The sequence below is a fragment of the Nonomuraea sp. NPDC023979 genome (assembly GCF_040639085.1).
GTDB lineage: Bacteria > Actinomycetota > Actinomycetes > Streptosporangiales > Streptosporangiaceae > Nonomuraea > Nonomuraea ceibae.
The window spans coordinates 1-56,225 of sequence record NZ_JBEZZG010000010.1 but is presented as its reverse complement, the minus strand read 5'-3'; the positions used below and the strand labels follow the sequence as shown (position 1 = coordinate 56,225).

Annotated in this window: 50 protein-coding genes and 1 other RNA gene; 16 read left to right on the top strand and 35 right to left on the bottom strand. The window is 72.2% G+C overall.

What is annotated here, in order from left to right:
- Positions 1-21: 21 nt before the first annotated feature.
- On the bottom strand, positions 22-1,755 hold the full coding sequence (locus AB0G11_RS19630) for an ABC transporter ATP-binding protein (protein WP_357587256.1): 1,734 nt from the start codon (positions 1,753-1,755) through the stop codon (positions 22-24).
- A gap of 58 nt (positions 1,756-1,813) precedes the next feature.
- On the opposite strand from AB0G11_RS19630, the gene AB0G11_RS19625 reads away from it, so the two are divergent.
- Positions 1,814-2,233, top strand: coding sequence for a MarR family transcriptional regulator (locus AB0G11_RS19625; RefSeq protein WP_357587254.1), 420 nt, complete (start codon positions 1,814-1,816; stop codon positions 2,231-2,233).
- A gap of 5 nt (positions 2,234-2,238) precedes the next feature.
- On the opposite strand, the gene AB0G11_RS19620 is transcribed toward AB0G11_RS19625, so the two are convergent.
- Positions 2,239-3,246 (bottom strand): hypothetical protein, encoded by a 1,008-nt coding sequence (locus AB0G11_RS19620; RefSeq protein WP_357587252.1) that lies wholly within the window; start codon positions 3,244-3,246, stop codon positions 2,239-2,241.
- A 42-nt stretch (positions 3,247-3,288) separates the two neighbouring features.
- Entirely contained in the window at positions 3,289-4,470 is a 1,182-nt protein-coding gene (locus AB0G11_RS19615; RefSeq protein WP_357587250.1) for a helix-turn-helix domain-containing protein, read from the bottom strand.
- A 106-nt stretch (positions 4,471-4,576) separates the two neighbouring features.
- On the opposite strand from AB0G11_RS19615, the gene AB0G11_RS19610 reads away from it, so the two are divergent.
- Both AB0G11_RS19610 and AB0G11_RS19605 read left to right on the top strand, forming a co-directional pair.
- On the top strand, positions 4,577-6,694 hold the full coding sequence (locus AB0G11_RS19610; RefSeq protein ID WP_308126075.1) for a M6 family metalloprotease domain-containing protein: 2,118 nt from the start codon (positions 4,577-4,579) through the stop codon (positions 6,692-6,694).
- Between the two features lie 75 nt (positions 6,695-6,769).
- Positions 6,770-9,286 (top strand): tetratricopeptide repeat protein, encoded by a 2,517-nt coding sequence (locus AB0G11_RS19605; RefSeq protein ID WP_357587248.1) that lies wholly within the window; start codon positions 6,770-6,772, stop codon positions 9,284-9,286.
- Here the strand turns inward: AB0G11_RS19605 and AB0G11_RS19600 are convergent.
- The gene (locus tag AB0G11_RS19600) at positions 9,267-10,142 is read right to left on the bottom strand and encodes a hypothetical protein (RefSeq protein WP_219511602.1); all 876 of its coding nucleotides are present in this window, start codon (positions 10,140-10,142) and stop codon (positions 9,267-9,269) included. The two genes, AB0G11_RS19605 and AB0G11_RS19600, sit on opposite strands and share 20 nt — an antisense overlap.
- A 73-nt stretch (positions 10,143-10,215) precedes the next feature.
- Here AB0G11_RS19600 and AB0G11_RS19595 point away from each other — a divergent pair, with 73 nt between their 5' ends.
- Complete coding sequence (locus tag AB0G11_RS19595; RefSeq protein ID WP_308126076.1) at positions 10,216-10,998, top strand: tyrosine-protein phosphatase; 783 nt, start codon at positions 10,216-10,218, stop codon at positions 10,996-10,998.
- 25 nt (positions 10,999-11,023) lie between these two features.
- Here the strand turns inward: AB0G11_RS19595 and AB0G11_RS19590 are convergent, their stop codons facing one another.
- Positions 11,024-12,070, bottom strand: a complete 1,047-nt coding sequence (locus AB0G11_RS19590) for a Gfo/Idh/MocA family oxidoreductase (RefSeq protein ID WP_357587246.1) — start codon at positions 12,068-12,070, stop codon at positions 11,024-11,026.
- Complete coding sequence (locus AB0G11_RS19585; protein ID WP_219511609.1) at positions 12,063-12,962, bottom strand: PAC2 family protein; 900 nt, start codon at positions 12,960-12,962, stop codon at positions 12,063-12,065. The genes AB0G11_RS19590 and AB0G11_RS19585 overlap by 8 nt, the downstream gene beginning before the upstream one ends.
- Before the next feature lie 94 nt (positions 12,963-13,056).
- Between AB0G11_RS19585 and AB0G11_RS19580 the strand changes: the two genes are divergently transcribed.
- Positions 13,057-13,443 carry an ankyrin repeat domain-containing protein gene (locus tag AB0G11_RS19580; protein ID WP_219511611.1) on the top strand — a complete coding sequence of 129 codons (387 nt, stop codon included), beginning with the start codon at positions 13,057-13,059 and terminating at the stop codon, positions 13,441-13,443.
- A gap of 70 nt (positions 13,444-13,513) precedes the next feature.
- Positions 13,514-14,515 (top strand): hypothetical protein, encoded by a 1,002-nt coding sequence (locus AB0G11_RS19575; protein ID WP_357587244.1) that lies wholly within the window; start codon positions 13,514-13,516, stop codon positions 14,513-14,515.
- A gap of 47 nt (positions 14,516-14,562) precedes the next feature.
- Here the strand turns inward: AB0G11_RS19575 and AB0G11_RS19570 are convergent, their stop codons facing one another.
- The 7 genes from AB0G11_RS19570 to AB0G11_RS19540 form a co-directional block, all read right to left on the bottom strand.
- Complete coding sequence (locus AB0G11_RS19570) at positions 14,563-16,677, bottom strand: AAA family ATPase (RefSeq protein ID WP_219511615.1); 2,115 nt, start codon at positions 16,675-16,677, stop codon at positions 14,563-14,565.
- 206 nt (positions 16,678-16,883) lie between these two features.
- On the bottom strand, positions 16,884-18,059 hold the full coding sequence (locus tag AB0G11_RS19565; protein WP_357587242.1) for an FAD-dependent monooxygenase: 1,176 nt from the start codon (positions 18,057-18,059) through the stop codon (positions 16,884-16,886).
- A 175-nt stretch (positions 18,060-18,234) separates the two neighbouring features.
- Complete coding sequence (locus AB0G11_RS19560; protein ID WP_357587240.1) at positions 18,235-21,600, bottom strand: BTAD domain-containing putative transcriptional regulator; 3,366 nt, start codon at positions 21,598-21,600, stop codon at positions 18,235-18,237.
- A gap of 75 nt (positions 21,601-21,675) precedes the next feature.
- Positions 21,676-22,860, bottom strand: a complete 1,185-nt coding sequence (locus AB0G11_RS19555) for a hypothetical protein (RefSeq protein ID WP_357587238.1) — start codon at positions 22,858-22,860, stop codon at positions 21,676-21,678.
- Between the two features lie 95 nt (positions 22,861-22,955).
- Entirely contained in the window at positions 22,956-23,801 is an 846-nt protein-coding gene (locus tag AB0G11_RS19550; protein ID WP_219518229.1) for an ABC transporter permease subunit, read from the bottom strand.
- Positions 23,798-26,461, bottom strand: coding sequence for an alpha/beta fold hydrolase (locus tag AB0G11_RS19545; RefSeq protein ID WP_357587236.1), 2,664 nt, complete (start codon positions 26,459-26,461; stop codon positions 23,798-23,800). The genes AB0G11_RS19550 and AB0G11_RS19545 overlap by 4 nt, the downstream gene beginning before the upstream one ends.
- Before the next feature lie 46 nt (positions 26,462-26,507).
- On the bottom strand, positions 26,508-26,915 hold the full coding sequence (locus tag AB0G11_RS19540) for a PaaI family thioesterase (RefSeq protein WP_219518224.1): 408 nt from the start codon (positions 26,913-26,915) through the stop codon (positions 26,508-26,510).
- Between the two features lie 25 nt (positions 26,916-26,940).
- Here AB0G11_RS19540 and AB0G11_RS19535 point away from each other — a divergent pair, with 25 nt between their 5' ends.
- Together AB0G11_RS19535 and AB0G11_RS19530 are read left to right on the top strand one after the other, a co-directional pair.
- On the top strand, positions 26,941-28,302 hold the full coding sequence (locus AB0G11_RS19535; RefSeq protein WP_357587234.1) for a cytochrome P450: 1,362 nt from the start codon (positions 26,941-26,943) through the stop codon (positions 28,300-28,302).
- Positions 28,303-28,429: 127 nt separating this feature from the next.
- On the top strand, positions 28,430-29,482 hold the full coding sequence (locus tag AB0G11_RS19530; RefSeq protein WP_357587232.1) for a hypothetical protein: 1,053 nt from the start codon (positions 28,430-28,432) through the stop codon (positions 29,480-29,482).
- Here AB0G11_RS19530 and AB0G11_RS19525 read toward each other — a convergent pair.
- On the bottom strand, positions 29,440-30,468 hold the full coding sequence (locus tag AB0G11_RS19525; protein WP_357587230.1) for a CopD family protein: 1,029 nt from the start codon (positions 30,466-30,468) through the stop codon (positions 29,440-29,442). The two genes, AB0G11_RS19530 and AB0G11_RS19525, sit on opposite strands and share 43 nt — an antisense overlap.
- Complete coding sequence (locus AB0G11_RS19520; RefSeq protein WP_357587229.1) at positions 30,465-31,100, bottom strand: copper resistance CopC family protein; 636 nt, start codon at positions 31,098-31,100, stop codon at positions 30,465-30,467. The genes AB0G11_RS19525 and AB0G11_RS19520 overlap by 4 nt, the downstream gene beginning before the upstream one ends.
- Before the next feature lie 49 nt (positions 31,101-31,149).
- On the opposite strand from AB0G11_RS19520, the gene AB0G11_RS19515 reads away from it, so the two are divergent.
- Positions 31,150-31,908 (top strand): class I SAM-dependent methyltransferase, encoded by a 759-nt coding sequence (locus tag AB0G11_RS19515; protein ID WP_357587227.1) that lies wholly within the window; start codon positions 31,150-31,152, stop codon positions 31,906-31,908.
- A gap of 4 nt (positions 31,909-31,912) precedes the next feature.
- On the opposite strand, the gene AB0G11_RS19510 is transcribed toward AB0G11_RS19515, so the two are convergent.
- Both AB0G11_RS19510 and AB0G11_RS19505 read right to left on the bottom strand, forming a co-directional pair.
- On the bottom strand, positions 31,913-32,476 hold the full coding sequence (locus tag AB0G11_RS19510) for a TetR/AcrR family transcriptional regulator (RefSeq protein ID WP_246646864.1): 564 nt from the start codon (positions 32,474-32,476) through the stop codon (positions 31,913-31,915).
- Positions 32,477-32,568: 92 nt separating this feature from the next.
- The gene (locus tag AB0G11_RS19505; RefSeq protein WP_308126217.1) at positions 32,569-33,906 is read right to left on the bottom strand and encodes a HAMP domain-containing sensor histidine kinase; all 1,338 of its coding nucleotides are present in this window, start codon (positions 33,904-33,906) and stop codon (positions 32,569-32,571) included.
- Positions 33,907-34,066: 160 nt separating this feature from the next.
- Here AB0G11_RS19505 and AB0G11_RS19500 point away from each other — a divergent pair, with 160 nt between their 5' ends.
- Genes AB0G11_RS19500 through AB0G11_RS19490 form a run of 3 tightly spaced genes read left to right on the top strand, consistent with a single transcriptional unit; the run spans position 34,067 to position 37,736 of the window.
- Positions 34,067-35,245 (top strand): acyl-CoA dehydrogenase family protein, encoded by a 1,179-nt coding sequence (locus tag AB0G11_RS19500; RefSeq protein WP_357587225.1) that lies wholly within the window; start codon positions 34,067-34,069, stop codon positions 35,243-35,245.
- Positions 35,242-36,273: an acyl-CoA dehydrogenase gene (locus AB0G11_RS19495; RefSeq protein WP_357587223.1), complete on the top strand. Its 1,032-nt coding sequence runs from the start codon at positions 35,242-35,244 to the stop codon at positions 36,271-36,273. The genes AB0G11_RS19500 and AB0G11_RS19495 overlap by 4 nt, the downstream gene beginning before the upstream one ends.
- Positions 36,273-37,736 carry an AMP-binding protein gene (locus tag AB0G11_RS19490; protein ID WP_357587221.1) on the top strand — a complete coding sequence of 488 codons (1,464 nt, stop codon included), beginning with the start codon at positions 36,273-36,275 and terminating at the stop codon, positions 37,734-37,736. The genes AB0G11_RS19495 and AB0G11_RS19490 overlap by 1 nt, the downstream gene beginning before the upstream one ends.
- Here AB0G11_RS19490 and AB0G11_RS19485 read toward each other — a convergent pair.
- The 6 genes from AB0G11_RS19485 to AB0G11_RS19460 form a co-directional block, all read right to left on the bottom strand.
- Positions 37,708-38,835 (bottom strand): C45 family peptidase, encoded by a 1,128-nt coding sequence (locus AB0G11_RS19485; protein ID WP_219517161.1) that lies wholly within the window; start codon positions 38,833-38,835, stop codon positions 37,708-37,710. The two genes, AB0G11_RS19490 and AB0G11_RS19485, sit on opposite strands and share 29 nt — an antisense overlap.
- A 34-nt stretch (positions 38,836-38,869) precedes the next feature.
- The gene (locus AB0G11_RS19480) at positions 38,870-39,832 is read right to left on the bottom strand and encodes a YafY family protein (RefSeq protein ID WP_357587219.1); all 963 of its coding nucleotides are present in this window, start codon (positions 39,830-39,832) and stop codon (positions 38,870-38,872) included.
- A 42-nt stretch (positions 39,833-39,874) separates the two neighbouring features.
- Complete coding sequence (locus tag AB0G11_RS19475) at positions 39,875-41,308, bottom strand: Nramp family divalent metal transporter (protein WP_219517165.1); 1,434 nt, start codon at positions 41,306-41,308, stop codon at positions 39,875-39,877.
- Between the two features lie 57 nt (positions 41,309-41,365).
- Positions 41,366-42,169, bottom strand: coding sequence for a GNAT family N-acetyltransferase (locus tag AB0G11_RS19470; RefSeq protein ID WP_308126155.1), 804 nt, complete (start codon positions 42,167-42,169; stop codon positions 41,366-41,368).
- A 32-nt stretch (positions 42,170-42,201) separates the two neighbouring features.
- On the bottom strand, positions 42,202-43,230 hold the full coding sequence (locus AB0G11_RS19465; RefSeq protein ID WP_219517167.1) for a membrane dipeptidase: 1,029 nt from the start codon (positions 43,228-43,230) through the stop codon (positions 42,202-42,204).
- Positions 43,231-43,304: 74 nt separating this feature from the next.
- Complete coding sequence (locus AB0G11_RS19460; RefSeq protein WP_357587217.1) at positions 43,305-44,735, bottom strand: NAD(P)/FAD-dependent oxidoreductase; 1,431 nt, start codon at positions 44,733-44,735, stop codon at positions 43,305-43,307.
- Between the two features lie 112 nt (positions 44,736-44,847).
- On the opposite strand from AB0G11_RS19460, the gene AB0G11_RS19455 reads away from it, so the two are divergent.
- From AB0G11_RS19455 to rnpB, 4 genes are all read left to right on the top strand, one after another.
- Entirely contained in the window at positions 44,848-45,648 is an 801-nt protein-coding gene (locus AB0G11_RS19455; protein ID WP_357587215.1) for a Nif3-like dinuclear metal center hexameric protein, read from the top strand.
- 2 nt (positions 45,649-45,650) lie between these two features.
- Positions 45,651-46,391 carry a C4-type zinc ribbon domain-containing protein gene (locus tag AB0G11_RS19450; RefSeq protein WP_219517174.1) on the top strand — a complete coding sequence of 247 codons (741 nt, stop codon included), beginning with the start codon at positions 45,651-45,653 and terminating at the stop codon, positions 46,389-46,391.
- Complete coding sequence (locus tag AB0G11_RS19445; RefSeq protein ID WP_357587213.1) at positions 46,388-47,590, top strand: bifunctional RNase H/acid phosphatase; 1,203 nt, start codon at positions 46,388-46,390, stop codon at positions 47,588-47,590. Before AB0G11_RS19450 ends, AB0G11_RS19445 begins: the two co-directional genes overlap by 4 nt.
- Before the next feature lie 148 nt (positions 47,591-47,738).
- An RNA gene (rnpB, locus tag AB0G11_RS19440) (RNase P RNA component class A) lies at positions 47,739-48,143 on the top strand.
- A 33-nt stretch (positions 48,144-48,176) separates the two neighbouring features.
- Here rnpB and AB0G11_RS19435 read toward each other — a convergent pair.
- The 12 genes from AB0G11_RS19435 to AB0G11_RS19380 all read right to left on the bottom strand — a co-directional run bounded on the left by AB0G11_RS19435 (position 48,177) and on the right by AB0G11_RS19380 (position 56,021).
- On the bottom strand, positions 48,177-49,349 hold the full coding sequence (locus AB0G11_RS19435; RefSeq protein WP_357587211.1) for a tyrosine-type recombinase/integrase: 1,173 nt from the start codon (positions 49,347-49,349) through the stop codon (positions 48,177-48,179).
- On the bottom strand, positions 49,349-49,537 hold the full coding sequence (locus tag AB0G11_RS19430; protein ID WP_357587430.1) for a helix-turn-helix domain-containing protein: 189 nt from the start codon (positions 49,535-49,537) through the stop codon (positions 49,349-49,351). The genes AB0G11_RS19435 and AB0G11_RS19430 overlap by 1 nt, the downstream gene beginning before the upstream one ends.
- Before the next feature lie 35 nt (positions 49,538-49,572).
- Entirely contained in the window at positions 49,573-51,189 is a 1,617-nt protein-coding gene (locus AB0G11_RS19425; protein ID WP_357587209.1) for a replication initiator, read from the bottom strand.
- A 3-nt stretch (positions 51,190-51,192) separates the two neighbouring features.
- Positions 51,193-51,780, bottom strand: a complete 588-nt coding sequence (locus tag AB0G11_RS19420) for a hypothetical protein (RefSeq protein ID WP_357587207.1) — start codon at positions 51,778-51,780, stop codon at positions 51,193-51,195.
- Entirely contained in the window at positions 51,764-52,252 is a 489-nt protein-coding gene (locus tag AB0G11_RS19415) for a hypothetical protein (protein ID WP_357587205.1), read from the bottom strand. Before AB0G11_RS19415 ends, AB0G11_RS19420 begins: the two co-directional genes overlap by 17 nt.
- Before the next feature lie 229 nt (positions 52,253-52,481).
- The gene (locus AB0G11_RS19410; RefSeq protein ID WP_357587203.1) at positions 52,482-52,733 is read right to left on the bottom strand and encodes a hypothetical protein; all 252 of its coding nucleotides are present in this window, start codon (positions 52,731-52,733) and stop codon (positions 52,482-52,484) included.
- The gene (locus AB0G11_RS19405) at positions 52,730-53,080 is read right to left on the bottom strand and encodes an RRQRL motif-containing zinc-binding protein (RefSeq protein ID WP_357587201.1); all 351 of its coding nucleotides are present in this window, start codon (positions 53,078-53,080) and stop codon (positions 52,730-52,732) included. Before AB0G11_RS19405 ends, AB0G11_RS19410 begins: the two co-directional genes overlap by 4 nt.
- Before the next feature lie 82 nt (positions 53,081-53,162).
- On the bottom strand, positions 53,163-53,531 hold the full coding sequence (locus tag AB0G11_RS19400; protein ID WP_357587199.1) for a hypothetical protein: 369 nt from the start codon (positions 53,529-53,531) through the stop codon (positions 53,163-53,165).
- The gene (locus AB0G11_RS19395; protein WP_357587197.1) at positions 53,528-53,740 is read right to left on the bottom strand and encodes a hypothetical protein; all 213 of its coding nucleotides are present in this window, start codon (positions 53,738-53,740) and stop codon (positions 53,528-53,530) included. Before AB0G11_RS19395 ends, AB0G11_RS19400 begins: the two co-directional genes overlap by 4 nt.
- A gap of 70 nt (positions 53,741-53,810) precedes the next feature.
- Positions 53,811-54,671, bottom strand: a complete 861-nt coding sequence (locus AB0G11_RS19390) for an FtsK/SpoIIIE domain-containing protein (RefSeq protein WP_357587195.1) — start codon at positions 54,669-54,671, stop codon at positions 53,811-53,813.
- Positions 54,672-54,757: 86 nt separating this feature from the next.
- Complete coding sequence (locus AB0G11_RS19385; protein ID WP_357587193.1) at positions 54,758-55,630, bottom strand: hypothetical protein; 873 nt, start codon at positions 55,628-55,630, stop codon at positions 54,758-54,760.
- 187 nt (positions 55,631-55,817) lie between these two features.
- Positions 55,818-56,021, bottom strand: a complete 204-nt coding sequence (locus AB0G11_RS19380; protein ID WP_357587191.1) for a hypothetical protein — start codon at positions 56,019-56,021, stop codon at positions 55,818-55,820.
- Positions 56,022-56,225: the final 204 nt, after the last annotated feature.

The following is a 56,225-nucleotide window of genomic DNA, read 5'->3' as shown; positions in this document are numbered from 1 at the left end:
AATATGGCACCGGATCGGGAATCAGACCAGTTCGAGTGGGCTATCCCGGTTGGCCAGAGCCGCGTAGTGCCCGCCGGCGGCCATGAGCGCATCGTGGGTGCCGCGCTCGACCACCCGGCCGCCGTCCAGCACGACGATCTCATCGGCGTCGCGGATCGTCGACAGGCGGTGCGCGATCGTGATCGTGGTGCGGCCCCTGGCCAGCGCGTCGAGGGCCTCCTGGACGGCCCGCTCGGTCTGGGTGTCGAGCGCGCTGGTGGCCTCGTCCAGGATCAGCACCGGCGGGTCGCGCAGCAGCGTGCGGGCGATGGCCAGTCGCTGCTTCTCGCCGCCGGAGAAGCGGTGGCCGCGCTCGCCCACGAGCGTGTCGTAGCCGTCGGGCAGCGCGGCGATGTGGTCGTGGATGCGGGCCGCCCGCGCCGCCGCCTCGACCTCCTCGTCGGTGGCCGACGGGGCGCCGAAGCGCAGGTTGTCCGCGATCGAGGCGTGGAAGAGGTACGTCTCCTGCGACACCACGCCGATCGTCTCGGCCAGCGACTCGAAGGTCAGCTCGCGCACGTCCACGCCGTCGATCGTGACCCGCCCCTCGGCCACGTCGTACAGCCGGGGCGGCAGGTAGCCGAGCGTCGTCTTGCCGGAGCCCGTCTCGCCCACCACGGCCAGGCTGCCGCCCGCCGGGACGGTGATGTCGATCCCGCTGAGCGTGGGCGCGTCGCCGTAGGAGAAGCCGACGCCCTCGAAGCGGACCTCGCCGCGCACCTCGCGCAGCGTGCGGGTGCCGGGGCGGATGTCGACGGGCAGGTCCAGGTACTCGAAGATGCGCCCGAACAGCGCCAGCGAGCTCTGCACCTCCACGCCCAGCCGCAGCAGCGACACCGTGGGCCTGAACAGCGCGGCCTGCAACGTGGTGAAGGCCACCAGGGTGCCGACCGAGATCGCGCCGGTGTGGCCGACCGCCCAGTAGACGGCCGCGGGCATCGCCGCCATGATCACCTGGATGGTCGACTGCCGCCACCGCCCGGCCATGCTCGCCTTGACGCCCAGCGCGGCAAGCTCGTCGGAGGAGCGGGCGAAGCGCCCGGCCAGGTCCTCGGCGCGGCCCATCGTCCGGCCGAGCAGGATGCCGCTGATCGACAGCGACTCCTGCACCATGGCGGAGATCGCCGCCAGCTTGCGCTGCCGCTCGGCGGTGATGCGCTTGCGCTCGCGGCCCACCTTGCGGCTGATCCACACGAACAGCGGCAGCAGCAGGAGCGAGACCGCCGTCAGCCGCCAGTCGAGCGCGAGCATCGCGACGATCGTGGCGATCACCGTGGTCAGGTTGGACACCAGGGAGGTGGCGGTCGAGGTGACGACCGCCTGCATGCCGCCGATGTCGTTGGCGATGCGCGACTGGATCTCGCCCGTCCTCGTGCGCGTGAAGAAGGCCAGGGACATGCGCTGGAGGTGGCCGTAGACGGCGGTGCGCAGGTCGTGCATGACGTGCTGGCCGACGGTGGTGGACACCAGCGTCTGCACCACGTCGAACACGCTGGTGGTGACGGCGACGGCGATCATGCCGAGCGCGAGCAGCGTGAGCAGGCCGGTGTCGCGGTTCGGGATCGCCACGTCCAGCACCTCGCGCAGCAGGAACGGCGAGGCGAGCGAGACCAGGGAGGCCAGCAGGATCAGCGCGCCGACCAGGGCCAGGCGGCCGCGGTAGGGGCGGAAGAGGGTGATGATGCGCCGCAGGGGCGCCCGTGGCTCATCGGCCAAATCGGTACCTCGTTTCTGATGTTGTCTCAAACTGAGGTTACCTCAGTAAGCTGGCGTCATGGAGGACACGGAGCTCGCCGAGCTGTTCCATCAGGTCGGGCGGCGGCTGCGGCACCGCTACGCGCACCTGCTGGAGCCGCACGGCCTCAACCCGGGCCAGGCGCGGGCGCTGCGCGCGCTCGCCGACGCGGGGCGCCCGCTCAGGATGGTCCAGCTCGCCGAGGCGCTGCGCATCGTGCCGCGGTCGGTCACGCCCGTCGCCGACGCGCTGGAGGAGGCGGGGCTGGTGCGCCGGGAGGTCGACCCGGCCAACCGCCGCTCGACGCTGGTCGTCCTCACCGGCGCGGGCCGCGCCGCCGTCGAGCGCGCCCGCGAGGCGCGCCGCCGGGCCGGGCAGGAGCTGTTCGCGGTCCTGTCCGAGGACGAGCGCGACCGGCTCAAGGAGCTGCTGCGGGCGGTGGACGGCCAGTTCTCCTGAAGGGCTCAGGTGACCGTCCGGCCGCCGACGACGGTGCCCAGGCAGCCGGGCCCGCCCAGCAGGGCCGCGTACGGGTAGCGTCCCCGGGCGTCGAAGACCGCGAAGTCGGCCCGGCCCCCGGCGTGCAGCGAGCCCGCGCCGCCCGGCCCGCCCGCCATCCCCAGCGCCCGCGCCCCGCCCAGCGTCGCCGCCCGCACCAGCCGCTCGTCCAGGTCCCGCACCCGGCCGCCGAGCCCGCGCACGCCCTCGCGTACGGCCGCCGCCCGGGCGAGCGGGCCGGCCGCGGGCGCGTCCCCGGGGCCGGTGCCGAACGCCAGGACGTTGCCCTCGTCCAGCAGCGCCAGCCACTCCTCCGGGTACGGCGGCGACGGGCACAGGGCGACGGCGGCGCCGCGCAGGCGCAGGAGCTTGCGCTCGCCGGGGTCCAGGGCCCGGGCGCAGGCGACGTGGCAGTGCGGGCCGAGCAGGCCCGCCTCGTCGAGGGCGGCGGGCGCGTGCCGGTCGAGACGCACCAGCAGCCGCAGGCCGAACGTCCTGGCCAGCACCGCCACGTCCTCCAGCACGTGCGGGTCGCGGGTGACCGGCGCGACGCCGACGCCGCACGGCCGGTCCACCTCGCGGATCGCGGTGATGAGGGCGTCGCGCCCGCGTTCCTCCCACTCCCGCTCCGAGGCGCAGCGCACCTCGGCGTAGCAGACGCCGGGGAGCGCGCCGGGGTCGGCGGCCACGACGGCCCGCGCGGTGACCCCGGGGGCGGGCGGGCCCGGCGCGGCGCAGGCGTCGACCAGCCCCGCGACGATCGTCCCCGGCCAGCGCCGCTCGCTCGCGACGGGGCAGGAGGCCAGCAGCTCCGCCCGGGGGCCCACCGCCAGCACCCGCTCGCCCCGCACGGCGACGGCGCCGTCGCGGACCGGTCCGGCGGTGATGGGCAGGACGAGCGGGGCGGAGTGCAGGACGACGGGCGCGGGCGCGCGGGCGTTCAGCGTGGTTCCGGAACGCCGCGCGGACCTCATCGGAGCTCCCGTCTCGACTGGCGGATTGTCCCCTTTATGGCATTAAACGGGGTCTTGTCCTACCTGCGCAATCACCTGGTGAACGCCACGCGGGCGGTAACGGCCCGACAGCCGGGCCAGCTTGAGGCTCAGGTGGAGCGCCAGCCGCTCGCCGCCGTCCTTGAGGTCCGTGCGGGCCAGCTCCTCCACCCGTTGCAGCCGGTAGTAGAGCGAGGTCCGGTGCAGCCGCAGCGCCCGCGAGGTCGCCACCGCGCTGCCCGCCAGGTCCAGGTACGTCTCCAGCGTCTCCAGCAGCGGCAGGTGCTGATCCTCGGCGAGCAGCAGCTCCAGCCCGGGGTGCAGCTCGTGGTCGGGGAGCCCGGTGAGCATCCGGTAGACGCCGAGCCGGTCCCAGCGGGCCGTGTGCCCGAGCCCGGGCACCCGCGCCGCCACCTCGGCCGCGTGCCGGGCCTCGGCGTACGAGCCCGCCGCCTCGGCCAGCGACGGCCTGGGCCGCCCGACGCCGACGACGACCCGGACCGACAGGGCGGCGTGCAGCTCGTCCGGCGCGAACGGGGCGCCGGACACGAGCAGCACGGCGTGGTCGTAGCGGACCAGGTGCAGCGGATGGTGGCCGCTCAGCCGCCGCCGCACCGCCAGCAGGCCCTGCTCCAGCGCCAGCCGCACCGCCTCGTCCGGCTCGCCCGACGGCTGCCTGGCGACCAGCGCGGTCACCGGCTGGCCCTGCGGGAACGCGCCGGCCTCGATGAGCTGCCTGGCCGCGTCGCGCTCGCCGCGCAGCAGCCCGGTCACCGCCTCCAGCTCCCGGTGCGAGGCCAGGCCGGTGGCCAGGCTCTCGTGGTAGAGCGCCAGGGCCAGCCCGGGTGCCGCCGCCGCGGCCTCCTCGACCTGGTCGGCGGTCATGGGCGGCGGGGCGTCGATGAACCACAGGAAGCCCAGCAGCCCGGCCTCGTGCCGTACCGGGACGCACACGCGCGGCAGCAGGCCGAGGTGGGGCGCGCCCGGGGTGCGCAGCGGGCCGGGGGAGTCGTGCGCCCCGGCGTCGCGCAGCCACTGGCGGACCTCCGGCGTGGTGTGGCGGCGCAGGATGGAGTCGCGGCGGATGTCGTCCATGACGCCGTTCTGCTCGCTGTAGGCGACGACCCGTTGCAGGCGGTCCTCCAGCAGCAGCGGACGCTCGAGCCGAGCGGCGAGCTCGTCGACGATCCGCTGAAGATCCGCCACAGACGCCCCTTGATGTGGGTATTTCAACAAATGTCGGAACGGCCACTACAGCTCTTCCCTACAACTGAACGGTGATCTCGGTCAATAGGGTCTATACCGTCAACTCGTGAACGCCCCGAAGAAGCTGCTCAAAGGCTTGCTAGCGGTCATCGTGACGATCCCGCTGAGCCTGATGGCGACCCCCGCTTCCGCAGCACCCCCCGCAGACGACCCCGAGCACCCCTGGCGGCTGGAGCACTGGCCGCAGACCCAGCCGTGGCAGCGCGACGCGCCTGAGGAGGCCCCGTCGCTGCGCCGCGACCGCCCGTCCACCGGCGTCAAGCCGATCGACCCGCAGAACTGGGTCAACCCCGATCACATGACGTGGGCGGACTACAAGCAGATCCCCGGCACCAAGTGGAACGACCCCGCGGTCAAGGGCTCCAAGCGCACCTTCAAGGGCGCCCTCGTCCTGCTGGACTACCCCAACCAGCCGTTCGTGGTGACCCAGCCCCGGGGCTCGACCATCTTCGCCAACCCCAGCGCCCAGGCCCACGACGTGCCGCGCGACCAGGTGGCCAAGTTCTACCAGGACTTCCTCAACACCCCGAACGACCTCAACCGGGGTCACACCATCCACGAATACTGGATGGAGGACTCCGGCGGACGCTACGGCGTCGAGCTGACCGGGTTCGGCCCGTACACGATGCCCGGCAAGGACCACGAGTACGCCATGGAGATGCAGGGCGGCGAGGGCTGCCCCTCCGGCGACTCCTGCAACAAGAACCTGCGCGCCGACGGCAACGCCGCCTGGCTGGCCGACGTCGGCAAGGAGACCGCAGACCAGTTCGACTTCGTCTTCTACCTGAGCGCCGGCCAGGACGAGTCGTCGACCTGGCAGGAGTTCGGCATGATGAAGTTCCCCACCAAGGAGGACGTGCCCGACGAGTGGGGCCCCGAGGGCGACCCCGCGCTGCCCAACTGGTCCAGGACCCGCTACGTCGAGTGGACCTCCTGGCAGTCCGGCTCCACCTTCTGGCCCAACGCCCGCTTCGGCGTCGACTCCGTGCAGGCCGAGAGCTCCGGCATGGGCGTCTACGCCCACGAGCTGAGCCACATCATGGGCATCGCCGACAACTACAACAACCCGTACGGGAAGCCACCCCGGCGCGCCTACACCGGCATCTGGGAGATGCTCAGCCGCGGCAGCTTCAACGGGCCGGGCGGCCCGCACTCCCGCTGGCTGATCCCGCCCACCTCCGGCGGCTCGATGGGCGCCCAGCACATGCTCCGCAACAAGATCAAGCTGGAGATGGTCGACGAGGCCAACGTGCTGCGCCTGTCACGCGAGGCGCTCGACGAGTCCGGCCTGGTCACCGCCCGGATCACCGCCCGCGCCGCGCAGCCCGGCCCGAAGGGGCTGGCCGGCGTGAACATCCAGTTCGACACCCGCGACGAGAGCACCGGCTCCTGTGACGAGAAGGTCGACCCGCTCTGCGACGGCGGCGGCTACGACAACTACACCGTCGAGGTCGTGGACCGGATGGGCACCGACTCCTTCACCCCCGACTCCGGCGTCCTGCTGGCCAAGACCAAGAACATCGACGACGCCCCGTTCGAGTGGGTGATCGACGCCAACCCGCAGGACATCGGCATGACCGACTACGTGATGCCCGACGGGACCAAGGTGCCGATCACGATCGGCGACTACCGGCAGCTGTCCGACGCCCTCTTCCACGCCGGCACCGACTCCGGCAGCGAGTACGAGTACGTCGACGAGGCCAACCGGCTGCACTTCTACATCACCGACGTGCACCGCGACCGCCAGGGCGTGCTGTCCTACACCGTCGCCGTCCGCTCCCTCGACGGCTCGGGCCCGCAGCGGCGCGGCGTCCGGCTGCTGCCCGCCGCCGGCGTCCCGACCGGCAAGAACCTGTCCACCTGCACGTTCCCGCTGTTCAACACCGGCCGCTCCGGCCCGGTGCGCGGGCAGCACCCCGAGGACGTCAGCGCCTACCTCGGCTCCGACGTCTACCGTCTCAAGGCCGAGGTGTCGGGCAAGGGCTGGACCGCCCAGCTGCCCAACGCGCTGGCCTCCGTCGCCGCCGGCGAGCACGCCAAGGTGACGGTCAACGCGCTCCGCGGCGACGGCGGCTCCCGCCTCGCCCGGGTCAAGCTGACCGCCACCTCGGAGAGCGACCCGGCCAAGTCGATGACGGCCACCTGTCACGTGATCGGCCTGTAGCTGAACGACGGGGCACGGGCTGGCGTGGCCCGTGCCCCGTCGGTTTGAATCACCCCCGGAAGGGGGGTCACGTACGTGACAGCTGAGTTGGACAAGCCGCAGCGCCGGCGCAGGCTCGGGGTGGCCGCGCCCGTCGCCGCCGGCGTCGCGGCCGCCGCGGCCAGCATCCTCGCGGCGGCCCTCGAATGGGAGATCCCGCCCCTGGCCAAGGTCGGGGTCACCGCCGCCGCCGCGCTCCTGGTCGGCCTGGCCACCTGGGCCACCACCGAGAGCCGGCCCCGGCGCGGCGTCCCCGCCGAGCCGTCCTCACGCCCGCCCGACCAGTGGCCGCCCGTCCCCGAGCACTTCACCGGCCGCGCCGAGAGCCTCGCCGAGCTGCGCGAGGTCTTCGCCGCCCGCCGCCGGTCCGCCGCCGGCTCCCCGCCGCTCGTGGTCTCCCTGTACGGGCGCGGCGGCGTCGGCAAGTCGGCCCTCATGACCCGCTTCGGGGACGAGGTCGCCGCCTGGTTCCCCGACGGCCGCCTCTACGCCGACCTGCGCGGCGGCGTCGACGCCCCGGTACGGCCCGAGGAGGTGCTGACCGGGTTCCTGCGCGCGCTCGGCGTCCGGCTCACCATCGACCCCGGCGGCCTGGAGGAGCTGCGCAAGCTCTGGCTGACCTGGACCAAGGGCCGCCGCATCCTCATCGGCCTGGACAACGCGCACGACGCCGAGCAGGTCAAGGCGCTGATCCCGGCCGAGCGCGGCTGCGCGGTGCTGGTCACCTCCCGCCAGCCGCTGTTCCTGAACGGCACCCACGACACGCGGCTCGGCGTGTTCAGCGAGGCGCAGGGCGTGGAGCTGCTGGCCCGGCTGGCCGGCGGCGCCCGGGTGAGCGACGACCTGGAGTCGGCCCGGCGCATCGTCCGCCAGTGCGACCACCTCCCGCTGGCCGTCACCATCTGCGGCGGCCGGCTCGCCACCCGCGAGCAGTGGACGCTGCGCCAGATGGCCGACCGGCTGCACGACGAGCGCCGCCGCCTCGACCAGCTCGAACTCGCGCCCACCGTGGACAAGAGCGTGCGCGCCTCCGTCCAGCTCAGCTACGACGACTGCACCGGCGTGCAGCGCCGGCTGCTGCGCCTGCTCAGCGCGCTGCCCGCGCCCGACGTGCCCGCCTGGGTCGCCGGGGAGCTGCTCGACGTCTCCGGGCTCGACGGCGCCGACCAGCTCGAGGCGCTCATCGACGCCCAGCTCGCCGAGTGCTCCGGCACCGACGCCACCGGCGCGCTGCGCTACCGGCTGCACGACCTCGTCGCCCTGTTCGCCGCCGAGCTGGCCGGCGAGGACGACCCCGAGCGGCGCGGCGACGCCATCGAGCGGGTGCTGCACGGCTACCGCCGCCGCGCCGAGGAGGCCGCGCAGGACCGGTGGCCGCAGGACTGGAGCAAGGGCGGCCGCCGCTCCAGCGCGGAGGGGCAGATCCACGCCGGCGACTGGCTCAACGCCGAGCGGCTCACGGTCATGTCGATGATCACGCTGGCCAGGCAGCTGGAGATGTGGGAGCTCACCTGGGGGCTGGCCAGGGCGTTCTGCTCGCTGTGCCACTCGCTGCGCGCCTACTGGGCCGACTGGCACGCGGTGGCCGACCTCGGCTGCGAGGCCGCCGAGCGGGCCGGCGACCGGCGCGCCCAGGCGATCTCCATGCTCGACCGCGCCGCCGTACAGGGTGGTCAGGGCGGGCAGGAGCGGGGCCGCGCGGACGCCGAGTGGGCGCTGGAGGTCTTCACCGAGCTCGGCGAGCCGTGGTGGGCGGCCAGGGCGATGCGGGCCATCGGCATGACGCTGTTCAGCGACGGCCACCTCGACCGGGCGCAGGAGCATCTCATCGGCGCGATCACCGCGTTCAGGGCCGAGGAGGACTTCTGGTGGATGGCCCGCACCCAGCGCAACCTGGCCGAGCTGCGGCTGGCCGAACGGCGGCCGGAGGAGGCCAGGCGGCTGCTGGAGGACTCGCTGGAGGTCTTCGAGCGGGCGGGCAACCGCTACTCGGAGGCGCAGACGCTGCGCGTCTACGGCGAGGTGCTGGCCGCCCAGGCGCGCGGCCTGCGCCGGGCCGGTGAGCACCGGGCCGCGCAGGACAGCTTCGCCCGGGCCGGCCACAGCCTGGACCGGGCGGCCGAGATGTTCCGGCAGCGCGGCGAGCTGTGGGAGGAGGCCCGCTGCCTGCGCGCCGCGGGCGAGGTCGGCGACCCGGCCAACGGCCCGCGCGAGCTGGAGCTGGCCCGGCGGGCCGAGGAGATGCTGGCGGTGCTCGGCGACTCCTGGGGGGTGGCCCGCACCGCCGCCTCCATCGGCCGGGCGCTCGGCCGGCTGGGCCGGATGGCGGAGGCCGAGCACGAGCTGCGCCGGGCCGTGGGCGCGTTCGAGGAGCTGGGCGACCGCTGGTGGATGGCGCTCAGCCTGCGCTACCTGGGCGAGGCGCACCTGGACAACGGCCGGCGCGCCCCGGCGGTGCCGCCGTTGCGCCAGGCCAGGGACCTCTACCGCAGCCTGGGCAACGAGGCGGGCATGAGCAGGACGCTGGAGCTGCTCAGACGAGCGGAGACCTGAGCAGCTCGCCGGCCGCCTGCCTGGCCTCGTGGATGCTCTGCTCGAACAGCCTGCGCACCTGCGTGGCCTGGTCGGACAGCTCCTTGATGTGCGCGCGGGCCAGGTCGTCGCGCACGGTCTCGGCCACGAGCTGCTGGTAGTCCGGGGTGCGCGCGGCCAGCGCCTCCAGCCGCTGGTGCGCGTGGAAGACCCGGTCGGCCTTGACCACCTGCTTGGCGTACTTCTCCAGGTTGCGCACCCGCCTGCACAGGGACGTCCAGGCGGCGTCGAGCGCCGAGCTGTAGGGCTTGAACGCGTCCTCCAGACCGGAGGGCAGGTCGCGGGGGACCAGCCGGCCGTGCTCGGCGTGCATGGCCGACAGCTTGGCCAGCCGCCGGCTGATCTGCCACAGCTCCTCCGGGAGCGTGACGCGGTTGTCGGTCGTGTCGATCAGTCCGGCCCGGTGCACCTGTGAGCCGAGGATCGCGTCGGCCGCCGCCTGCGCCCGGCGCAGCAGCACCTGGCAGGGGTGGTCGAGGTCCTCGGGCAGCACGTAGTGGCCGGCGTACTCGTAGGCGAGCCGGAGACGCCGCCTGGCGGCGCGGTTGGTGGCGTCGACCGCCATCCACCGCAGCATCGCGATCAGGCTCAGGCCCACCGCCGTCATCGCCACGCCGGCCACGCTGCCGGTCGCCAGCCAGATGAACAGCAGTGCGCCCGGCACGACGAACAGCCAGGTCGAAGAGTGGGAGGGCTCCATCCGCCGGCCGGTCCTGGCCATGCGGAGCACCTGAGGGCTGGAGCGCAGTTCGGCCGAGATGTCCGGGGGCAGCGATGGATCGATCACCATCCGTGGGGGCAGGGAGCGCGGATCCATACGTTCATGCTGCGTTATGGAGACCGAATCCGCTCAGTTTTGCCGGACATATAGGGTCAACGTGATGAACGCGATGACGAGATGGATCGATCTGGAAGGCGCGGTCAACGTCCGGGACCTGGGCGGGCTGCCCACCCGGGACGGCGGCGTCACCCGCTACGGCCGGATCCTGCGCTCCGACAACCTTCAGGCGCTCACCCCCGCCGACGTCTCCCGCCTGGTCGGCGACCTGAAGCTCCGGCACGTCGTGGACCTGCGCTCCACGGCCGAGGTCGCCCTTGAGGGCCCCGGCCCGCTCACCGCGGTGCCCGAGGTGACCCACCACCACCTGACGCTGTTCGCCGAGGGCGGGCGGCACACCGACGTCGAGGCCGACACCATCGACGCCGAGCGCGTGCTGCCCTGGCACGAGCGGCAGATCGACGAGGAGCTGCGCGTCACCGGCTTCTACTACGGATACCTGCGCGACCGGCCCGACGCCGTCGTGGCGGCGCTGCGCGCGATGGCGCTGGCCGACGGCGCGGCCGTGGTGCACTGCGCGGCCGGCAAGGACCGCACCGGCGTGCTGTCGGCGCTGGCGCTGGAGATCGCGGGCGTGACCCGCGAGGCCATCGTGGCGGACTACGCGGCCACCGGCGAGCGGCTGGAGGCCGTCCTGCGGCGGCTGCGCGGCAGCTCCACCTACCGCGACGACCTCGACTCGCGCCCGGCCGACGACCACATGCCGCGCCCGCGCTACATCCAGCAGTTCCTCGCCGTGCTCGACGACCGATTCGGCGGGCCGCAGGGCTGGCTGGCCCGGCACGGCTGGACGCCGGACGACACCGCCACGATGCGGGCCCGCCTGCGCGAGTGATCGGCCGAGGCCGACGGGCGAGCGGTCAGCCGAGGCTGATGACGGCCGACTCCTCGGCCGACCGGCGGGCGGCCTCGATCACGGTCAGCGCCTCGACCGCGCTCTCGGGGCGCACCGGCACGGGCGCGCCCGTGCGCAGCGCCCGCTCGACGCCGCGGTAGAAGCCGAGGTAGTCGCCGGCCTCGGTCGGCACCGCGCGCAGCTCGTCGCCGGCCCCGAGGACTCCCCACCGGTCCTCGGGCTCGTCGCCGAACCCCGCCTCGCCGGGCGAGCGCCCCGCCCGCAGCCGCTCCTCCTGGACGTCCAGGCCGTGCTTGACGTAGGCGGCCTTCGAGCCCAGCACCCGGAAGCGCGGCCCGAGCTGGGCGGCCAGCGAGCTTGCCCACAGATGGGAGCGGGCGCCGCCCGCGTGCGTCAGCGCCACGAACGTGTCGTCGTCCGCGCCGACGCCCTCGCGCCGCACGTCGCTCTCGCAGTAAACCGACCGGACCGGGCCGAGCAGCTGGATCGCCTGGTCGACCAGGTGGCTGCCCAGGTCGTACAGCAGGCCGCCGGCCTCGCCGGGGCCGCCCGACTCGCGCCAGCCGCCCTTGGGCGCCGGCCGCCAGCGCTCGAAGCGCGACTCCAGCCGCAGCACCTCGCCCAGCTCCCCGTCACCGGCCAGCCGGCGCACGGTCAGGAAGTCGCCGTCCCACCGACGGTTCTGGAACACGGTCAGCGGCAGCCCGCGCTCGGCGGCCAGCCGCATGACCGGCTCCGCCTCCTCGGCGGTGCGGGCGAACGGCTTGTCGACGACCACCGCCCTGCCGTGGCGCAGCGCCTCGGTGGCCAGGCTCGCGTGGGTGCGGTTGGGGGAGGCCACCACGACCAGGTCGCAGCGATCCCACAGCAGGTCCACGTCGCCGACGCCCTCGGCGCCGTAGCGCGCGGCCACCTCGGCCTGCCGCTCCGGGTCGCGCGTCACCACGGCGGCCAGCCGCAGCCCGCCGGTCGCGTGGATCAGCGGCGCGTGGAAGAACGCCCCCGCGGTCCCGTAGCCGACCAGGCCCACCCGGACCGGCTGCTCACTCATCGTCGCGCTCCGCCAGGAACCGCTCGAACTGGGCGGCGAGCTCGTCGCCCGTGGGCATCGGGGTGGCGTCGGCGATCAGGTTCTCCCGCTCGGAGCCGGCCGCGAACGCGTCGTACTGCTGCTCCAGCCCGGTGATCGCGCTGGACAGCTCGGCCGACGCGCCGATCTGCTCCTCGATCTCCGACGTCGTGCGCTGGGCCGCCTCGCGCAGGCCGTCCATCGGGAAGACCAGCCCGGTGTTGCGGGTGACCGCCTCCAGCCCGGTGACGGCGGCGGTCGGGTATTCGGCCTGCGACAGGTAGTGCGGCACGTGCACGGCGTAGCCGACCGCGTCGCGGCCCTCGGCGCCGAGCCGGAACTCCAGCAGCGCCGCCACGCTGCCCGGCACCTGCACCCGGCCGAACGCGCTGGTCTGCGGGCCGATCAGCTCGGGGCGGCTGGCGTGCATGGTGATGCCGAGCGGCCGGGTGTGCGGCACCGCCATCGGAATGCCGTGCAGCGTGACCATCCGGCTCACGCCCAGGCGCTCGACCAGGGTGGCGACCGCGCGGGTGAACAGCTCCCACTCCCGGTCCGGCTCCGGGCCGCTCATCAGCAGGAACGGGGTGCCGGTGGTGTCCTCGGCCGCGTACAGGGCCAGCTCCGGGGTCTCCACCTCCACCCATCTGTCGGTGTCGAACGTCATGATCGGCCGGCGCGAGCGGTAGTCGAGCAACCGGTCCACGTCGAACGTCGCCACGACCCGGTGCTCCAGCTCGGCCAGCAGGTGGCCCAACGCCAGGCGCCCGGCGGCGCCGGCGTCGACGAAACCGTCGAAGTGGTACAGCAACACCGGATCGGTCAGCTCGGGGACATCGTCTGCGAGCTTGTAGAGATCCGTCGGGTCGAACACGTCTGGTCAGCCTTTCCTTAGGTACTCATCTCCAGAACCCACGGCGAGCCGGAACGATTCCGTGATCGGCACCCTATCGAGGCACAATGGGCTCATGGACGGGGACCCGGAGCTCGAAGAGTTCGCCACCAGGATGTTCGGCCTGGCCAGGAGCGGTGACACCGACGCGCTGCGCGCGTACGTGGAGGCCGGAGTCCCGGCCGATCTCACCAATGGCAAAGGTGACAGTTTGCTGATGCTCGCGGCCTATCACGGGCACGCGGCCACCGTGAGCATGCTCATCGAGCAGGGAGCCGATCCGGGGCGGGCCAACGACCGCGGCCAGACGCCGCTCGCGGGCGCGGTGTTCAAGAAGGAGCCGGCCGTGGTCAGGGCGCTGCTCGACGGCGGGGCCGACCCGGCCGCCGGGAACCCGTCGGCCGTCGACACGGCCAGGATGTTCGCACACGACGAGTTTTTGGAATGGTTTGGGGCAAAGTAGTTCATAATATGAAATATGTACGAATCAGGAGAGTATGGCCTTTCGAACGGTCCATCGTCATGCTGGATGAGTGGCTAATTCTGCGCATTCCTTCAGTAGGCGACCACTCCAGATCCCTCCGCTGCCCTGCCCGTTCCCCAATGAGATAAACGAGCACGCCGCCGAGGTCGACGCCGAGAGCCATAGCTGGCTGGCCGCCTCACACCTGCTGCCCGGAGCCGAGACCCTCGAGCACTTCCGGCGCTCCAAGATCGGCATGCTCGCCGCGCGGACCAACCCCTTAGTGCCCCGCGACGCGCTCCGACTGATCAACGACTGGTACAACTGGCTGTTCGCCTTCGACGACGCGTTCTGCGAAGGCGAACTGATGGGGCACCGCGCCTCCGCGCTCGCCCGCGCCCTCCCGCCCCTCCTGGAGATCCTCGACCGGCGCCGCGAACCCGACGGCGGCGACCCGTTCGGCGTCACCCTGCGCGAACTCCTCGACCGCATCGCCGAGTCCGGCACCCCCGCCCAGGTCGACCGGTGGCGCACCACGGTGAAGGAATACCTGTTCGCCCAGATCTGGGAGGCCGCCAACCGGGAGGTCGACCTCATCCCCACCCCCGAGGACTACGTGCTCATGCGCCGCATCACCGGGGCGACCTTCACCTGCTTCGCGCTCATCGACGTCGGCGGCGGCTACAGGCTCGAAGCCGAAGAATGGCACCACCCCGACGTGCGCATGCTCTCCGACCTGGCCTGCGACCTCATCGGCTGGGACAACGACCTGCTCTCGTACGCCAAGGAACGGGGCAACGACAAGGCCCGGCACAACCTCGTCACGGTGCTGGCCACGCACCGGACGTTCAACCTCCAGGAGGCGCTCGAAGAGGTGTCGAAGATGCACAACACGGCCATCGCCGCCTTCGTCGAGCGGCGCACGGCGCTCGACAAGTGGGCCTCGCTGCCCGTCCGCCGATACGTGCGCGGACTCGAACACTGGGTGCGCGGGCACATCGAGTTCTCCCTCGGCAGCGCCCGCTACGTGCACGCCTGGCCCACCGACACCCGCTGGCCGCAAGCCGTCTAGGTGAGCGCGGGCTCCATCGTCACACCCCGCCCAGGTCCCGGACCCCCTCAGACAACGCCGTCCTCCGAGGCGTCCAGGTCGCCGAGCGCGAGCGCGGACGCCTCGTCGAGGTCCAGCCGCCCGCCCTCCTCGAACGCCGCCTGATAGTCCCGCTCGCCCATCGCCTTCTGGCACTCCTTGACGCACTGATCGTGGTCACCGGTCAGGAACGGCGCGCCCAGCATCGGCAGGCCCGCCGTCTTCCAGTTCTGCTGCAACGCGCCCAGCAGCCGGGCCGCCAGCGGCTCCTGCCCCATCGCGGCGAAGATCCGCGCCGTCGTCTCCAGCACCAGCAGCGTGCCCAGCGTGTCGTGGAAGTGACGCTTGATCCGCAGCCCCTCGCGGGCCGCGTCCAGCGCCTCACCCGGCCGGTTGCTGCCCAGCTTGGTCAGCGACATCGCCCACTGCGCGTAGGAGCTCACCCACAGCTCGCCGCGCTCCTTGCACACCTGGAGGCAGTCGTTCAGCAGCGACTCGGCCTCGTACAGCTCGCCCTGCGCCGACAGCACCAGCGACAGCTCCACGATCGCCGGCAGCAGGCCCGGGTTGAGCTCCTTGTTGTCGGTGTTGAACTCGATCGCCACGCCCAGCAGCGCGCTTGCCTTCTGCAGGTCGTCCTGCAGCAGCGCGGCGGTGCCCTGCATCTTCGAGGCCAGGATCACCGCCCTGGAGTCGCCGACCCGCACCGCCTCGGTGCTGCACCGCTCGGCCGCCTCCAGCGCGCCCACGCTGTCACCCTGGGCGCTGCGCACGTACGACAGCACCCACAGCGCCTTGCAGCGCTCCTTGCTGAAGCCCTTGTTGGCCTCCAGCGCCCGCTCCAGATAAAGGCGGCCCTCGCGGACGAAACCGCAGCACACCCACATGAACCACAGCGACGACAGCAGCGTCAGCGCCAGAATCGTCTCCCCCGGCGTGCGCAGCGCGTGCTCCAGCGCGAGGCGGACGTTGTCGTGCTCCTGCCGCATGCGCACGAACCAGTAGATCTGCCTCGGCCCCGACCAGGCGTCCTCGCTGCGCTGCGCCAGGCTCAGGTAGTAGGCCAGGTGCTTGTGGCGCAGGTTCTGCTTCTGGCCGAGCTTCTCCAGCCACTCCTCGCCGTACTCCGCCAGCGTGTCGATCAGCTTGTAGCGGACGCCGGCGTGGTTGCTGCTGATCATCAGGATCGACTTCTCCACCAGCCCCGTGACCAGGTCGGTGATGTCGCCTTCCGGCAGCCGCTCGTCGGAGCAGACGGCACGCGCCGCCTCCAGCTCGAAGTCACCGGCGAACACCGACAGCCGCGCCCACAGCAGCCGCTCGGCCGGCTCGCACAGCTCGTGACTCCACCCGATCGCCGCGCGCAGCGTCTGATGCCGCGGCAGCGCCGTCCGGCTCGCGCCCGCCAGCAGGCTGAACCGGTCGGCCAGCAGCGCCAGGATCTGCTCCACCGACAGCGCCCGCAGCCGCACCGCCGCCAGCTCGATCGCCAGCGGGATGCCGTCGAGACGACGGCACAGCTCCGCCACCGCGTTGATGTTGTACTCGTCGAGCGCGAAATCGGGCACCACCGCCCCGGCCCGCGCCGCGAACAGCTGCACCGACTCGTTGGTGAACAGGTTCTCCACCGGGTCGTCGCCCGGCACCTGCAGCGGCGGCACCGGCACCACGTGCTCGTACGGCAGGTGCAGCGACTGGCGGCTGGTGGCCAGCACCTTCAGGTTGGGCGCCGCCTCCAGCAGCTCGTGCACCAGCTCCGCGCAGCCCTGCACCAGATGCTCGCACGTGTCGATGATGAGCAGCATGTCGCGCGTGCCCACCCACTCCGACAGCGTCTCCGACTCCGCCCGCGACGACTGGTCGGCGATGCCGAGCGCGGACGCGATCGTGTGCCGGACCATGCCCGCGTCCTGCAACCGGGCCAGATCGGCGAACCAGACACCGTCGGGATAATGGTTGCGCACCTGGTGCGCCAGCCGCAGCACCGTGCGCGACTTGCCCACGCCGCCGATGCCCGTGACCGTCACCAGGCGGGACTCGCCCAGGTGCCGCTTGAGGTTGGCGAGCAGGCGCGTCCGGCCGACGAAGCTGGTGAGCTCCGCCGGCAGATTGCCTTCTCGCCGCCATCCTGTCGGGGTGGCCATGGGCAGCCTCTCGGGGGGATAGGCGACAACCTGCTTAGGCATCGTACCGCCGAGATCGCCGGGTGTCCCGGCGCCTGGAACGCCCGCGGGGTCGGCTTTGTATCACTCGGTAGCATGTATTCCGTGCAGAATTCTCTCCCGGAGCAGACCTCCGACGACACCGACCTCGGCTGGGGCGACTGGCCCGAGACCGACCCCGACGCCTTCTACCTCGACAACAAGCCGCCGCACTGGGCATAGTCCTTCAGCTCGATGCCGGTCGCGAACCAGTCCGTGGCCTTGAGCATCGCCCGCATCATCACCCTGCGGCGGAGCATCCAGTTGCGCATCCTGATCCGCGCCGGCGTCGCCGGCGCCAGGAACGACCCGGCGTTCCCCTGCCGCGCCACCTTGGCGTAGCCGCGGAACGCCTCCTGATAGGCCGCGAACCCGGCCCGGTGATCACCGCCCGCCGCCGCCAGCTCACCCGCCAGCACGTACGCGCCCACGAGCGCCAGACCGCTGCCGAAACCGCCCAGCGTGTTCCCGTACGCCGCGTCGCCCAGCAGCACCACGCGGCCCCTGGCGTACTCGTCCGTCTCGACCCGGCTGATCGAGTCCAGGTAGATGTCCTCGACCCCCGCCAGCCTGTCCAGCACCTCCGGGATCCGCCACCCGGCGCCCCGGTAGGCGTCCATCAGGACGCGGCGCTGCCGCTCCACGTCATGACGGTCGTAGTCCAGCGGCTCGGAGGCGAAGACGAAGAAGCTCGGCGCCTTCACCCCGCCCAGCGCCGCCATCCTGCCCGGCTCGTTGTACATCTGGCTGCCCGACTCCAGGTCGAGCTGCACCAGCGCGTAGTAGTGGCCCAGGAAGCGGACGAACTCCTCCTCCGGGCCGAACGCCAGCCGCCGCACGTTCGAGTGGATCCCGTCCGCCCCCACCACCAGGTCGAACGTCCGCGGCGCCGCCCGCTCGAACGTCACGTCCACGCCCCCGGCCGACTGCGTCAGCGACGTGATCGAGTCGCCGAAGACGTACTCGCAGCCCTCCCGCGTCCGCTCGTACAGCAGCTCCGCCAGGTCGCCCCGCAGGATCTCCACGTCGCCGCCGGTGAACTCGCCCGGCATCAGGGCCAGCCGCCTGCCCCGCGCGTCGACGATCTCCTGGTCCGACCCGCCGGTCCGGCGGCGGTACACCTCCTCCAGGATGCCCATGCGCTCCAGCACGGTGCGGTGCACGGCGCCCTTGAAGTCGACCGCCTGCCCGCCCAGCCGCAGCGCGGGCGCCTTCTCCACCACGGTGACGCGGCACCCGTACCGGTGCAGCCAGTAGGCGATCGAGGGGCCGGCGACGCTCGCGCCGGAGACGAGGACCGAGGTGTTCTTCATAGCGGTGTCCATGAGACCGAGCATGGGCGCCCCCGCTGACAACCCACCGCGCCCCCGCTGACAGTCCCCGCCGGCCGCACTCCCGCACTGTCAGCGGACCGCACCGGGCGCCGGCGGCCCGGGCGCCAGTGGCCCGGGCGCCAAGCGGACCGGGCGCCGACGGGCCTGGGGCCACGCGGCCCAGGCGCTAGCCGGTCCGGTGCGCCGGGGGGTCGCCCTCGCCGGTCAGGCGCACCACTTCGGCGGTCAGGGCCGTCAGCAGGTCCGCCCGCGTCAGGGCCCTGCCACGGGCGTACGCGCGGTCGAACGCCTCGACCCCCAGCACCTCGCGTGCCGCCTCGGCGGTCGCGGCAACCTGCCGATCACCGGCCACCGCCGCCCCCCGCACCGCCACCCCCGCCCCCAGCAACACCGCCGCCCTCTCCGCCACCCCCGCAGAAACCGCGCCCTGCCCCGCCACCCCCGCGGCCCACCCGGCCACGCTCTCCAGGACCAGCGCCCCGGCCAGCCCCTCGGCGACGTCCGCCAGGTCGGCGGCCAGGCCGACGTCGAGCACCGCCGTCACCGCCTGCCCGTACAGCCGCCGCGCCTCCCCGCCGCCCCCGGACCCCCGTACACCGGACCCCCGTACACCGGACCCCCGTACACCGGACCCCCGTACACCGGCCCGCCGCTCGGCCCGCCGCTCGGCCGCCGTGAGGCGGGCCAGCGCGACGAGCACGCGCCCCCGCGCCTGCCGCGCCCCGAACCCGCCGCTCTCCGACGCGGCCAGCGCCCGCTCGAACCGCCGCCGCGCCTCACCCGTGTCACCCGCCGCCTGGGCCAGCTCGCCCAGCCCCACCTCCACCATCACCGGCGCCCCGCCCCGCCCGGCACGCAGCGCGGCCTCCTCGGCCTGCCGGTAGGCGGCGGCCCCGCCCGCCAGGTCGCCTTCGCGCACCAGCGCCTCGGCCTGCCGCCCGAGCACGTCCGCCATCTCCTCCAGCGCCCCCAGCTCGCCGAGCAGGTCCAGCGCCTCCCGCCACATCTCCCCGGCCCGCCGCCAGTCGCCACGCCACCCGGCGAGCATGGCCAGCCAGTCGAGCCCCTGCGCGATGCCCCACCGCTCGCCCACCGCGCGGAACCGCCCGAGCACGTCCTCCAGATCCCGCTCACCCCCGGCAGGATCGCCGTCGATCACCCGCAGCAGCGCCCGCCCGAGCCGCCCCAGCGCCTCGCTCCACGGGTCGGAGCCGAGCACCCAGTCGGTCTCCGGCCCGACCGGCCGCGCCGGCGGCCCCACCGTCATCCCCCACAGCGCGGCGGTGATCGGATGCCGCAACGGCCGGTCCAGCCCGGCGACGAACGCCGCCGCCCGCTCCCAGTGCTCCGCCGCGGCCGGGGGAGAGGCGTGCACCACGCACATCACGTACCCCTCCTCCAGCCCCTCGACGGGCCGCCCGACGGCCTCCAGCAGCTCGGCGGCGGGCTCCCCGGCCTGGCTCTGCCGCCCGCTCAGCCACCAGTAGGACGCCAGCACCGCCACCATGCGCAGCGCCCTGTCGCGGTCGTGGCGCACGGCCCAGCGCAGCGCCCCCATGAGGTTGCCGTGGTCGGCGGACAGCCGCCGCAGCCACTCCAGCTGTTCGCCGCGCCGCAGGTGCGGGTCGGCCCGCTGCGCCAGCGCCTCGAAGCAGCGCCCGTGCCGCTCCCGCGTCGGTTCGAGCTCGCCGGACTCGGCCAGCCGTTCCGCGCAGAACAGCCGGATCGTCTCCAGCATCCGGTACCGGCCGCCGGCGTGCTCGACGAGCGACTTGTCCACCAGGTCGCCCAGCAGCCCCGCCGCGTCGTCCAGCCCGCACACCTCCTCCACCGCCGCCACCGTCGCGCCGCCCGCGAACACCGAGAACCGCCGCGCCAGCGCCTGCTCGCCGGCCGTCAGCAGGTCCCAGCTCCACTCGACGGCCGCGCGCAACGTCCGGTGCCGCGCCGCCGCCGTACGATCCCCGCGCGACAGCAGCCGGAACCGGCCGTCCGCCGCCAGCCGCGCCGCGATCTCCTCGACCTCGAACGACCGCAGCCGCGCCGCCGCCAGCTCGATCGCCAGCGGCACCCCCTCCAGCGCCGCGCAGATCCGCACGACCGCCTCCACGTTGCCGGGCTCCACCTCGAACCCCTGCCGCACGGCCCCCGCCCGGTCCGCGAACAGCCGCACGGCCGGGTACGCCATCGCCTCACCCACTGCCGTCCGTCCGGCGGGCGGCGTCGCCAGCGGCGTCAGCGTCACCAGCGCCTCGCCGGTGATCCCGAGCGGTTCGCGGCTCGTGGCCAGCACCCGCAGCCCCGGGCACTCCCCGAGCAGCTCCCGCACCAGCCCGGCCGCCGCCCCCACCACGTGCTCGCAGTTGTCGAGGACGAGCAGCGTCTCCCGCCCGCCGCCCAGCGCCGCCGCCAGCCGCCGCACCGGGTCCACCGGGTACGGCGCCCGCAGCCCGCCCTCTCGCACGCCGAGCGCCCCCAGCACCACGCGAGCGACCTCCTCACCCCCCACCCCCTCGCCGGTCAGCTCGGCCAGCGGAGTGAGATCCACGAAACACACCCCACCCGCCCCGGCCCCGCCCCCCGCAACAGGCCCGGCCGTCTCCCGCGCGGCCACCTTCTGGACGGCTGACTCGCGGGCGGCCGTCTCCCGCGCGGCCGCTTCGACCGCCAGCCGGGTCTTGCCGGTGCCGCCAGGCCCCACGACGGTGACCAACCGGGCATCCCGCAGCCGCCCGATCAGCGCCAGCTCCTCCTCCCGGCCCACGAAGCTGGTCAGCTGCGCGGGCAGACCCCGTCGCGCCACGGGCACCGGCTCGGCCCCCCGCAGCACGTCCAGGTGAGCGCCCGCCAGCTCGGCGCCGGGATCGACCCCCAGCTCGTCCGCCAGCAGCCGCCGCCCCTCCTCGAACACCTCCAGCGCCTCGGCCTGCCGCCCCGCCGCGTGCAGCGCCCGCATCAGCTGCGCCCGCAGCCGCTCCCGCAACGGATGCGCGTCCACCAGCCCCCGCAGCTCCGCCACCGAAGCCCCCTCGGGCAACCCCAGCTCGGCCTCCGCCAGATCCTCCAGCGCCCCGAGCCGCAGCTCCTCCAGCCGAGCCGCCTGCGCCCCGCCCGACGGCAGGTCGCTCAGCGCCGGCCCGCGCCACAACGCCAAGCCCTCCCGCAGCAGCGCCGCCCCCCGCGCGTGGTGCCCGGCCGCCACCAGCCGCCGCCCCTCCCGGGCCAGCCGCTCGAACCTGTGCGCGTCCACGTCGTCCGGATCGACCGCCAGCCGGTACCCGTTCCCGTGGAACTCGACCAGCCCGGCCCCGAGCCCCCGCCGCAACCGCGACACCTGCGCCTGCACCGCGTTGGCCGCCCCGGCCGGCGGCTCCTCCCCGTACTGGCCGTCGATCAGCTCCTCGACGGTCACCACCCGGCCGGCGTTCAGCAGCAGCATCACCAGCAGCGCCCGCGGCCGGGGCCCGCCGACGGACACCACCTCACCGGAGGCCCCGCGCACCTCCAAGCCCCCCAGGACACCGAACCGCATGCGCCGATTCTGCCCGATCCCGGCAACACGCCCGCCGCGTCCCGATCACCGCACCCCCGTGGACCAGGGCGCGGCTCACTCCGCGAGGCCGTAGTCGGGAAGGGCGAGGCTGAGGCTGGCGGCGGACACCTGCTTCCCGGGCAGCAGCTCCGGGTCGCGCAGCGCCGCGTTGCGCGCGTCGAGCTCCTCCCGCGTACGGGGCAGGAGGGCGGAGCCGCCTCCCATGACCAGGGCCTGGTTCGTCTCGACGAACTCCCGCGCCGTCTTCTCGTAGGCGTCGAACGCGGCCGCGTGCCCGTCCCGCACGGCCAGCTCGCCCGCCAGGATGTACGCGCCGACGAGGGCGATGCTCGACCCCTGCCCCGACATGAACGAGGGCGCGTACGCGGCGTCGCCGACCAGCGCGACACGGCCCCGCGACCAGGCGGGCAGATGGATCTGGCTGACGAGGTCGAAGAACAGGTCGTCGGCCTCGCGCATGGCGGCCACCAGCCGGGGCACCTCCCAACCGGCGCCCGCGAACTCGGCGGCGACCAGGTCACGCAGGGCGGCGGGGTCGCGCAGGATGTCGAAGGGCGGTTCGTCCCGGGCGAACACCAGGAAACCGTGCACCGGGGTGCCGGGCTCGTGCGCGTTGAGGACGGCGGCCTTGCCCGGGACGTTCCAGATGAACGCTTCGTGCGCCCGGCCGAGGTCACCGGGCAGCGTGAACCCGGCGAAGCAGCAGCCCAGATAGCGGTGGAACGGCCCCTCGGGGCCGAAGACGTGGGCGCGGGTGCCGGAGTGCAGGCCGTCGGCGCCGATCACCAGGTCGTACGTCCGCGTCCGGCCGCCGTCGAACGCGACCTCCACCCGGTCGCCGTCGTCGTGCAGGACGGCGATGGAGTCGCCGAACAGGAACTCGACCCGGTCACGGATCACGTCGACGAGCGCGTCGGCCAGGTCGCCGCGCCGCACCTCCAGGTCGACGCCCTCCGTGCCGCCCACCACGTCCTGGGCCGGGATGGCGGCGATCACCTCGCCCCCCGGATCGACGAACGAGACCTTCTGCGAGTCGACGTGGGCGTCCCGGAGCCGGGGAAGCAGCCCCATCCGCTCGACCACGCCGAGCGCGGTGCCACGGATGTCGATGGCGTAACCACCGCCCCGGACCGCGGGAGCCCGCTCCACGACCGTGACGTCGAAGCCGTGGCGGTCGAGCCAGTAGGCCACGGCAGGACCGGCGATGCTGGCACCGGACACGAGTACGCGACGAGTCATGAGACCTCCTTACCCGCCCCAGCCCCCACCGCCGCCCACCCGTCCCGCACCGCCACGTCCAACGGACCAGCACGGTCACCCCCGCCGGGGCGCGGTCAGCTCACCACGTCCTTGCTGCGGAAGCGGCGGAAGGCGATGGCGATGAGGATGGCCGCGTACGTGATCGACACCGAGGCGCCCTTGGCCATGCCGCTCCAGTCCAGCTCCGGGGCGAGCGCGTCGATCCAGGCGTTGTTCCAGAACGTGGGCAGGAACTCGCGCAGCGCCCCCAGCGCCTCCACCGCCTGCAGGATGGTGCAGACGATCCACAGGCCGACCGCCCCGCCCACGGCGCCCAGCGGCGAATCGGTCATCGTGGAGATCAGGAACGCCAGAGCCGCCACGACGAGCTGGCTGACCATGGCGTAACCGATCACGATGCCGAAGCGCGGGAGCACGTCGAGCGCCGGGATGGTCTCGCCGGTGCCGGGGACCTGGATGTCGGCCCAGCCGAACGCCAGGGTCCCCGCCAGGAGCGCCATCAGCGGCAGGCTGATCACGGCGGCGGCCGAGTAGCCGAGCGCCACGACGAGCTTCTGCCGCAGCAGCCGGTCACGCGGCACCGGCGCCGCCAGCAGGTAGCGCAGCGACGACCAGTTGGCCTCGCTGGCCACCGTGTCGCCGCAGAACAGCGCCACCGCGACCACCAGCAGGAAGCTCGCCGACACCGACAGCGCGAACGCCGCGAAGTTGAGCCCGCTGGCCGTGGCCAGGTCGGAGATGCGCAGCGACGACTGGTCGCCGAACCCGTCGGGGCCGAGCTGGAACGCGATCACCAAGATCCACGGCAGCGCCAGCAGCAGCCCGAACATGCCCAGCGTGCGCCGCCGCTTGAACTGCCTGACGATCTCGACCCTCAGCGGGAGGGTCCGGCGGGGCGAATAGCCCGTGGCGGCGGTCATGCCTTCTCCCCGATGAGGTCCAGGAACACGTCTTCCAGGCGCGGCCCGTGCCCGTTGCCGGTCGCGGCCGAGCTGAGCAGCGCCGACACCGGCCCGGCCGACACGAGCCTGCCGCGCTGCATGACGACCACGTGGGTGCAGGTCTGCTCCACCTCGGCCAGCAGGTGACTGGAGACGATCACCGTACGGCCGTCGCGCGCGTAGCGCTTGAGCACCTCGCGCATCTCCCGGATCTGGGGCGGGTCGAGGCCGTTGGTGGGCTCGTCGAGCACGAGCAGGTCCGGCAGGCCGAGCATGGCCTGGGCGATGGCCAGGCGCTGGCGCATGCCCTGCGAGTAGGTGCGCACGGCCCGCTCCAGCGCGGTGCCGAGACCGGCGATCTCCAGCGCCTCGTCGAACCGGGCGTCGGCCGCGGGGCGGCCGGTGGCGGCCCAGTAGAGCTCCAGGTTGTCGCGCCCGGACAGGTGCGGCAGGAACCCGGGGCCCTCGACGAACGACCCCAATCGGGACAGGACCGGCGCCCCGGGGGTGACGGGCTCGCCGAAGATCCGGATCTCGCCGCCGTCGGGGTGGATGAGGCCCATCATCATGCGCATCGTGGTCGTCTTGCCGGCGCCGTTGGGGCCGAGCAGGCCCAGCACCTGGCCCTGCTCCACCCGGAACGACAGGCCGTCCACGGCGGGCTCCCCGTTGCGGTAGGCCTTGCTCAGCCCCCGGATGTCCAGCGGCACCTCGGCCGCCCCGGCGGGCACCGGCGCCCCCGCTTCGGCGGCGGAGGAAGCCACGGCGTCCGGCGACGTGCCGGCTCCGACGCCGACGGAGGCCGGGGCCGGGCGGCGGCGGCCGGTGGCGAGGATGGCGGCGGCGACGAGGATCGCCGCCAGCGGCATCGCCCACACCCACCAGGCGATCCCGGCGGGCGGGGCGGCGAGGGTGGCGACCGTCGGGACGGACACCGTGGGGGAGGCGAGGGCGACGCGGTAGGAGGCCGGCTCGGCCGGGGTCGCGTAGCCCATGTCGGTCGTGGCGACGACCAGCCGCAGCCGGTGGCCGATGTCGAAGCGGTGGTCGACGGCCGGGAGCGTGACGGTGACCTCGGCGCTGCCCGCGTCCTCGGGGATCGTCACGCGCAGGGGCGCGACCAGACCGGCGGGCAGGGTCGGCGGCTGCATCGAGTCGGGGACGTCGAACAGCTTGGCGAACAGGGTCACCTCGCCCGAGCCCGACACCTTGATCCTGGCCGTGGGCGAGCCCGTGAGCTGGAGCGGCTCGGTGAGCGGCGCGGACTCGAACGCGGCGCTCTGGCCGGGCATGTCGAGCGAGACGCTCATGCCGCTCTGGCCGCTGCCGCCGCCGAGCAGGCTGCCGACGCCCGGGACCGTGGAGATCGAGGCGGGTGAGCCGCCGGGCGGGTTGACGACGTGCTGCTCGGGTCCGGCGAGCGGGACGTCGGTGACGTCGGTGCCGCCCAGGCCGGGATAGGCGGTGGCCTCGGGGTGCAGGCGGATGCGCTGCCGGGTGCCCGGGTCGCGGCCGCCGTCGCGGGTCACGGTGAAGGCGCTGACAGGCGTCCCGGCGGCGGTTTCGGCGGTGGTGCCGGTGCCGGCGGGGGTGGTGGTGGCGGCCTGCGGGGCGGTGGCGCCGGCGTTCTTCAGGTAGTGGTCGAACCAGGCCGCCGTCTGCTCGTACAGCCATTCGGCCTCGCCGTCGCCGCCGTCGTGGCCGCCGTCGAACCAGGCCAGGCTGACCGGGGTGCCCGCGGCGGCGATCACCTTGGCGTTGGCGTCGGCGTGGTCGAGCGGGAACAGCGAGTCGCGCTGCCCCTGGATGAGCAGCGTCGGCGCCTTGATCCGGCCCGCGACGGAGACGGGGCTCGACTTGCGCAGCAGCTCGATCGCCTCCGGCGTGGCCTTGCCGGTCTTGGCGACCTCCTGGTAGATCTCGCAGATCGCGGGCAGGAACCGGCCGCAGCGCGCCTGCTCGGCGGTGAGCGGCTCGGGCCGCTCGGTGAGCGCCTCCAGGCCCTGCGGCACGCCCGCGCCGCCCCGGCCGAAGAAGATGCCCGCCCACATGCGCTTGAACACGCCGTTCGCGGGCCCCTGGCCGGTGGCGTCGGGGAAGAGCGCGTCGGCCAGGTCGGACCAGGTGATCTGGGGCACGATCGCGTCGACGCGGGCGTCATGGGCGGCCGTCATGAGCGCGATCGCGCCGCCGTAGGAGCCGCCCGCGATGCCGACGCGTGGGTCGCCCGACCCGTCGAGCGCGACCTCCGGCCGCTTGGCCAGCCAGTCGATGAGCTGCTTGACGTCCTTGACCTCGTAGTCGGCGGAGTTGAGCGCGATCTCGCCGCCGGAGCGGCCGAAGCCGCGCGCCGACCAGGTCAGCACCGCGTAGCCCGACCCGGCCAGGCGCTCGGCCTGCTCGCTCACGCTGCGCTTGCTGCCGCCGAACCCGTGCGCGAGCAGCACCGCGGGCGCCTTGTCAGCACCGGCCGGCGGGTAGAACGTGGTGTCGATCTGGACCCGCTGGTCGTCGGCGGGGCCGTCGACGACGGTGATCATCTGGTCCTGGCCGCGCGCGTCGGGCGCTGACGGCCACACCAGCCACGTCGTCACCCCCAGCAGGGCGAGCACCGCGACCAGCGCGGCCGTACGTTTCATGAGGTGGAATCCTACTTTCCCCACCTGAGAGATTTCTGAGACGCGATCATGCGAGGAGGGCGTAGACCGTCGAGGCACGGGCGGCCGGGTCGCTCTCGCCCGCGGCGGTGAGCGTGACCTCGCTGAAGGCCAGCGTGCGCCCCAGCTTGGAGATGCGGACCTCGACCAGCACGTCCTTGTCCACGACCGGCCGCTGGAACGTCGTGGACTGCTGCACGGTCGTCATCGGCACGAACCCGCCCCGGGCGGCGGAGATCGCGACGACGGTGGCGGTGTCGGCGGCGGCCATCATCGCCTGGCCGCTCAGCCCGCCGCCCTCCCGGGCCAGCTCGGCCGACCACGGCAGGCGCAGCACGGCGTGCCGGTCGCCCACCTCCTCGACCAGCAGGCCGAGCCGCCGCACCCAGGGCGCGAAGTATTCGGCGAGGATCGCCTGTCCCTCTTCTGGAGTCACGCGCCCATCCTGCACCCTGGACGTCATGAGCGAGGAGACGCCGCGACCTCCTGTGGACGACACGCCCGGAACGGCCTCCCCTGTGGACGACACCGGCCACACCCAAGGTGACCTGCGGGAAGACGTCTTCCTGCCGTCCACGTACGAGCGGGCCGTCCCGTACGAGCTGTTCGCCCGGCTGCGCAGGGAAGCGCCCGTCTGCCGGATCCCCGAACCGGCGGTCGGCCCGTGGAAGGAGGGGCCCGGCTACTGGGCGGTGTTCCGGCACGCCGACGTCAAGCACGTCCTGCGCACCCCTGAGGACTTCTCCTCCCATCTCGGCGCCACCCAGATCCGCGACCCCGACACCCCGGCCGACCTGGAGTTCGTCCGGGCGATGATGCTCAACACCGACCCGCCCGCGCACTCCAGGCTGCGCCGGATCGTCGCCGCCGCGTTCACCCCGCGCGCCGTGCGGGCCCTGGAGCGGGAGATCGCCGAGCGTGCGCGCGGCCTGTTCGCCGAGGGCGAGTGCGACTTCGTCGAGGTGGCCGCCGACCTGCCCGTGTGGACGCTCGCGCACGTCATGGGCGTGCCGGACCGCGACCGGAGGCTGCTGTACGACTGGGCGTCGCGGGTGATCGGCTACCAGGACGCCGACTACGCGGGCCTGTCCACGGCCGAGACGGACGCGCTCACCCCGATGGGCCGCCAGGCGGTCGCCCGGCGCCCGGAGCCGCGTCCCGGCGTGAACCCGCGCTCCCGGGCGGCGCTCGCCGACATGTTCGCCTACGCGCACGCGCTGGCCGTGAGCCCGCCGGGCGACTCGGTGATGTCCGCCATGCTGCGCGGCGGCCTGACGGAGGCCGAGTTCGAGAACATGTTCTTCCTGTTCGCCGTCGCCGGGAACGAGACCCTGCGCAACGGCATTCCCGGCGGCCTGCTCACGCTCCTCGGCCACCCGGGGGAGCTGGCCCGGCTGCGCGAGGACCCGTCGCTGCTCGGCCCGGCCGTGGAGGAGATGCTGCGCTTCTGGCCGCCGGTGATGGACTTCCGGCGCACCGCCACCCGCGACCTCACGCTCGGCGGGCAGCGGATCCGCCGGGGCGACAAGGTCGTCGTCTACCACGCCTCCGCCAACCGCGACCCGTCGGTCTTCCCCGACCCCGACCGCTTCGACGTCGGCCGCGCCCCGAACGACCACGTCAGCTTCGGCGCCGGCCCGCACCTCTGCCTGGGCGCGCACCTCGCCCGCGCCCAGATGCGCGCCGTCTTCGGCGAACTGCTCTCCTGGGACGTCACGCTGACGGGCGCCCCGCGCCGCCTCACCTCCAACTTCCAGAACGGTCTCAAACACCTACCGGTACGGCTGCGCCGCCGCCGGGCCGTGAGCCGCCCACCGGCATGACCGTAAGATTTGCGCCGTGATGTCACCAGCGACGCTTAAGAACTGGGCCCTGCCCTACTGGACGAGGGGCCCCGCGGGACGCGAGACGCCGCATGATCTGTTCCGTGTGCTGTATTTCGGGTGGCTGGTGGCGTTTGCCCTGAAGGTCCTCGGCTCGGCGTGGGACGTCTCGTGGCACTTCATGTGGCTGCGCGACGACCTGGCCCCGCCGCACCTGCTCAACTCGGCCGGCACCGCCATCGTGGTCGCCCTGACGATCATCCACGGCTACACCGGCTACGGCGTCGACCGGGCCGCGCTCCGGCTGATCCAGTGGGGCACCGGCGTGTTCCTCGTCGCGGTGCCGCTCGACCTGATCAACCACCGCATCAACGGCCTCGACATCACGTCGTGGAGCCCGTCCCACATCATGCTGTACGTCGGCACGTTCTTCATGATCGCCGGCGTGGTCCGGGGCTGGTTCATGGGCGCGCCGCCCGGCCGCGAGCGCACGGTGGTGCTGGGCGCGTTCCTGGCGTTCTTCCTGGAGAACGTGCACTTCCCCGAGCAGCACCAGGAGTACGGCATCCTGTCGCTCGGCGCCTGGGACAACAAGGTGGTCTACGCCGAGAAGATCCTGCTCGACTTCGCCGCCGAGCAGATGGGCCGCCCGGTCGACCGCATCATGATCACCAACTTCACGCTGCCCGTCCCCGACACGCTCTACCCCGTGTACGCGGTCGTCGCCGGGCTGGGCGTGCTGGTCGCGGCCCGGATGATGATCGGCAGGTTCGGCGCGGCGACGCTGGTGGCCGCCGCGTACGTGGTGTTCCGGGTGGCGATCTGGCCCCTGCTCACCGTGGCCGGCTTCCCGCCGTCGGCGGTGCCGTTCTTCCTGGTGGTCGGCGGCCTGCTGGTCGACCTGGCGTTCGCGCTGCGCCATCCGGCCGTGCGCGCCGTCGTCGGCGCCGCCGGCGCGACCGCCGGCGTCTACGGCGCGCTCATCGCGCAGGACGCGGTCATGGGCCCGGTGTACGGGTTCCTCAAGGGGCAGGAGGGGCTGCACGGTTCGCCGCCCCTGGCCACGGCGTCGGCCGTGTGGGCGGGGCTCGGCCTGCTGGTCGTCTGGCTGGCCTGCGAATGGTGGGCCGGCCGCCGTCAGCCGATCGAGGCCCGGGTGATCGCCACCGCCACCCCGTAGGCCAAGCCCATCACCGCGACCTCGGCCGTCGCCCAGCCGGCGACGGCCGTGGCCCGGCCCGCGCGGATGGCCGGCAGCAGCCGGAACCTGATGTGCGCGGCCAGCGGCACCAGCAGCGCCGTCAGGGTCACCTTGACCACGACGAGCAGCCCGTACTGGCTGGTCACGATCGCCCCGGGCAGCTCCACGCCGGGCGTCAGCGCCATCGTGCCGAGGCCGCTGACCAGGCCCGACAGGCCCACCATGAGCAGGCACACGGTCGCCAGCCTGGAGAAGCGCGGCAGCGCCACGGCCAGCAGCTCCGCGCGCGGCGCCACGAACACCGCCAGCGCGATCAGCCCGCCCGTCCACGCGGCGGCGCCGATCACGTGCACCTCCATCATGATCATGATGGGGTCGTGCCACACCGAGTCCACCGCGTGGCCGGTCACGGGGATCGGCAGCAGCCCGAACAGCGCGACCACGATGCGCAGCTCGGCCGGAACCTTCTCGCCGAACCGCACCGCCATCAGGCCGATCCCCGCCGCCGCCAGCGCGCACGCCGCGCTGAACAGCAGGCCCTGGCCGGTGCCGACGGTGTCGACGTACGAGGCGATCATGCCGAGCGTGGGGACGCGGCCGGGGTTCAGCTCGGCGGTCCGGAACACGATCGTCAGCAGCGCGCACACCGCCCACGCCCAGGCGGCGGTGACGGCGAGCGGCCGGACCCGGCGCAGCACCGGCTCGCTGCGCTCGGGGGCGTCGAACCCGAGCAGCTTCGGCACCAGGCTCAGCCCGACGACGGCCACGGCGGCCACGTCGAGCAGCACCCGCACCACCGGCAGGCCCACGGTGACCAGCGGCCCCGGCATCGGGATGCCGGGCACGGCCTCCTGCGCGGTCAGCGTGCTCGCGACGACGGCGGCGACCACCGCGCTCACGGCGAACACGCCGCCCGCGAGCTGCCCCCGGACCGCCCTCCCGGCGGCGACCTGCGTGGCCGTCACGCCCGCGCCCCCTTCCCGTCACGCCCGCCGGAACCACCGGACCCTACGCCCTCCGACGCTCCGCCCTCGGCGGTGCTGGAAGGGCCGGTGGGAGGCGGGGCGGCGCGGCGGAGGGCCAGGGCGGTGCCGGCGGCCAGGATGAAGAGGGCGGCGACGATCCACACCACGGCCATCCCCGCGCCCCCGTTGGCCGCGGCCTCGGCGGCGGCGGCGCCCGCGTCGGGGGCGGCGGCGGGGGCGGTGGCGGCGTCACCGGACGGGGCGGCGGCGCCGGTCCCGGCGACGGTGAAGGTGAGCTTGCCGGTCACCGGGTGCCCGTCGGACGACAGGATGCGGTAGCCGACCACGTAGCTCCCGGCCGGCATCGGCCTGACCGCGACGGACACCTTCTCGGCCGACACCACGGCGGCCCCGTCGGCCCACGCGGAGCCGTCGCCGCCGGTGACGCCGATCTGGGCGTAGCCCTGGCGCGCGGGCTGGTCGAAGGTCAGCGTGATCCGCGACGGCGGCGCGGCCAGCGTCGCCCCGTCGGCCGGGTCGCTGCCGACCAGCACGTTGTGCGCCCACGCGGGGGACGCCAGGCCCGCCGCCGCGCAGGCCGCCAGCAGCAGGACCGTGAGTAGCCGCCTCAACGAACAACCTTCCATCGAGCGTGTTCAAATCCCGTCTATGGTGCCATCCATGAGTGACCTGTTCGGCGGTGCGGCTTCCTACTACGCCCGTTATCGAGCCCCGCACGGCGACGAGGCGATCGCCTACCTGGCGCGGGTGGCCGGCTCGGGCGCGTGCGTGCTGGACCTGGGCTGCGGGCCGGGCACGGTGGCGATCCCGCTGGCGGCGCGGGTGCGCGAGGTGATCGCGGTGGACCCGGACCCGGCGATGCTGGCGGCGGGCGAGCAGCTGGCGGAGGGGGCGGGCAACGTCCGCTGGCTGCGCGGCGACTCCACGACGCTGGCGGCGCTGCCCTCGTTCGACCACGTGGTGATGGGCCGCTCGTTCCACTGGATGGACCGGCGGGCGGTGCTGGCGGAGCTGGACGTGCTGCTGCCGCCGGGCGGCACGGTGATGCTGGTGGGCCCGTCGAGGGATCATCCGGACGAGCCGTGGGAGCCGGTGGTGCGGGCGGTGCGGGAGAGGTTCGGGCTGGGGGAGATGACGGCCCGCGACTCGTTCCAGGCGACCGGCGAGCACCACGATGACGTGCTGAAGCGCTCGCCGTTCTGCCGGCTGGAGGAGGCGCAGTTCGCCTGGACGCTGCCCCGGGACGTGGACGCCGTGGTCGGCCTGCAGCTGTCCTACTCCTACAGCTCGCCGGCGCGCCTCGGCGACCGGGTGACGCGGTTCGCCGCCGCCGTGCGTGAGGCGCTGCTGGAGGCGCGCCCGTCGGGGGTGTGGGAGCAGCGGGTCGTCACGTCGGTGCTGGTCGCCAGGCGGTACTGACAGGTCACAGGTCCTCGGCGGTCAGCCCCAGCTCGCGGGCGGCGGCGGTGCGGACGAGCCGGCTGGCGCGGCGGCGCGACAGGACCCTGCCGTGCACGTTCAGCTGGATGGCCAGCCCGTCGCTCAGCGCGAAGATGCGCCAGGTGGCGTCGTCGGGGTCGTCGCAGGTGAAGTCGCCGGAGGCGACGCCGGCCTCGATGATGCCGCGCATCACGAGCCTGCCCTGCACGTCGAGGCGCCGGGAGGTCTCCTCCAGGTCCTTGCTCCGCATGGACTCGGCCCAGGCGTCGATCCACAGCCGCCAGCCTTCGGGGGAGCCGCCGGGGGAGCAGAGCCGCAGCAGGGCGCGCAGCCGGTCGAGCGGCGGCCGGGGGGAGCGTTCCACTCCGGCCAGGGCGTCCAGGTGCCGCCGGGCGGCGTAGGCGAAGGCCTGGGCGAACAGCCCGTCCTTCGTCTCGAAGTGGTAGAAGAGCAGCGCCTGGCTGACCCCCGCGGCCCGGGCGATGTCGACTGTCCTCGTATGCCCGAATCCTTGTGCGGCGATCACTTCGCAGGCGGTCTTCAGCAAATCTTCGCGCCGTAACCGGCTAAAACCTGGAGTCACAGCCGGCTACTTTAATCAACGCTCAGAGGTATTCGTAGGGACAAAAAGGACGAGCATTACGTTTCCCGGAGCGGAAGGCGCAGAACGAACCGAGCGCCGGTCTCGGAATCCTCGATCGTGAGCGTTCCGTGATGGGCGGCGGCGATCTCCCGCGCGATCGGCAGGCCCAGCCCGGTGCCGCCCGCGTCGCGGCTGCGCGAGGCGTCCAGCCGGGTGAACCGGTTGAAGACCATCTCCCGCTTGTCCGGCGCGATGCCGGCGCCGTCGTCCAGCACCTCCAGCATCGCCTGGCCGTCCTTCCTGACGGTGACGATGACCGTGCACTCGGCGTGGCGGTCGGCGTTGTCGAGCAGGTTGGTGAGCAGGCGGGCCAGGCGCAGCCGGTCGCCGGTGACGACCACGCCGGGCTGGACGGTGACGACCACCCGGTGCGCGCGGGGCCTGCGGGTCTCGGCGGTGACCAGCTCGCCCAGGTCCACCGGCTCCAGCCGGGGCGGCTCGCCCGCGTCCAGCTTGGCCAGCGTCAGCAGGTCGCTGACGATCGCCTGCAGCCGGTCCAGGCTGGCCAGCAGCGCCTCGCCGGTCTGCGGCCAGTCGGCGTCGTGCGGGTGCAGCATCGCCTCCTCCACCTGGGCGCGCATGGCGGTGATGGGGCTGCGCAGGTCGTGGGAGGCGTCGGAGGCGAAGCGGCGCTGCTGCTCGGCGGCCTCCTCCAGCCGGTCGAGCGTCTGGTTGGCGGTCAGGGCCAGGTCGCGGATCTCGTCGTCGGTCTCCGGCACCGGCACCCGCATGCCGCTGCGCGTGGCGCTGACGTCGGCGAGCTTGGCGCGGATCCGGTCCACCGGCGCGAGCGTCCTGGCCACCACCCGGGACACGCCGAGCCAGGTCAGGGTCACCAGCCCGGCCGACAGCCCGAACAGGAAGAGCGGCACCTGCGGCGTGACGTACCAGGGGACGGTGGCGTCGCTGACGTACACCAGCCAGTCGCCCTCGGGCTGGTAGACGCGGAAGACGGCCAGCATCTGGCAGCCGTCGGGCAGCGCGGGCACGTCGCAGATGACGTCGACGTGGTTGACGCTGTTGGCGTGCGGCGACAGGTGGCTGATGCGCGGCGCCCCGGTGAGGTGCTCGCCGGCGGCGATCACCCGGCCGGAGGCGTCGACGACCTGGACGCCGTCCATCCCGGAGCTGATCCTGTCGGGCAGCCGGTTCCGCTTGATCATGTGGACGACGTGCAGCGCGTAGTCGACGACCTCGACGCGCTTGTACTCGACGGTCGCGTTGTAGAGCGCGTACAGCACGAAGGAGTTGACCACGACGCAGATCAGCGCCATGGCCAAGCTGGCGAACAGTGCCAGCCGCCTGCGCATGGAGCCGCCGAACCGCGTGATCACACCTCCCCCTCCGGTAATCAGGTGATCACATTAGGTCACGGCAATGCTAATTAGCGGAGATTCAACGACAAATCCCCCTAAAACACCTCCAGATCAATGCTCTGTACGCCCCGCCGCGCGCTGGTTAGAGTAAGTGAGCACTGATTGCCGAGGAGTCGATGTGAATCTCGCTGTGAATCTCGCTGATTACCGGCGTGCGGCCAGGGACTGGCTGCGGGAGAACGCACCATCGGACGACGAACCCGGCGGCGACCCGATCGCCCGGGCGAAGGACTTCATGGCCCGGCTGCACGACGCCGGCTACTCCGGCATCACGTGGCCGGAGCGGTGGGGCGGCCAGGGCCTGACCCAGGCGGAGGAGCGGGCGTTCGCCGCCGAGGCCAAGGACTACACGCTGCCCACCTACGTCTTCTCGATCGGCCTGGGCATGACCGGCCCGACGATCGTCGACCGGGGCACCGACGAGCAGCGCGAGCGCTTCCTGCGCCCGCTGCTGCGCGGCGAGGAGATCTGGTGCCAGCTCTTCTCCGAGCCGGGCGCCGGCAGCGACGTGGCCGCCCTCCAGACACGGGCCGTGCGCGACGGCGCCGGCTGGGTGGTCAACGGGCAGAAGGTGTGGACGTCGGTCGCCCAGCACGCCGACTGGGGGCTGCTGCTCGCCCGCACCGACGTGGACGTGCCCAAGCACCGGGGCCTGACGATGTTCGTGGTGGACATGCGCCACCCGGGCGTCACCGTGCGGCCGCTGCGCGACATGAGCGGCCGCGCCAACTTCAACGAGATCTTCTTCGACGACGTGCACATCCCCGACGAGCACCGCGTCGGCGAGGTGAACGACGGCTGGAGCGTCGCCGTCACGACCCTGCTGCACGAGCGGCTGTCGATCTCCGCCGGCGTCGGCATGAGCGGTCAGCGCGACAACCCCGCCTCGCTGGAGGCGCTGCGCCGCACCCTCGACACCAGCGACCCGCTGGTCCGCGACGAGCTCGTCGAGCTGCACATCCGCACCCGCGCGCTGGCGCTGTTCAACCAGCGGCTGGCCCAGGAGACCAGCGCCGGGCAGTTCCCCGGCGCCCGGGGCAGCGCCGCCAAGCTGCTGCTGGCCGAGCTCTACCTGTTCCAGGCCGACCTGGCCACCCGCCTGACCGGCCCCGAGTCGGTCGTCGGCGACCACCCGCTCGGCTTCACGCTCGCCGCCGCCCCCGGCATGGCGCTCGGCGGCGGCACCAACGAGATCATGCGCAACATCGTCGGCGACCGGGTGCTCGGCCTGCCGCCGGAGCCCCGGGTGGACAAGACCGTGCCGTTCAAGGACCTGAAGGTGGGGACGCAGGCGTGAAGCTCGTACTCAGCCAGGAGCAGCAGGAGTTGCGCGCCGCCGTCCGCGCGTTCCTGGCCGCCGCCTCGCCGCTGCCGAAGGCTCGCGAGGGCTACGACCCCGCCGTCTACGCGCGGCTCAACGGCGAGCTCGGCCTGGCGGGCCTGATCGTCGGCGAGGAGTACGGCGGCGCCGGCGCCGGGTTCGCCGACCTGGCCGTCGCCCTGGAGGAGACGGGCGCGGCGCTGCTGCCCGGCCCGTTCCTGGCCACGACGTTCGCCGCGATCGCGCTGGCCGGCACGCCCGACAAGGAGCTGCTGACCGGCATCGCCGAAGGCCGGATCGCCGCCGCCCTCGTCCTGCCCGGGACCGCGATCCCGCTGCGCGACGGCGAGCTCACCGGCACGCTGCCGCAGGTGCTGTCCGGCATGGACGCGGACGTGCTGCTGGTGCCCGCGACGACGGACGGGGGCGCCGTCCTGACGGCCGTCACACTCGACGGGCCGGGCGTCACGCGGACGCCGCTGGAGACCCTCGACCTCACGCGCGGCCAGGCCCGCGTCGAGCTCACGGCGGCCGCCGCCCGGGTGCTCGGCCCCCTTCCGGACGCCGCCGGCGTCGCCGACCGGCTGGCCATCGCGCTGGCCGCCGAGCAGCTCGGCGTGATGCGCGCCGCGCTCGACGCCATCGTCGCCTACGCCAAGGCGCGGGTCGCCTTCGGCCGCTACATCGGCTCCTACCAGGGCGTCAAGCACAAGCTCGCCGACATGCACGGCAAGCTGGAGCAGGCCGAGTCGATCGTCCGCTACGCCGCCTGGGCCGCCGACGAGTCGCCCGGCGAGCTGCCGGAGGCCGCCGCGCTCGCCCAGGCGTACGTGGGCCGCGCCTGCTTCGAGGTGGCCCGCGACCACCTGCTGCTGCACGGCGGCATCGGCTACACCTGGGAGCACGACGCGCACCTGTACTACAAGCGCGCCAAGACGGACGAGGTGCTGCTGGGGCCGCCGCGCGAGCACCGGGCCAGGCTCGCCCGCCTGCTGGAGCTGTGATGGACGTCAGCGCCCTGCCCGGCTTCTACGCCATCGCCCAGGCCGACCCCGGCCGGCTCGCCGTCATCGGCCCCGACGGCGCCCGCACCACCTACGGGGAGCTGCTCGCCCTGGTCAACCAGGTGTCCCACGGGCTGCGCGAGCGCGGCCTCGGCGGCGGCGACGTGGTGGCGGGCGTGCTGCCCAACGGCCTGGACGCCGTCGTCATGCTGATGGCGACCGGGCAGATCGGCCTCTACTACGTGCCGGTCAACTGGCATCTGACCGAGGCGGAGATCGCGTACATCGTCGGGGACTGCGACGCCAGGCTGGTCGTGACGGCGGAGGAGGGGACGGCGGGGCTGGCCGCAGGGCAGCCCTCGGGCGCGCCCGGCGAGCGGGCGGCCGGGGCGGTCATGTGGTACACCTCCGGCACCACCGGCTTCCCCAAGGGCGTGCAGCGCCCCCTGCCCGGCGCCGAGCCCGAGGCCGTCGTGCCGCTCTACACGTGGTTCCTCGGCGAGGTCGTCGACCTGCGGCCGGGCGACGGCGTCCACCTGGTGACCTCACCGATGTACCACTCCGCGCCGTGCGCCCACACGCAGTTCGCGCTGCACCTCGGGCACACGGTGGTGATCGCGCCGAAGTTCGGGCCGGAGACCGTGCTGGAGCTGATCGGGCGGCACCGGGTGACGAACGCGATGATGGTGCCCACGATGTTCCACCGGATGCTGCAACTGCCGCAGGAGGTCCGCGACCGCTACGACGTGTCCAGCCTCCAGCAGGTCATCCACACCGCCGCCGCCTGCCCCGTCGCGGTCAAGCAGCAGATCATGGACTGGTGGGGGCCGGTGCTCTACGAGTACTACGGCTCCACCGAGTCGGCGATCGCCTTCGCCGTCAAGCCGCACGACTGGCTGGCCAGGCCCGGCACCGTCGGCAGGCCCGCGCCCACGTTCGAGGCGCGCGTCCTCGACGACGACGGGAACGAGCTGCCTCCCGGCGAGCCCGGCCTCGTCTACGTCAGGTCGAGCCTCGGCTCGTTCGAGTACCGCAAGGACCCGGCCAAGACCGCCGCCAGCATGCGCGGCGAGTGGTACACCCCGGGCGACGTCGGCTACCTGGACAAGGACGGCTTCCTGTTCCTGTGCGACCGGCGGACCGACCTCATCGTGTCGGGCGGGGTCAACATCTACCCGGCCGAGATCGAGGCCGCGCTGCTGGAGCATCCGGCGGTGGCCGACGTGGCCGTCATCGGCGTCCCCGACGAGGAGTGGGGCCACAACGTGGTCGCCCTCGTCGAGCCCGCCGAAGGGGTCACGCCGGGCCCCGGGCTCACCGCCGAGCTGCTGGAGCACTGCGGCCCGCGCATCGCCAGGTTCAAGCACCCGAAGGTGATCGCCTACCGCGACAGCCTGCCGCGCACGCCCACGGGCAAGCTGTCACGCTCGAAGGTCAGGCAGTCCTACCTGGACGGGGAGTGAACACCAGCTCCTCGCTGTAGCCGGCCTCGTCGCCCAGGTAGAAGCGGGTCGACAGGGTGCGGTCGTGCGTGTCGAACACGGTGGTCCAGATCGTGCGCCAGGGCCCCTCCGTGCCCGCAGGCACGGCCACCGAGGCCAGGCTCGCGCGCAGGTCGTCCGGCGACATGAGCACGCCCTTGCTCCGCTCGTACAGCGTGCGCAGCCTGCCGTACGTGCCGAAGCTCGCCTCGCCGTCCTGCGGCAGGTTCATCGGGTCGGGGTTGCGGTGCAGCAGGTGGTTGGTGACGCACAGCGGCCCGTCGCCGACCTCGATGACGTGCTCGGTGCCGTCCCGGCCGCGCTCCCACACGAACGCGCCGCCGCGCGCGTCGGCGACCAGGTAGTGCAGCGGGGCGCCGTGGTCGTAGTGCTTGGCGCCGAGCAGCGCCTGCTTGGCCTGCTCGACGTTCTCGCAGGTGTCGACGAGGAACCGGGGGAGCTGCACGCTGCCGAGCCCGACCTGCGGGTCGGCCGTCTCCGGCGGCGTCGTGTGCTCGATGTCGGCGATGAGCAGCATCACCGCCAGCCCGGCCTCGTTGATGCCGTCCATGCAGCCGTCCAGCTCGTTCATCGTGATCACGGTCGAGGCCAGGCCCTCGTCCGGCACCGTGGTGATCACGTACGGGCGCGAGGCGATCGGCAGCTCGCCTGGCGTGCTGTCCCGGCCCATGAACTCGCTGGTCGTCAGCGTGAAGAAGTCGTAGTTGCGGCCCGCCCTGCCGTGCCCGTCGGGGGCCGCCGACGGCGGGCACCACAGCGCCGAGCAGCCCGACCCGCCCGGGATCACGCTCAGGCCGTCCAGCGCCAGCTCGTCCTGCTCGGGGTCGAGGCCGAGCGCCTGCGCCGCGCCGTCCATGCGGGCGTGATGCTGCGGCCAGTGCCGCTCGAACCAGGTGCGGCGGGCCCGGCTCACCACCGGGTCGATCCGCTGCGGCTGCCAGCCGAGCCGCCGCGCCTCCTCGGTGAGCCGCCTGCCGATCTCCTCCTGGGAACCGCCGACGGTCAGGTGGTGCACGGTCTGGAAGTCGCCCCTGCCGCCCGCGATCTGCGTGATTGTCATGACCTCACGATGCGCGCGGGGGCTGACCGCCGTCCTACCGCCCGCTGACCGCGCGCCGGTAGCGCTCTGACAGCTCCCGTACGACCTCCGCCAGCTCCGGCGGGTCCAGCACCTCGAAGTCCAGGCCGAGGAAGCCCACCCAGACGGCCATCCCCGTCAGGTCGTCGCCGCCCAGCCGGAGCAGGCAGGTGGCGTCGTCGACCGGCTCCACGTCCAGCCCGGCGGTCGCGCCCAGCTCCCGCACCCGCTCGGCGGGGGCGTGCACCAGCACCGTGCCCCGGTGGCGCCACATCGCCGTGCTGACGGCCCGTTCCACGAACGCGGCCACGTCGCCGTCCTCCGGCAGCTCGCGCGGCGTGAACCGGGGCCCGCCCGGCGTGCGCGGCGTGAGCCGGTCCACCCGGTAGGTCCGCCAGCCGTCGCGGCCCACGTCGTAGCCGAGCAGGTACCAGCGGCCCCGGCGGTGCACCAGCCGGTACGGCTCCGCGTCGCGCTCGCTCTCGGCGCCGTCGTGCCCGGTGTAGCCGAAGCGGAGCCGTTCGCGGTCGCGGGCCGCGTTCGCGATCGTGGTCAGCACGCCGGGCGGCACCGACGGGGCGGCGCCGGGGATCTGCACGGTGTAGGAGTTCAGCGCGCTGACCCGGTGCCGCAGCCGCGACGGCAGCACCTGCTCCAGCTTGGCCAGCGCCCGCACCGACGACTCCTCGATGCCCTCGACGCCGCCGCCCGCCGCCCGGCCGAGCCCGACGGCCACGGCCACCGCCTCCTCGTCGTCGAGCAGCAGCGGGGGCAGCGCGGCGCCCGCGCCGAGCCGGTAGCCGCCGGACACGCCCGGGGTGGCGTGCACCGGGTAGCCGAGCGTGCGCAGCCGCTCCACGTCGTTGCGGATGGTCCTGGTGGAGACCCCGAGCCGCCGTGACAGCTCGGGGCCGGTCCACTCCCTGTGCGCCTGGAGCAGCGACAGCAGCTTGAGCAGGCGGGCCGAGGTTTCCAGCATGCCGACCAGTCTGCCGCCGATCGCGGAAGGAGCGCTTCCGCGTCAGCCGCCGAACAGCTTGCGTCCCTGCTCGATCAGCGTCAGCACGGTCAGCCCGCCGAAGAAGGCCACCGACCAGACCAGCGCGCCGAGCCGGTAGGAGCGCACCTTGATGGCGTCGGGCAGCGCGCCCCGGTTCAGCACGATGAGCAGGATCGAGTAGACGAACATCATCACGGCCGCGACGCTGCCCGACACCACCAGCAGGATGAGCGGCTGGTCGAAGCCCAGGAGCAGGATCGCGGCGCCGGCCAGCGCCATCGCCCACACGACGTAGAAGTAGACGCGGTTCACCGACACGGCCCGCTCGCGCAGGTAGACGGTCTTGATCGTGTCGGAGGCCAGCCGCGAGGTGTAGTCGACGATGCCCATCGCCGAGGCGAACAGCGCCAGCGCGCCGATCAGCCAGAACAGCACGCCGAACCAGGGCCCGACGACCTCCTGCAGCACCTGGCCCTCGATCCGCAGGAAGTCGATGCTGTTGGCCAGCCCCTCCCGGCCGAACACCGTCGAGTAGGCCAGCATCGACATGAACGCGATCGTCAGGAACGACACCAGCGCGAACGTGGCGCCCTGCTCCACGTTGGCGAAGCGCCACCACTGCCGCCAGCGCTCCAGGTTCGCCTTCGTCGGCGCGAACTGGTAGCCGGTGGACGAGGCCGCCTCCTCCTGCCCGGTGACCGGGCTGACCAGGCGGGGCACGTACGCGCCCATGCCGAAGCCCTTGTCGCGGATCCAGTTGCTCTGGCACAGGTTCTGGCCGCCGCCCGCGCCGGCGTAGGCGATGGCGCCCATCACCAGCGCGAACCCCAGGTCGTCGGCGGGGAACCCGGCGTTCACCGTCAGGCCGCGGCCGAGCTCGACCCAGCTCTCGGCGTTGATCGCGAACAGGATCGCGACGACGATCAGCGTGACGACCAGGGCGATCTTCACGAAGATCACCCGCTCCAGCGCGGTGTAGATCACCGGCGCGAGCGTCAGCCCGAGCGCGATCACCGCCAGCATGCCGACCGCGATCCAGCGCACGCTCTCCGCGCCGGTGCCGGTCAGGTACGTCACCATTGTCGCCGACGTGGTGACCCAGCCGGGCCACAGGTTCGCGCAGAGCGTCATGAGCACGAACACCAGGCCCCAGTGCCGCCACATCCGGCTGAACCCGGTGAGCGCCGTCTCGCCGGTGGCCAGCGTGTAGCGCTCGATCTCCATGTTGAGGAACCACTGCGTGATGATGCCGATCGCCGCCCCCCACAGGAAGATCAGGCCGACCTGGGAGGCGATGTACGGCCAGAGGATGAACTCGCCGGAGGCCAGCCCGACCCCGGCGCCGACCAGTCCGGGGCCGATGACGCGCCAGGTCGAGCGGGGCGGTTCGGGAAGGTCGCGGACGGTGACGGGAGGCAGGACCCGCGTGGGCACGGTGGGGGTGAAGTCCGTCATGCGGAGCTCCTTGCTGCAGTCCTGATCGCCGCGCTTTACGCGGCTTTCGACAGCTTGTTACCCCCGCTCGACCACGTAATCCCCGTCGTCGGTGAACCCGGTGACGCGGGCGCCCCCGGCGAGCAGCCCGCCGAGCACCCGGCGCGTCGCCAGCCGCCACTCCCGGGCCGCGCCCGGGTCGGCGCGGCGCAGCGTCTCCACGTCGTCCGGCGTGGCCACCAGCACCACCGGCCCGTCCGCGTCGGTGACGACCGGCCGCTCGCCCACCGCGTCCAGCAGCCGCGCCGCCCCGGGCGCGGCCCGGCCGCCGCCCGGCGGCCCGGTCAGGTGCCACACCGCCAGCAGCCGGTCGGAGTCGTCGCCCTCGTTGATCGCGTCGGCCATCGCGCCGTAGAAGCTCTCCAGGTACGCCTCGGGCCGCGCGCCCAGCTTGGCCAGGTTGAACCGGGCGTTCCTGCGCACCAGCGGATCGAACGTCCAGGTGATGCGGTCCAGCCCGCGCCGCAGGCACCAGGCGCGCTGGTGCAGCTTGAGCGCGTAGCCGACGCCGCGCCCGACCAGCGCGCCGGTGACGTGCGAGTGCAGGGCGCGGCCGGCCGCCAGGAAACCGACCGACGCGCCCACGAGCACGTCGTCCTCGTAGGCGCCCGCCACGTAGCCGCCCGCGTGCGCGAAGGCGATCATCAGCTCCAGCGGCACCGGCACGTTGCCCGGGTCGGGATGCCAGATGTCGTCGAACAGCCGCAGCGCCTGCCGGAACTCGGCCATCGCGTGCAGCTCGCGGATCGCCACCCCGCTCCGCGCGGCGGCCCCGGCCGCCAGGTCCTCGCCGGTCAGGTCGGTCACACCCTCACTGGTCACACCCTGGTCGTACCCGTGCTCGCGCCCGCCTGTCACACGAGCAGCTCGGCGAAGAGCCGGTGCACGTTGCCGCCGAGGATCTTCAGCACGTCCTTCTCCGGCACGCCGCGCCCGAGCAGGCCCTCGGTGACCATCGGCAGCCCCGACGGCCCCTCCAGACCGGGGATGGCCGCCCGCGTGTCGACGCCCCTGAGCTGCAGGTCCTCGCAGCAGGGCGGGGTCAGGTCGTCCATCACCTCGCGGATGAAGTCGGGGCCCAGGCCGACGTGGTCGATCCCGGCCACCGAGGCGACGTGCTCGATGTGGTCGAGCAGGTGGTCGAGGGTCGCCTCGTGCTCGCGCTCGGTGAGGAACGGCGCGAAGAAGTTCACGCACACCACGCCGCCCGTGGCCGCTACGGCGCGCAGCTGCTCGTCGGTGAGGTTGCGGTGGTGGTCGCGCAGCGCGCGGGCCGAGGAGTGCGTCGCGATGAGCGGCTTGGTGGTCAGCTCCAGCACGTGCGCGACGCCGGAGGCGCCCAGGTGGGAGACGTCGAAGACGACGCCGAGCCGCTCCATCTCGCGCAGCGCCGCCACGCCGTGCGAGGTGAGCCCGCTGCCGGTGGCGTCCTCGCCGCTGCCGTCGGCCAGCGGGGTGCGGCCCCAGTGCGCGATCGAGGCCACCCGCACGCCCAGCCGGCGCACCGTGGAGATCAGCTCCACGCTCGCGTCCAGGCCCGGCATGCTCTCCAGCGCCAGCACGAGGGCGATCAGGCCGGCGTCGAGCGCGGCGTCGATCTCCGCCGCGTCACGGCAGAGCCGGACGTGCTCCGGGTTGCCCTCGGCGATCACGTGGGCGCACTCGATCATGCGCAGCGTCTGGCGCAGCGCGCCCTCCGGCCGGTACTGGTCGTCGATGAAGACGGGCAGCACCTGGAGGTTCACGCCGCCCGCGACGAGCTGCGGCAGCCAGCGCTCGCGGAAGAAGTCCGCCCACCGCTCCGGCGGGCGCGCCGAGACGGCCATGAGCAGGTCGTTGTGGGTGTCCGCGACGAGCGCGCGCTGATGCAGGGAGGTCGTCATGCGAGGGACGCTACCGCCCCGGCCATGCCGGTGCCATGTGGCATCGTACGGAAATCGCGGCGCGCGTTGGACGCTCACACCTGCCGGTAGGCCGGGCGCGGCGGCCGGGCCGTCAGGCGGCGGTAGAGCGGTGCCGGACCCGGCCAGTTGTTGGTGACGCGGCCCTCGGCGTTCTTGTACCAGCTCCGGCAGCCATCACTCCACACCATGCGGGCCATCGCCGCGTCGAGCTGGGCGCGCCAGGCCGCCATCGCCTCCGGCCGCACCTCCAGCCGCCGCCCGCCCGACAGGTGCGGCAGGCACGCCATGACGTGCGCCACCTGGCATTCGAGCATGAACACGATCGAGTTGTGCCCCAGGTTCGTGTGGGGCCCGTACAGCAGGAACAGGTTCGGGAAGTGTGGCACCGAGATGCCCAGGTACGCCTCCGGGCCGCCGGCCCACTGCTCGGCCAGGTCGCGCCCGGCCCGGCCCGTCACCCGGATCGGCGCCAGGAACTCGGTGGCGCGGAAACCGGTCGCGTAGACGATCGTGTCGGCCTCGTACGCGGTGGTGGCCGTCTCGACGCCCTTGGGCGTGATGCGGGAGATCGGGTCGGTCACCACGTCCACGCCGGCGCGGCACAGCGCCGGGTAGAACGCGCTGTCGATGATCACCCGCTTGCAGCCGGGCGGGTGATCGGGCGTGAGCTTGGCGCGCAGCTCCGGGTCGGGCACCTGGTCACGTAGATGGCCCAGGGCCCGCTTGCGCAGCAGGTCGCGGCTCCAGCCGCCGGCGAGCGCGGGGTAGAGTGCGGCCTCGGCGTAGCGGAAGATCCACTCCCGGTAGGCGCGCTGGAGCCCCGGCACGAACCGGAACGCCAGCCTGGCCGCCGTGCCGAACTCGGCGTCGGGCTTGGGGATCACCCAGTTGGGCGTGCGCTGGAACACGGTCAGCCGCTCGGCGCGCTCGGCCACCCGGGGGATGAGCTGCGCCGCCGACGAGCCGCTGCCGATCACCGCGACCCGCCTGCCGGTCAGGTCGTGGCCGTGGTCCCAGCGGGCGGAGTGGAAGGCGGCGCCCTCGAAGTCGTCCATGCCGGGGATCTCGGGCAGCCGGGGGCGGTTGAGCTGGCCGACGCTCATCACGACGACGTCGAACGCCTCGCTCTCGCCGCCGGCGGTGACCTGCCAGCGGGAGCCGTCGAAGGCGGTGTCGGTGACCTCGGCGTTGAACCTGATTTTCCGCCTGACGTCGTACTTGTCGGCGCAGTGTTCTAAGTAGGCCAGGATCTCGGGCTGTTCCGGGTATCTGCGGGTCCAGCTCGCGTACTTCTCGAACGAGTACGAGTACAGGTGCGACGGGATGTCGCAGCCCGCCCCCGGATAGCTGTTGTCGCGCCACGTGCCGCCGAGCGCGCCCGCCTTCTCGAACACCGTGTAGGAGCCGATCCCGGCCTTCTCCAGCCGGATCGCCATGCACAGCCCGCCGAACCCCGCCCCGATGATCGCGACCTTCGGTGTCATGCGCCCTCCGCCCGAGTCAGGATCCACTTACATTACGCCCGAAGGGATGCCGCGCCCAGCCCCGCGCTCCTCGTCCGGCCGTAGATCCCGATAGTCTTCCCAGGTGGCTGCTGTGACGCTGACTGACGTGATCGACGTGATCGAGGCGGCCTACCCGCCCGCCCGGGCCGAGTCCTGGGACGCCGTGGGCCTGGTCTGCGGCGATCCCGCCCAGCCGGTGGGGCGGGTGCTGTTCGCGGTCGACCCGGTCGCCGCCGTCGCCGACGAGGCGCTGGAGTGGGGCGCCGACCTGATCGTCACCCACCACCCCCTCTATCTGCGCGGCACCACCAGCGTCGCCGCGACCACCCCCAAGGGCCGGCTGATCCACACCCTGATCAAGCACGACATCGCCCTCTACACCGCCCATACCAACGCCGACGTGGCCAACCCGGGCGTCTCCGACGCGCTGGCCCGCGCCGTCGGCCTCACCGGCGGCCTGACGCCGCTGCGGCCGCTGCCCGACGACCCCGCGTGCGGGCTCGGCCGCGTCGGCGACCTGCCGGAGGAGACCACGCTCGGCGACTTCGCCGCCCGCGCCGCCGCCGGGCTGCCCGCCACCTCGTGGGGCATCCGCGTCGCCGGCGACGTGAGCCGCCCCGTCTCGCGGGTCGCCGTCAGCGGGGGAGCGGGCGACTCGCTGCTGGCCGACGCGCGCGCCGCCGGGGCGGACGTGTTCCTCACCGCCGACCTCCGCCACCACCCCGCCAGCGAGTTCATGGAGGCGGGCGGGCCCGCGTTGATCGACGCCGCCCACTGGGCCACCGAATGGCCGTGGCTCGACGGCGCCGCGTCCATCCTGGCCGCCGGTGGCGTTAACGTTGAGACGCGCGTCTCCGCCGCGGTCACCGATGCTTGGACACGAGGATATTGATCATGAAAGCAGCCCCCGAGGCCCAGAAGAGACTTCTCGATCTGGCCGCGCTCGACTCCCAGCTCGACCGGCTGGCCCACCGCCGCCGCACCCTGCCGGAGCTGGCCGAGATCGACGAGCGGTCCAAGCGGTTCGCCAAGCTCGCCACCGAGGTGATCGAGGCCGAGACCGAGGCGGGCGACCTGGCGCGCGAGCAGGCCAAGGCCGAGAGCGACGTCGACACCGTCCGCGCCCGCGCCGACCGCGACCAGAAGCGCCTCGACTCCGGCGCCGTCACCTCCCCGCGCGACCTGGCGAGCCTGCAGTCGGAGATCGCCTCGCTGCAGCGCCGCCAGAGCGACCTGGAGGAGGTCGTGCTGGAGATCATGGAGCGCCGCGAGGCCGCCGACGCCCGCGTCCGCGACCTGGTGGCCCAGCGTGACGAGGTGGCCGCCGGCCTGACCGCCGCCGAGGCCGGCCGCGACGCCGCGCTCGGCGACATCGGCAAGGAGACCGACGAGGTGCAGGGCCGCCGCGACGCCCTCTCCGGCGAGATCCCCGCCGACCTGCTGGCCCTCTACGACAAGCTCAAGGCCCAGTACGGCGTCGGCGCCGCCATGCTGCACGGCGGCCGCTGCCAGGGGTGCAAGGTGGCGCTGTCCATCGCCGAGATGAACCGCATCAAGTCCGCCCCGCACGACGAGGTGCTGCGCTGCGACGAGTGCCGCCGGATCCTCGTCCGCACCCCAGAGTCGGGCCTGTGACCTCCTACCTCATCGAGGCCGACGGCGGCTCGCGCGGCAACCCGGGCCCCGCCGGTTACGGCGCCGTCGTCAAGGACGCCGCCGACGGCCAGGTGCTGGCCGAGGCGGCCGAGGCGATCGGCGTCACGACCAACAACGTGGCCGAGTACCGGGGCCTCATCGCCGGCCTGCGGACCGTGCTGTCGCTGGCCGGCGACGGGGCGCGGGTGGCGGTCCGGATGGACTCCAAGCTCGTCATCGAGCAGATGGCCGGCCGCTGGAAGATCAAGAACGAGGGCCTGCGCCCGCTGGCGCTCGAGGCGGGCAAGCTGGCCCGGCGGCTGCGGATCACCGAGTGGACGTGGATCCCGCGCGCCCACAACGCCCACGCCGACCGGCTGGCCAACGAGGCCATGGACGCCGCCGCCAAGGGCCTGGCCTGGTCCGCGGGCGGCTCCACCGCGGGCGCCACGGCCCCACCGGCGACCGGCGACCACCGCCCGCCGCTGGTGGAGCAGACCGACCTGCTCGACCTGTCCGCCCCCGCCGCCTCCGTGGCCGCCCAGGAGAGCACGCCGGGCACCGGCTGGGCCCCGCCCACCCGCGTGGCCACCTCCCTGCTCCTGCTCCGGCACGGCGAGACCCCGCTGTCGGTGGAGCGCCGCTTCTCCGGCCTCGGCGACGCCGAGCTCACGCCCAACGGCCACGCCCAGGCCGAGGCGGCCGCCGCCCGGCTCTCCCGCGCCCCGTACCGGCTCGACGCCGTCGTGAGCTCCCCGCTCACTCGCGCCCGCCAGACGGCCGAGGCCGTGGCCGGGCGCACCGGCCTGAGCGTCGAGGTGGACGACGACCTGCGGGAGGTCGACTTCGGCGCCTGGGAGGGGCTGACGTTCACCGAGGTGGGGCGCCGCTGGCCGGACGAGCTCACCGCCTGGCTCGCCGACCCCGCCACCCCGCCGCCCGGCGGCGAGAGCTTCACCGCCGTGGCCGACCGCGTCGAGCGCGCCCAGCGGCGGCTCATGGAGACCTACGAGGGCCGTACCGTCCTGGTGGTCTCCCACGTGACGCCGATCAAGACCCTGCTGCGCCTGGCCCTCACGGCGCCCCCCGCGGCCCTCTACCGCATGCACCTGGACGTGGCCTGCCTGTCGCTCATCGAGCACTACCTCGACGGCCAGGCCGTGGTGAAGTCGTTCAACGACACGTCCCACCTGCGCTGACCGGTTCCGGTCGTGCCGGGCGCCGCCAGAACACCCGGCACGACCACCGGTGCCTCCGCCCCCCTCAGGCGGTGACGGGTCCCATCCCATCGCCTCGATCTTGCTATTTGCTTGCGGTTGGCTTGTAGCTGATAGCCTCACCCACAGACGAGCCGGCCGGGCGGCCGCGTCGGGCCCGCACGGGCCCGCCGAGGAAGGTCCGGGCTCCACAGGGCAGGGTGGTCGGTAACGCCGACCCGGGGTGACCCGCGGGACAGTGCCACAGAAAGCAAACCGCCTCCCGGTTTTCCGGGCGGTAAGGGTGAAACGGTGGTGTAAGAGACCACCAGCGCCCACGGTGACGTGGGCGGCTCGGTAAACCCCACCTGGAGCAAGGTCAAGAAGGGTCGCTCTCCGGAGCGGCCCGCGCGCGCCGTTCGAGGGCTGCCCGCCCGAGGCGCGCGGGTAGACCGCTTGAGGCCGCCGGCAACGGCGGCCCTAGATGGATGGTCGCCCCTCCGTCCCCGGTCACGGGGCCGGAGGACAGAACCCGGCCTACAGGCCGGCTCGTCTCACTCCGCCGCTGTGACCAGGGGCAGAGCACTGTTCAAGATTGCCTGTTCCGTCCCTGTTCCGTGAGATTCGGAAGCAGAAGCGCGTCAATGGCCCCACGCCCGAGATCGTCTTGGTCCGGAAAGAGATGGCCGTAGGTGTCCATCGTCTCGGCGATGGTGGCATGGCCCAGCCGAGTCTGGATCACTTTCGGGTTGAGGTTCGCCTTGATCAGCCCGGAGGCGTAGAAATGCCTCAGATCGTGGAACCGAGTGCCCTTGGGAAGGCCGGCCTTAGCTACAGCCTCGCGCCAGCATTCGTTGAACGACTTTCGCTGAGCGATACGACGACACCTGTTGGTGATAAGCACGCCCTCAGGGCCAGTGGGGTAGCACGTTTGATGCTTTGTGATCTGGGTGAGGACGAGGTCATCAACGGGCAGCGCGCGACGCGATGCCTTGGTCTTGAGTTCGACCAGTTCGCCGTTCTGCGCCTGGCGATGAACGAGAACGCGCTTGGCTCCCGTCTCCACCTTCGAGACCGTCAGGCCGAGGGCCTCGCCCAGTCGAAGCCCCAATCCGAAGCCGAGCCATACGGCCAGCTGGTAGCGCGGCGTCATCGCGTCAGCGAGAGCCAGAACAGCCTCTACTGGCAGTGGTTCGACCACTCGGGCCGTGATGCGCGGTAGTGGAACGCGTGAGCACGGGTTGTTGGGGATGTCGCCGTCATCAACGGCGGCCTGCATGACCAGACGCAGGACCGCGAACACGGTGTGCACCGTGGTCGGAGCCAAGGTCTTGTTCAACCGTGCGACGACGGCTTTCATATCCGCCCTGGTGAGGCTGCCGATCCGCCGTTCACCCAAGGCCGGGATCAGGTGCGCGTTCAGGTGGACGGTGTAGGTGTCGAGGCTATTGGTCCTCAAATGCACCTGTGATGGCAGCCACTTGTCCTGGGCGTACTGACGAAAGAGAAGCTTGCCCCTGCGTTCGTCGACATAGACACCACGGAGCCGATCAGCCTCCTTGGCCGTTCCATGATTCGTCGCCTGAGCTTTGGTCGTGAAGGCTTTCGTTTCCTCCTTGCCGTCTGGCCCGATCCAGATGGCGAGCCAGCGCTTGGCCTCTTTGCTGCCGCCGTTGTCGGGATGCCGCTTCGTCTTCTGCCGATGCTTTTGACCATCCGATCCCGTGACGGTCCGGAACCAGAGGTCACGGACGCGAGCCATCAGGCCGCATCTCGCTGCTGGCGGAACCAGTCAAGAACGTCCTCCTCCAGGTAGCGGAGGTGACGACCGACACGGGCCGCCTTCGGGCCGATCCCTCGGTGTCGCCACTGGTACAAGGTGGCAACGGGCACGCCGAGGAAGATCGAAACGTCTTCGGTGCTCCAGGTTCGCTGGGTAGCGGGGTTCATGACGGTGATGCACTCCGTTCGCGTTCTGAGGTTGGTCAGGCGGCGAGCGGTGTGGACGAACTGCATGCCTGTTGGTGGGCGAGTTCTTCGCGTCCTGCTCGGGTGCGTTCGCGGGCTTGGGCCGCTGCCGTGTTGGCGAGGAGTTGGTCACCGGTCGTGTGCCAGCCGGTGCCTGCGTAGGTGAGGAATCCGATGACGAGGGTGGTTTCCTCGGTTTGGGTGTCAAGGACGGCTTGACGCTGGAATCGCGTTGGTTCGGGGTGTCCCTCTGGCCCTCGATGGCCTTGGTTGAGGGCGTGTGCGCGTTTGTAGGCGGCTCGTTGTTCGCGGATGGAGCCGAAGGTGATCGAGTAGCGGCGGGCTTTGGTGAGGAAGTGTCCGCCGAAGCCGAGCATGTGCGCCCACCTGCGTAGTCCTCTCCATTCTGGCGTGTGGCCGAGGTTCCAGGCGGCGGCGATGAGCCGTTCGGGATGAGTGCCGGTGGGGTTGGCGTACAGATCGATGGTGTCGGCGGTGAGCCGCCGGGAGGTATGACCGGTGACCTCGGTGCCCTTGGTGGAGTACTTGGCCAGATAGGCGGCGACGGCCTGGTCATCGAGGGCATCGCCGGAAGCCGACAGGGTGATGGGCCGAATCTCATGCTGCTCGCCCCAGGAGATGGGCCAGCCGCCGGGCTGATCGGGGTGGGGAGGAGTGGTGTAGGCGATGGTGGTGGCGGCGAGGGTAACGGCGGCGGTGATGTCTTCGACGGTGATGCCGTCCGGGGGCGGGGTGATGGCGTCGGGCAGGTCGGGGTCGATGCCGTCCAGGCGGAGCAGGATGTGAAAGTGGACGGCGCCGCGTGCTTGGTATTCAGCGGCTTTGCCGTGGGAGAGCCGGACTTTGGGCAGGCCGCGTTGCCGGGCGAGCTGGTTGAGGTGTCGTTCGGCGTGTTGCTTGGTGCGGCGCCAGAGTTCTCCGGCGTGGTGGTTCCACACGACGTGATGGGCGTGGTCGTAGCAGTCGGGGCACAAAGGTCGGCCGAGCTGCTCGTCGCCGGGGGAGTGGCGTTGCCAGCAGGCCAGCGGTCTTCCGTGGGGGCAGGTGGGGTTACCGCGGCGTGCGTGGCAGGGGGTGGGGCGGCAGGTGCAGCGGGTTTTGTCGCGGCAGGTGCAGTGGCGTACGTCGCGGGTGTGGACGGGGCCGAAGGAGGGGGCGGTGAGGGTGGCGAAGACGGCCGGGTGGGTGCGGACGGTGTCGGGGATGGTCTTGCCGCCGACGAGTCCGGCACGGACGAGGTGGTAGGCGTCGTGTTGGTAGGTGGTGGCGCAGGCGGGGCAGACGGTGTGGCGGCGGTTGCCGCAGGCTTTGTAGATGACACCGTCGGGCAGGGTCGAGGTGTGCCGGACGGTGAGGATCTCACCGGTGCGGGTGTCGACGGTGGCCAGGTTGCCGTGCAGCCGGATCGGGTGGGTGCAGGCGGCGGCTGATTCGACGTGGCCGAGCCAGGCCGAGTAGTCGGGGCGTGCGGCGCGTTCCAGGGCGGTGCGGATGTGCTGACGAGGTTCGCGCGCGAAGGAGGGGGTTTCGGTGTTCGCCCCCACGCCCGGGGCCAGGGAAGCAGTCCCGGGGGTGAGAGCCAGCGCCGAAGCGGTGTCGAGCTGGAGTTGCATGGGTCAGTGCTGTCCTTCCAGGGCGGGGGTGGGCAGTTGCAGGACCGGCAGGGCCGGGGTCCGCTCCTGGGGAGTGCGGTGGTCGGTGTGCGCGTGGTCCTGGCGCTCGTGGCCGAGGGGCGCGTCCGCAGGTTGAGGTGTGGTTTCCGGGTCGGGTTCCGGCACGGTGGCCGTGTTGAGTGCCGCCGGTTGAGCGGTGGGAGTGCGGGAGAGCACGAGTTTGGTAAGGGCTAGGAAAGCCAGGGCGGGGACGGCGGCGATCAGCCAGCCGGTGGGGTGAGGCTTGGCGACGGCGATTTGGGCCGCGATGGACAGACCGGCGGAGGCGATGAGGACGATCATCGGGTAAGCGATGGATTGACCGTTGCGCTTGCGTCGCCGGACTTCCAGGCCGGAGGCGGTGGGGGTGAGTTCGGAGATGACGGCGTTGGCCCAGCCGAACCATTCGCCGGTTCCTTCGGGGCTGTTGGCCATGGTCCAGTCGTGGACGTGGGTGAAGGAGGCGGCTCCGGCCATGAGACCGACCAGGAGCAGGATGACGAGCTGAACGCTGGATTCGACGCGTTCGGTTCGGTTAGTGGCTGAGGACATGGTGTTCCTCCTGGACGTCGCGTTGGGGGACGACTGGTTGGTGACAGTCGAGGCAGGTGATCGAGGCGGTCGCGAGTAACGCGGCAGCGTGATGGGTGACTCGGTTGCATGCGCAGATGGCAGGCACGATCTTGATCGCGTAAGGCGTGCTGGTGTCTGCCGTGGTGGTGTGGTCGGTGTCAGGCTGATCCCAGCCGGTAACACGTGGGGTGATGCCGCATAGGGGGCAGCAGCGTGAGGCTCCACCCCTCTTCTTGAGGGAGCGTTCGAGGTTGCGTCCGCCGGTCCAGGTGCGGGCGACGATGAAGTCGATGCCTGCGGCGGTGATGACCTTCATGAGGCGGGCACCGGTGCCGTTACGGTGCTGGCGGAGGCGGCGGTTCAGGTCGCCGGGGGTCCAGCCGATGTAGTGGCGGGCGTGCTTGTAGGGCCGCTCGAAGTGCAAGAGATAGACAGTCCCTATGGTGATCATCAGAGGCTCACCTCGCGTGCGGTCACCAGGCAGCGGTGTGCGTGATCAGGGTCGAACCAGCAGCTACGGCACAGGGTGCGAGCGGCTAGGACAAGGTCGGCATGAGCTCGGCAGAAGCCGAGAATCGCGATGTGTTCGTGAAGGCAGCCGCCTTCGAGCAGGACGCTTGCGAGGGAAGCGCAGTAGTCGTCGGGGGCACTGGCCGGAGCGAACGGACAGAAGGTGACGATCATGAGTCACCCCAGCGCTGTTGGGCGGCCTGGCGGGTGATGCCCAGTGGGCGGGCGATGTCGGCCCAGGAGTAGCCGTAGTTGGCTCGGAGCTGGATGACGGCCTGGGCGATGGCGTGGTCGAGCTCGGCGACGACGCCGGCGAGGTCGGCGAGGGCTTCGATGTCGCCTTCGGCGATACGCTTGCTGTAGGCGCGGATGATCCTTTTGAGGAACGCGGCGTAGTCGGGGGTTTCGATGGAACGGCTCATGAGGCGCTCCGCTTCATGCGACGCGCACGCGAAGCCTTGTCGAGAGCGGCCAGCTGCTTGCCGGTGGGCTTGCGCTTGGGCAGCGCGCGGGTGACGTCGTAGAGGTAGGCGACACGGCCGCCTTTGCGCCACAGGATTTGGGCGACGGGGGCTTGTCCGCCGGGGCGCAGGCCGAGAGCGGCGAGTTGACGTCGGGTCTTCAAGTGCTTGGGTGCCCACTTCCACGGATAAGTGGGCAACTTGTACTCAGAGCCAGTGGGGTCGTAGAAAACGACCCGGGTACCGGGAGTGGCGTTGAGCCGTTCGAGCTGCGGTATCCGAGCAGCCGAAGCGGGAATAGAGTGCATGACAGTTCTGCTCCTTTGCTGGGAGTGAGCTGGGGCGAGGGCCGGGGATCTTTGGCGAGAGGTCCGGCCCTCGCGTGCATGTTCAGTCGGTGCCGTCAGCCAAGGTGATGGGGTCGCCGCAGCAGGTGCAGTGCCAGCCGTCAGCGGCCAGGTAGGTGGAGCGGCACTGTCCGTCGCACAGGACGAATTCGGCGGTGCCGTTGCTGTCGGTGCCGAAGATGAGCCACGGGGATTGGCAGATCGGGCAGGCCAGCGCCCAGGAGATGAGGCCCATGGCGAGTACCTCAGCGCAGGCCGGGCAGTAGCAGCGGCCGTTTTCGCGCTGGCCGATGAGCCAGCCGGCGGGTGTCGCCTCAAGCAGGGCGACGGTGTTGCGGCAGTGGTTGTCGCACTGGGCTATCCAGTTGCGCAGGTCGGGGCTGCCGTTGGGGTGGTAGGCCTTGTGGATCACAGCGGCCTCCAGTGGGGGTCGTCGTAGGCGGAGGCCGGGACGGTCATCGCGGTCGTTTCTCCATCGATGCCGGTGTCGACGTCGTTCTTGAGCCAGAACATGGGCAGGCGCCAGGTGTAGGGGCGGCTGAGTTCGTCGTACCAGCGGGTGTGCTGGATGATGTGCGGGCTTTCCAGCCAGGCGATGCCGGGGTTGGCCTCAGCGGGCATCGGGGCACACCTCCCCGCAGTGCTCGCATTCAGGGCGAGGGCCGTGTCGTGGTGCATGGTGGTTCTCCATTCAGGCGGCGAGAGGTACGGAAACCTGGTCGCCGTTGCGGCGGGTCCAGGTGACGTAGTCGACGAGCTGGTGGATTTGCGCGTCGGTGAGATAGGCGGCTTTGACCAGGTGCGGGATGCCGCCTTCGGCGATGAGGTAGAAGACGCCGGGGGTTTCCGGGCTGATGGCTTGGGCGTTGAATCCGGCTGAGGCCCAGCCGTGGCCCAGGATGATGTCGGAGCTGTTCGGGGTGGTGCAGCGGAAGGCTGCCCGGTAGCCGAACAGGTCGCGTAGCGAGGTGGGGATGATGTCCATGCTCGGGCGTTGGGTAGCGGCGATGACCGGTATGGCGCAGGCGCGGCCTCGTGCGACCAGGTCGCGGACGAGTGCGATGAACTCTTTCTGCTGCTCGGGAGTGCCGGTGGTGGCGGTGTAGTAGGCGAGTTCATCGATGAAGACGCCGATGACGTTGATGGCGTCGCTGGCCAGGAACTTGCGGCGGCCATGGGCGACCAGCCAGGAGTAACGGCGGTCCATCACCTTTTGCAGGCGGCGCAGCACGCGTAGGCCCTTGTCGATGTCGGGGCCGACGAAGACGCCGCCGGTTGCTTCGGCGGCTTCCATCCACATCCCCAGTTCGACCCATTTGGGGTCGAGTAGAACGGGGGTGAAGTCGTGGCACAGGAAGGCGTGCCCGACGAGGTTTTGGATCAGTACGGACTTGCCGCCGCCGGGTTCTCCGGCGTCCAGCAGGTTGTGATACACCAGGTCGAGGTAGACCGGGTTGCCGAATTCATTGATCCCGATGAACACCGGGTCGAACATGGACATCGACGGCGCTACCGGGATCGTGGCCGGAAGGTCGGGAAGAGCCGCGTGCATGGCAGCGTCACCTCTTACGTGTCAGGCGAATGTGAGAGGTGCTACCGGGAGGAGCAAACGAGGTTCTCCCGGTAGCGGACGACGCGTCAGATCCAGTCGAGGTCGGGGTTGTCCGTGGCCGTCTTGGCAGGGATGCCGTTGACGGCCGGGGGTCGGCCGTTCTTCTTGGCCGGACGCTCGGTGGGGTCGGTGTCGTCGTTTTCCGGCACGTCAGCGAGATCGAGCTGAGCCGGAACGGTGGCGATCGGCCGGGTGATGGCCGGAACGTCGGTCGGCAGTTCCTCGGTGAGAGGGGAGCCGACCAGGCCGCCGAGGACATCACGGCGTTTGATGTCCAGGTAGATAGCGGCGGAGTTGGAGGTGCGGGCCTTGGTCACGGTGACCGAGGCGGCCCAGCAGGCGACGGCGATTCTGCCGAGCTGGTTTTCGATCTGGTCCAGGGACAGGCCGGGACGCAGCCAGACCCAGACGCGTTCCCCGACCGGGATGGGCTTGGCCAGGCCGATGAACGGCAGGTGGCCGTGCCGGTCGGTGGGCAGGAAGGTGCTGAAGCAGGCGCGCAGGCGGTGCCGGACGATGAGGCACCACAGCAGAGCGAGCGCATACCGGCGCGAGGCGGGCGTGAGGCAGCAGCCTGCGATGACGCTGGCGTAGGCGGCGCCGGTGATGAGGGGGTTGGTCTGGTCTTGGAGGTACACCCAGCCGCCGATCAGCAGCAGGACGAGGGTGATTTCCGGCAGCCACCACCAGATGGCGCGCAGGACGGGCCAGATGGCGATGATGGAAGCGGCGAGGCCGCCGATGATGGTTCCGGCCGCGAGGCCGATCGGGACGGCGGCGAGCGGGGGCAGGTAGTAGGTGGAGATGACGGCGGCGAAGATGCCGACAACCGCCAAGACCACGTAGAAGGTGATCTTCGCGGTGCGCAGGTAGCTGTGCTGCACGTTGTTCTGGATCACGGTGACGGAGCTACCGCGACGGCCGTGGCCGCCTCTGTTGTGGTGATGTACCCCGAAGGTACTCTTGGACATGACTCTCCTCCTCGTGGCGAGGGTGGGGGTTGAGAGCGGGACCGTGCGTTGTAGCAGGCGATACGGTCCCGCTTGTGTGTGACGAGGCTGAATAACGACGATTTAGAACCTGTGATTAGGGGTTTTGGATAACGTCGTCGTAGTCGCCGTTGGCGAACCTGGTTGCGGTCTGGTCGCAGTCACGCGCCCAGTCGGTCCACGCCTTTGCGGCTTTCTGGTCGCCGGCCTTCTTGGCCTTGGCGGCTTTGCGCCACGCTTCGGCGGCAGCATCGGAGTTGCAGGTGATCGCGTCTTCGCGATCCTTGAACAGCCAGCCCATGGTAAGAATCCCTTCTGATCGGATTACGCGGTGGTGATGAGGGCGGCGATGAATAGCCAGCCCACGTGCCAGGACTGGTCGAGGGCATAAGCGCCCGTGCCGAGATGTGCAGTGAACGCTTTTCATCCTGCTTCACGGAGTTGAAGAACGAGGATGGCTTTGACGAGCTGACCTGCGAGAAGAGGGCAACACCGTAGCTTGCGA

What these genes read in the sequence shown, in the direction of transcription:
- AB0G11_RS19625 (WP_357587254.1), top strand. Translation starts at nt 1,814, where the DNA reads ATGGAGGACACGGAGCTCGCCGAGCTGTTCCATCAGGTCGGGCGGCGG.
- AB0G11_RS19620 (WP_357587252.1), bottom strand. Translation starts at nt 3,246, where the DNA reads ATGAGGTCCGCGCGGCGTTCCGGAACCACGCTGAACGCCCGCGCGCCC.
- AB0G11_RS19600 (WP_219511602.1), bottom strand. Translation starts at nt 10,142, where the DNA reads ATGGATCCGCGCTCCCTGCCCCCACGGATGGTGATCGATCCATCGCTG.
- AB0G11_RS19595 (WP_308126076.1), top strand. Translation starts at nt 10,216, where the DNA reads ATGACGAGATGGATCGATCTGGAAGGCGCGGTCAACGTCCGGGACCTG.
- AB0G11_RS19590 (WP_357587246.1), bottom strand. Translation starts at nt 12,070, where the DNA reads ATGAGTGAGCAGCCGGTCCGGGTGGGCCTGGTCGGCTACGGGACCGCG.
- AB0G11_RS19580 (WP_219511611.1), top strand. Translation starts at nt 13,057, where the DNA reads ATGGACGGGGACCCGGAGCTCGAAGAGTTCGCCACCAGGATGTTCGGC.
- AB0G11_RS19570 (WP_219511615.1), bottom strand. Translation starts at nt 16,677, where the DNA reads ATGGCCACCCCGACAGGATGGCGGCGAGAAGGCAATCTGCCGGCGGAG.
- AB0G11_RS19565 (WP_357587242.1), bottom strand. Translation starts at nt 18,059, where the DNA reads ATGGACACCGCTATGAAGAACACCTCGGTCCTCGTCTCCGGCGCGAGC.
- AB0G11_RS19560 (WP_357587240.1), bottom strand. Translation starts at nt 21,600, where the DNA reads ATGCGGTTCGGTGTCCTGGGGGGCTTGGAGGTGCGCGGGGCCTCCGGT.
- AB0G11_RS19555 (WP_357587238.1), bottom strand. Translation starts at nt 22,860, where the DNA reads ATGACTCGTCGCGTACTCGTGTCCGGTGCCAGCATCGCCGGTCCTGCC.
- AB0G11_RS19550 (WP_219518229.1), bottom strand. Translation starts at nt 23,801, where the DNA reads ATGACCGCCGCCACGGGCTATTCGCCCCGCCGGACCCTCCCGCTGAGG.
- AB0G11_RS19545 (WP_357587236.1), bottom strand. Translation starts at nt 26,461, where the DNA reads ATGAAACGTACGGCCGCGCTGGTCGCGGTGCTCGCCCTGCTGGGGGTG.
- AB0G11_RS19535 (WP_357587234.1), top strand. Translation starts at nt 26,941, where the DNA reads ATGAGCGAGGAGACGCCGCGACCTCCTGTGGACGACACGCCCGGAACG.
- AB0G11_RS19515 (WP_357587227.1), top strand. Translation starts at nt 31,150, where the DNA reads ATGAGTGACCTGTTCGGCGGTGCGGCTTCCTACTACGCCCGTTATCGA.
- AB0G11_RS19490 (WP_357587221.1), top strand. Translation starts at nt 36,273, where the DNA reads ATGGACGTCAGCGCCCTGCCCGGCTTCTACGCCATCGCCCAGGCCGAC.
- AB0G11_RS19485 (WP_219517161.1), bottom strand. Translation starts at nt 38,835, where the DNA reads ATGACAATCACGCAGATCGCGGGCGGCAGGGGCGACTTCCAGACCGTG.
- AB0G11_RS19480 (WP_357587219.1), bottom strand. Translation starts at nt 39,832, where the DNA reads ATGCTGGAAACCTCGGCCCGCCTGCTCAAGCTGCTGTCGCTGCTCCAG.
- AB0G11_RS19475 (WP_219517165.1), bottom strand. Translation starts at nt 41,308, where the DNA reads ATGACGGACTTCACCCCCACCGTGCCCACGCGGGTCCTGCCTCCCGTC.
- AB0G11_RS19465 (WP_219517167.1), bottom strand. Translation starts at nt 43,230, where the DNA reads ATGACGACCTCCCTGCATCAGCGCGCGCTCGTCGCGGACACCCACAAC.
- AB0G11_RS19460 (WP_357587217.1), bottom strand. Translation starts at nt 44,735, where the DNA reads ATGACACCGAAGGTCGCGATCATCGGGGCGGGGTTCGGCGGGCTGTGC.
- AB0G11_RS19450 (WP_219517174.1), top strand. Translation starts at nt 45,651, where the DNA reads ATGAAAGCAGCCCCCGAGGCCCAGAAGAGACTTCTCGATCTGGCCGCG.
- AB0G11_RS19435 (WP_357587211.1), bottom strand. Translation starts at nt 49,349, where the DNA reads ATGGCTCGCGTCCGTGACCTCTGGTTCCGGACCGTCACGGGATCGGAT.
- AB0G11_RS19430 (WP_357587430.1), bottom strand. Translation starts at nt 49,537, where the DNA reads ATGAACCCCGCTACCCAGCGAACCTGGAGCACCGAAGACGTTTCGATC.
- AB0G11_RS19425 (WP_357587209.1), bottom strand. Translation starts at nt 51,189, where the DNA reads ATGCAACTCCAGCTCGACACCGCTTCGGCGCTGGCTCTCACCCCCGGG.
- AB0G11_RS19420 (WP_357587207.1), bottom strand. Translation starts at nt 51,780, where the DNA reads ATGTCCTCAGCCACTAACCGAACCGAACGCGTCGAATCCAGCGTTCAG.
- AB0G11_RS19415 (WP_357587205.1), bottom strand. Translation starts at nt 52,252, where the DNA reads ATGATCACCATAGGGACTGTCTATCTCTTGCACTTCGAGCGGCCCTAC.
- AB0G11_RS19410 (WP_357587203.1), bottom strand. Translation starts at nt 52,733, where the DNA reads ATGAGCCGTTCCATCGAAACCCCCGACTACGCCGCGTTCCTCAAAAGG.
- AB0G11_RS19405 (WP_357587201.1), bottom strand. Translation starts at nt 53,080, where the DNA reads ATGCACTCTATTCCCGCTTCGGCTGCTCGGATACCGCAGCTCGAACGG.
- AB0G11_RS19395 (WP_357587197.1), bottom strand. Translation starts at nt 53,740, where the DNA reads ATGCCCGCTGAGGCCAACCCCGGCATCGCCTGGCTGGAAAGCCCGCAC.
- AB0G11_RS19390 (WP_357587195.1), bottom strand. Translation starts at nt 54,671, where the DNA reads ATGCACGCGGCTCTTCCCGACCTTCCGGCCACGATCCCGGTAGCGCCG.
- AB0G11_RS19380 (WP_357587191.1), bottom strand. Translation starts at nt 56,021, where the DNA reads ATGGGCTGGCTGTTCAAGGATCGCGAAGACGCGATCACCTGCAACTCC.